This window comes from Monoglobus pectinilyticus (assembly GCF_002874775.1).
Taxonomy (GTDB): Bacteria; Bacillota; Clostridia; order Monoglobales; family Monoglobaceae; genus Monoglobus; species Monoglobus pectinilyticus.
The window spans coordinates 2,611,178-2,668,848 of record NZ_CP020991.1 but is presented as its reverse complement, the minus strand read 5'-3'; the positions used below and the strand labels follow the sequence as shown (position 1 = coordinate 2,668,848).

The 57,671-nt window shown below is 36.4% G+C and carries 50 protein-coding genes and 1 tRNA gene (2 of these 51 running past the window's edge); 10 read left to right on the top strand and 41 right to left on the bottom strand.

What is annotated here, in order from left to right; all coding sequences use genetic code 11:
• The 5 genes from B9O19_RS11190 to B9O19_RS11170 all read right to left on the bottom strand — a co-directional run.
• Nucleotides 1–42, bottom strand: partial view of a substrate-binding domain-containing protein gene (locus B9O19_RS11190; protein WP_102366493.1) — the 5' end (the start) only. It extends 918 nt beyond the left edge of the window; only the first 42 of its 960 coding nucleotides appear in the window; its start codon is at nucleotides 40–42; the stop codon falls past the left edge of the window.
• 29 nt (nucleotides 43–71) lie between these two features.
• Nucleotides 72–896, bottom strand: coding sequence for an N-acyl homoserine lactonase family protein (locus B9O19_RS11185; RefSeq protein WP_158648997.1), 825 nt, complete (start codon nucleotides 894–896; stop codon nucleotides 72–74).
• A 411-nt stretch (nucleotides 897–1,307) separates the two neighbouring features.
• Entirely contained in the window at nucleotides 1,308–2,060 is a 753-nt protein-coding gene (locus tag B9O19_RS11180; RefSeq protein ID WP_102366675.1) for a glutamine amidotransferase, read from the bottom strand.
• Between the two features lie 35 nt (nucleotides 2,061–2,095).
• Complete coding sequence (locus B9O19_RS11175) at nucleotides 2,096–3,091, bottom strand: LacI family DNA-binding transcriptional regulator (RefSeq protein WP_158648996.1); 996 nt, start codon at nucleotides 3,089–3,091, stop codon at nucleotides 2,096–2,098.
• 171 nt (nucleotides 3,092–3,262) lie between these two features.
• Nucleotides 3,263–4,291 carry a LacI family DNA-binding transcriptional regulator gene (locus B9O19_RS11170; RefSeq protein ID WP_102366490.1) on the bottom strand — a complete coding sequence of 343 codons (1,029 nt, stop codon included), beginning with the start codon at nucleotides 4,289–4,291 and terminating at the stop codon, nucleotides 3,263–3,265.
• 168 nt (nucleotides 4,292–4,459) lie between these two features.
• Here B9O19_RS11170 and B9O19_RS11165 point away from each other — a divergent pair, with 168 nt between their 5' ends.
• On the top strand, nucleotides 4,460–5,380 hold the full coding sequence (locus tag B9O19_RS11165) for a ribokinase (protein ID WP_102366489.1): 921 nt from the start codon (nucleotides 4,460–4,462) through the stop codon (nucleotides 5,378–5,380).
• Nucleotides 5,381–5,652: 272 nt separating this feature from the next.
• Here the strand turns inward: B9O19_RS11165 and msrA are convergent, their stop codons facing one another.
• From msrA to B9O19_RS11125, 7 genes are all read right to left on the bottom strand, one after another.
• Entirely contained in the window at nucleotides 5,653–6,159 is a 507-nt protein-coding gene (gene msrA / locus B9O19_RS11160; RefSeq protein ID WP_102366488.1) for a peptide-methionine (S)-S-oxide reductase MsrA, read from the bottom strand.
• Between the two features lie 174 nt (nucleotides 6,160–6,333).
• On the bottom strand, nucleotides 6,334–9,504 hold the full coding sequence (locus B9O19_RS11155; RefSeq protein ID WP_102366487.1) for a type I restriction endonuclease subunit R: 3,171 nt from the start codon (nucleotides 9,502–9,504) through the stop codon (nucleotides 6,334–6,336).
• 45 nt (nucleotides 9,505–9,549) lie between these two features.
• Nucleotides 9,550–9,792, bottom strand: coding sequence for a four helix bundle protein (locus B9O19_RS12310; protein ID WP_306560030.1), 243 nt, complete (start codon nucleotides 9,790–9,792; stop codon nucleotides 9,550–9,552).
• Between the two features lie 138 nt (nucleotides 9,793–9,930).
• Nucleotides 9,931–11,142, bottom strand: a complete 1,212-nt coding sequence (locus tag B9O19_RS11145) for a restriction endonuclease subunit S (protein WP_102366486.1) — start codon at nucleotides 11,140–11,142, stop codon at nucleotides 9,931–9,933.
• Nucleotide 11,143: 1 nt separating this feature from the next.
• Complete coding sequence (locus B9O19_RS11140; RefSeq protein ID WP_102366485.1) at nucleotides 11,144–13,717, bottom strand: type I restriction-modification system subunit M; 2,574 nt, start codon at nucleotides 13,715–13,717, stop codon at nucleotides 11,144–11,146.
• A gap of 53 nt (nucleotides 13,718–13,770) precedes the next feature.
• Nucleotides 13,771–14,010, bottom strand: coding sequence for a helix-turn-helix domain-containing protein (locus B9O19_RS11135; protein WP_102366484.1), 240 nt, complete (start codon nucleotides 14,008–14,010; stop codon nucleotides 13,771–13,773).
• Nucleotides 14,011–14,975: 965 nt separating this feature from the next.
• A tRNA-Asn gene (locus tag B9O19_RS11125) sits at nucleotides 14,976–15,051 on the bottom strand.
• A gap of 484 nt (nucleotides 15,052–15,535) precedes the next feature.
• Here B9O19_RS11125 and cas6 point away from each other — a divergent pair.
• Entirely contained in the window at nucleotides 15,536–16,414 is an 879-nt protein-coding gene (gene cas6 / locus B9O19_RS11120; protein ID WP_102366482.1) for a CRISPR system precrRNA processing endoribonuclease RAMP protein Cas6, read from the top strand.
• 242 nt (nucleotides 16,415–16,656) lie between these two features.
• Nucleotides 16,657–17,190 (top strand): methylated-DNA--[protein]-cysteine S-methyltransferase, encoded by a 534-nt coding sequence (locus B9O19_RS11115; protein WP_102366481.1) that lies wholly within the window; start codon nucleotides 16,657–16,659, stop codon nucleotides 17,188–17,190.
• Between the two features lie 727 nt (nucleotides 17,191–17,917).
• On the opposite strand, the gene B9O19_RS11110 is transcribed toward B9O19_RS11115, so the two are convergent.
• The 23 genes from B9O19_RS11110 to B9O19_RS11000 form a co-directional block, all read right to left on the bottom strand.
• The gene (locus B9O19_RS11110) at nucleotides 17,918–18,550 is read right to left on the bottom strand and encodes a GyrI-like domain-containing protein (RefSeq protein ID WP_102366480.1); all 633 of its coding nucleotides are present in this window, start codon (nucleotides 18,548–18,550) and stop codon (nucleotides 17,918–17,920) included.
• A 450-nt stretch (nucleotides 18,551–19,000) separates the two neighbouring features.
• On the bottom strand, nucleotides 19,001–19,735 hold the full coding sequence (locus tag B9O19_RS11105; RefSeq protein WP_102366479.1) for a class I SAM-dependent DNA methyltransferase: 735 nt from the start codon (nucleotides 19,733–19,735) through the stop codon (nucleotides 19,001–19,003).
• A gap of 3 nt (nucleotides 19,736–19,738) precedes the next feature.
• A complete protein-coding gene (locus B9O19_RS11100) occupies nucleotides 19,739–22,120 on the bottom strand; it encodes an ATP-dependent helicase (protein ID WP_102366478.1) in 2,382 nt (793 codons plus the stop codon).
• On the bottom strand, nucleotides 22,117–23,208 hold the full coding sequence (gene mnmA, locus B9O19_RS11095; protein WP_102366477.1) for a tRNA 2-thiouridine(34) synthase MnmA: 1,092 nt from the start codon (nucleotides 23,206–23,208) through the stop codon (nucleotides 22,117–22,119). Before mnmA ends, B9O19_RS11100 begins: the two co-directional genes overlap by 4 nt.
• A gap of 3 nt (nucleotides 23,209–23,211) precedes the next feature.
• Nucleotides 23,212–23,661, bottom strand: a complete 450-nt coding sequence (gene nifU, locus B9O19_RS11090; RefSeq protein WP_102366476.1) for a Fe-S cluster assembly scaffold protein NifU — start codon at nucleotides 23,659–23,661, stop codon at nucleotides 23,212–23,214.
• Between the two features lie 17 nt (nucleotides 23,662–23,678).
• Nucleotides 23,679–24,851 (bottom strand): cysteine desulfurase NifS, encoded by a 1,173-nt coding sequence (nifS, locus tag B9O19_RS11085; protein WP_102366475.1) that lies wholly within the window; start codon nucleotides 24,849–24,851, stop codon nucleotides 23,679–23,681.
• An 82-nt stretch (nucleotides 24,852–24,933) separates the two neighbouring features.
• A complete protein-coding gene (gene rnhA, locus B9O19_RS11080; RefSeq protein ID WP_102366674.1) occupies nucleotides 24,934–25,371 on the bottom strand; it encodes a ribonuclease HI in 438 nt (145 codons plus the stop codon).
• A 140-nt stretch (nucleotides 25,372–25,511) separates the two neighbouring features.
• Nucleotides 25,512–26,024 (bottom strand): GNAT family N-acetyltransferase, encoded by a 513-nt coding sequence (locus B9O19_RS11075; RefSeq protein WP_102366474.1) that lies wholly within the window; start codon nucleotides 26,022–26,024, stop codon nucleotides 25,512–25,514.
• Nucleotides 26,025–26,283: 259 nt separating this feature from the next.
• Nucleotides 26,284–27,462: a phosphoribosylaminoimidazolecarboxamide formyltransferase gene (locus B9O19_RS11070; protein ID WP_102366473.1), complete on the bottom strand. Its 1,179-nt coding sequence runs from the start codon at nucleotides 27,460–27,462 to the stop codon at nucleotides 26,284–26,286.
• 57 nt (nucleotides 27,463–27,519) lie between these two features.
• On the bottom strand, nucleotides 27,520–28,233 hold the full coding sequence (locus B9O19_RS11065) for an IMP cyclohydrolase (protein ID WP_102366472.1): 714 nt from the start codon (nucleotides 28,231–28,233) through the stop codon (nucleotides 27,520–27,522).
• 21 nt (nucleotides 28,234–28,254) lie between these two features.
• Nucleotides 28,255–28,848 carry a phosphoribosylglycinamide formyltransferase gene (purN, locus tag B9O19_RS11060; RefSeq protein WP_102366471.1) on the bottom strand — a complete coding sequence of 198 codons (594 nt, stop codon included), beginning with the start codon at nucleotides 28,846–28,848 and terminating at the stop codon, nucleotides 28,255–28,257.
• Nucleotides 28,842–29,879 carry a phosphoribosylformylglycinamidine cyclo-ligase gene (gene purM / locus B9O19_RS11055; RefSeq protein WP_102366470.1) on the bottom strand — a complete coding sequence of 346 codons (1,038 nt, stop codon included), beginning with the start codon at nucleotides 29,877–29,879 and terminating at the stop codon, nucleotides 28,842–28,844. Before purM ends, purN begins: the two co-directional genes overlap by 7 nt.
• A 45-nt stretch (nucleotides 29,880–29,924) precedes the next feature.
• Nucleotides 29,925–30,425 carry a 5-(carboxyamino)imidazole ribonucleotide mutase gene (purE, locus tag B9O19_RS11050; RefSeq protein WP_102366469.1) on the bottom strand — a complete coding sequence of 167 codons (501 nt, stop codon included), beginning with the start codon at nucleotides 30,423–30,425 and terminating at the stop codon, nucleotides 29,925–29,927.
• Between the two features lie 30 nt (nucleotides 30,426–30,455).
• Complete coding sequence (locus B9O19_RS11045; RefSeq protein ID WP_102366468.1) at nucleotides 30,456–31,676, bottom strand: amidohydrolase; 1,221 nt, start codon at nucleotides 31,674–31,676, stop codon at nucleotides 30,456–30,458.
• Between the two features lie 12 nt (nucleotides 31,677–31,688).
• Nucleotides 31,689–32,147 carry an S-ribosylhomocysteine lyase gene (locus tag B9O19_RS11040; RefSeq protein ID WP_102366467.1) on the bottom strand — a complete coding sequence of 153 codons (459 nt, stop codon included), beginning with the start codon at nucleotides 32,145–32,147 and terminating at the stop codon, nucleotides 31,689–31,691.
• Nucleotides 32,148–32,158: 11 nt separating this feature from the next.
• Nucleotides 32,159–32,968, bottom strand: coding sequence for a purine-nucleoside phosphorylase (locus tag B9O19_RS11035; RefSeq protein WP_102366466.1), 810 nt, complete (start codon nucleotides 32,966–32,968; stop codon nucleotides 32,159–32,161).
• A 15-nt stretch (nucleotides 32,969–32,983) separates the two neighbouring features.
• Nucleotides 32,984–36,742, bottom strand: coding sequence for a phosphoribosylformylglycinamidine synthase (locus tag B9O19_RS11030; RefSeq protein WP_102366465.1), 3,759 nt, complete (start codon nucleotides 36,740–36,742; stop codon nucleotides 32,984–32,986).
• 441 nt (nucleotides 36,743–37,183) lie between these two features.
• Nucleotides 37,184–38,317, bottom strand: a complete 1,134-nt coding sequence (locus B9O19_RS11025) for an Mbeg1-like protein (RefSeq protein WP_102366464.1) — start codon at nucleotides 38,315–38,317, stop codon at nucleotides 37,184–37,186.
• Nucleotides 38,318–38,479: 162 nt separating this feature from the next.
• Nucleotides 38,480–40,453 carry a zf-HC2 domain-containing protein gene (locus B9O19_RS11020; RefSeq protein ID WP_158648995.1) on the bottom strand — a complete coding sequence of 658 codons (1,974 nt, stop codon included), beginning with the start codon at nucleotides 40,451–40,453 and terminating at the stop codon, nucleotides 38,480–38,482.
• 124 nt (nucleotides 40,454–40,577) lie between these two features.
• Nucleotides 40,578–41,174: an RNA polymerase sigma factor gene (locus B9O19_RS11015; protein WP_158648994.1), complete on the bottom strand. Its 597-nt coding sequence runs from the start codon at nucleotides 41,172–41,174 to the stop codon at nucleotides 40,578–40,580.
• A 118-nt stretch (nucleotides 41,175–41,292) separates the two neighbouring features.
• Nucleotides 41,293–42,741 (bottom strand): alpha-amylase, encoded by a 1,449-nt coding sequence (locus tag B9O19_RS11010; RefSeq protein WP_102366461.1) that lies wholly within the window; start codon nucleotides 42,739–42,741, stop codon nucleotides 41,293–41,295.
• A gap of 47 nt (nucleotides 42,742–42,788) precedes the next feature.
• Nucleotides 42,789–43,811, bottom strand: coding sequence for a DNA polymerase III subunit delta (gene holA / locus B9O19_RS11005; RefSeq protein ID WP_102366460.1), 1,023 nt, complete (start codon nucleotides 43,809–43,811; stop codon nucleotides 42,789–42,791).
• 92 nt (nucleotides 43,812–43,903) lie between these two features.
• Nucleotides 43,904–44,614: a C40 family peptidase gene (locus tag B9O19_RS11000; protein WP_102366459.1), complete on the bottom strand. Its 711-nt coding sequence runs from the start codon at nucleotides 44,612–44,614 to the stop codon at nucleotides 43,904–43,906.
• 584 nt (nucleotides 44,615–45,198) lie between these two features.
• On the opposite strand from B9O19_RS11000, the gene B9O19_RS10995 reads away from it, so the two are divergent.
• The 7 genes from B9O19_RS10995 (at nucleotide 45,199) to def (ending at nucleotide 51,409) form a co-directional block, all read left to right on the top strand.
• Nucleotides 45,199–46,083, top strand: a complete 885-nt coding sequence (locus B9O19_RS10995) for a YicC/YloC family endoribonuclease (RefSeq protein ID WP_102366458.1) — start codon at nucleotides 45,199–45,201, stop codon at nucleotides 46,081–46,083.
• A gap of 13 nt (nucleotides 46,084–46,096) precedes the next feature.
• Nucleotides 46,097–46,375, top strand: a complete 279-nt coding sequence (locus tag B9O19_RS10990) for a DUF370 domain-containing protein (RefSeq protein ID WP_102366673.1) — start codon at nucleotides 46,097–46,099, stop codon at nucleotides 46,373–46,375.
• Nucleotides 46,368–46,931, top strand: coding sequence for a guanylate kinase (gene gmk, locus B9O19_RS10985; RefSeq protein ID WP_158648993.1), 564 nt, complete (start codon nucleotides 46,368–46,370; stop codon nucleotides 46,929–46,931). Before B9O19_RS10990 ends, gmk begins: the two co-directional genes overlap by 8 nt.
• 2 nt (nucleotides 46,932–46,933) lie before the next feature.
• Nucleotides 46,934–47,146: a DNA-directed RNA polymerase subunit omega gene (gene rpoZ, locus B9O19_RS10980; protein ID WP_245862933.1), complete on the top strand. Its 213-nt coding sequence runs from the start codon at nucleotides 46,934–46,936 to the stop codon at nucleotides 47,144–47,146.
• A 95-nt stretch (nucleotides 47,147–47,241) separates the two neighbouring features.
• Nucleotides 47,242–48,459: a bifunctional phosphopantothenoylcysteine decarboxylase/phosphopantothenate--cysteine ligase CoaBC gene (gene coaBC, locus B9O19_RS10975; protein WP_102366456.1), complete on the top strand. Its 1,218-nt coding sequence runs from the start codon at nucleotides 47,242–47,244 to the stop codon at nucleotides 48,457–48,459.
• Between the two features lie 30 nt (nucleotides 48,460–48,489).
• Complete coding sequence (priA, locus tag B9O19_RS10970) at nucleotides 48,490–50,937, top strand: primosomal protein N' (RefSeq protein ID WP_102366455.1); 2,448 nt, start codon at nucleotides 48,490–48,492, stop codon at nucleotides 50,935–50,937.
• Nucleotides 50,938–50,953: 16 nt separating this feature from the next.
• Entirely contained in the window at nucleotides 50,954–51,409 is a 456-nt protein-coding gene (def, locus tag B9O19_RS10965; RefSeq protein WP_102366454.1) for a peptide deformylase, read from the top strand.
• Between the two features lie 169 nt (nucleotides 51,410–51,578).
• Here the strand turns inward: def and B9O19_RS10960 are convergent, their stop codons facing one another.
• The 6 genes from B9O19_RS10960 to B9O19_RS10935 form a co-directional block, all read right to left on the bottom strand.
• Nucleotides 51,579–52,097: an LOG family protein gene (locus B9O19_RS10960; protein ID WP_102366453.1), complete on the bottom strand. Its 519-nt coding sequence runs from the start codon at nucleotides 52,095–52,097 to the stop codon at nucleotides 51,579–51,581.
• A gap of 17 nt (nucleotides 52,098–52,114) precedes the next feature.
• Nucleotides 52,115–53,839, bottom strand: coding sequence for a hypothetical protein (locus B9O19_RS10955; protein ID WP_102366452.1), 1,725 nt, complete (start codon nucleotides 53,837–53,839; stop codon nucleotides 52,115–52,117).
• A gap of 161 nt (nucleotides 53,840–54,000) precedes the next feature.
• Nucleotides 54,001–55,104: a protein translocase subunit SecF gene (gene secF / locus B9O19_RS10950; RefSeq protein ID WP_102366451.1), complete on the bottom strand. Its 1,104-nt coding sequence runs from the start codon at nucleotides 55,102–55,104 to the stop codon at nucleotides 54,001–54,003.
• On the bottom strand, nucleotides 55,104–56,414 hold the full coding sequence (gene secD, locus B9O19_RS10945) for a protein translocase subunit SecD (protein ID WP_102366450.1): 1,311 nt from the start codon (nucleotides 56,412–56,414) through the stop codon (nucleotides 55,104–55,106). The genes secF and secD overlap by 1 nt, the downstream gene beginning before the upstream one ends.
• Nucleotides 56,415–56,492: 78 nt before the next feature.
• Nucleotides 56,493–56,870, bottom strand: a complete 378-nt coding sequence (locus B9O19_RS10940) for a hypothetical protein (RefSeq protein WP_102366449.1) — start codon at nucleotides 56,868–56,870, stop codon at nucleotides 56,493–56,495.
• A gap of 246 nt (nucleotides 56,871–57,116) precedes the next feature.
• Nucleotides 57,117–57,671 carry the 3' portion of an HD domain-containing protein gene (locus tag B9O19_RS10935; RefSeq protein ID WP_353964140.1) on the bottom strand. 69 nt of this gene lie beyond the right edge of the window, so only the last 555 of its 624 coding nucleotides appear in the window; its start codon lies beyond the right edge, outside the window; the stop codon is at nucleotides 57,117–57,119.

The window sequence follows — 57,671 nt, the reverse complement described above, 5'->3', positions numbered from 1 at the left end:
GATAAGACACACAGCACGGCTTGCTTTAATTTTCTTTTTCATGATTTTTCTCCTTTCTTTGTGCACCACAGTTAATTCTGTGTGACAAACGTAATTCTGTTAGGCAGTCCTTCCAGTTTTTCAGTGCTTTTAAAACGTGTCGGCCAAGCTAGATCGTGAGCGGGGATTACATTATTAATATTTCCATCTGCCAGCATTAATATCTTTTCAAAAGACTGAAGCTGATCCAGCTGGTCAATTCCGTATCCCATGGGCGTCATGGTAATAATATTCTCCAAAGTATAGGCTGCGTCTCCGGTGACTACATACCTTCCATTTTTAGTTTTAACTCTCACAACTTGCGTACCGTATGAATGCCCCTTTGCCAAATACAAATCAATTCCCGGAAAAATGTTTTCCATACCGTCCTCTGACAATATAAGCCGGCCTTCCTTTTTCACCTGCTCAAGCTTTTTTAAATCCTCCGGATCCAAATAACAGTTAAGTAATTTATAATCCTCTGACAGACCTGCAGACCACTGCCACCCCTCAAGCTCTGTCCTTTGCACATATACTTTAGCATTTTTAAAGCAATCAATATTTCCCACATGGTCATAATGCAAATGAGATAACAGCACTGCATCTATTTGGTCAGGATGCAAATTTAAAGGCTTAAGATAAGTCTCCGGTTTCAATACATTTTCTGCGTTATAAGCTTCTATAAATTGAGGATTTTTAAATCCTGTATCTACGAGAATATTGTATCCGCCGCCTTGAAGTATCGTTACATTACCTGGCTGATCCTCTGGAAAATCTGCATTTTTCTGATTATGTGCACCATAAAATGTCTGTCCGCGTCCAACATCCTTAAAAATACAGTGCTCCACAACAGTGATTTTCCAACAAATTTCTTTCATTTTTTTCACACCTTTCCATACATAATTCATCCTATTTCAATCCTGTTCTTCCAATAGATAGTAGTATAAAATAAACGACAAAGCTTGTCTGTGTGCTCAATCTCAAAATTATCAGCAACAGAACATCATTATATCTGCAGATAGTTATTCCAGCGCTTACCTAATCTCCATAGCAGAAAACATTACTTCTATGGAAAATCACAAATATGTATTAATAGATTAACTTGTATACGTTACCGCAATGTTCTTCAGATGCTCATAACACACCCATAAAACAATCCTGCATTATGTCTTAAATATTTGCCATCCCATCAAATCATAATTTCTAACTGAATCCCCTTGAACATATCATATCAATCATGTGCTTTTTCATCATTGCTCTCCTCCTTCCTTCGTTGTAATTTAATAATTTTATTTTGTCAGCCAATCAGCAAGATTACACCAAAACGTATCATAATATTTCCAACTCATAAAATCAGGTGATGCCCAATGAGGAGAACAGTCTGATGTAAATGCAGCCGACTTTCCCATACCAAAAGAACCTACTGATATAAATGGATCTCCGTCTATCTTAGCAATCGTTTTGCATGCCGGCAAGCATCTAGCAACAGTCTTGTTGTATCCCAGGAAACACGGCCACTCCTCGTTAATACCTTGCATTAACGGATGCGTATCATTTGACACAGTCGGAAAAACTCCTTCAGGATGTTCACATCTATCATCATAAGGCAATATCTTTACAGGAAGTACATCTGCAACAGCCGTCTTCCCATATCTTGCTCTAGCATCTATTCCGGAAAAAGAAAGATAACCTCCTATCATACAAAGTGCCCCTCCGGCAAGAACATAATCTCTTATCGCCGTACATTTGTTATTCTGCGTATCACCATATGAAAACACTCTATCCGATAAAAGTAACGTGTTTGAGCCAATGTCTGATAAAAACACAGCGTCATATCCGCGCAGCTTTTCTACTGTGTCAGGAAAATGTTCTCCCGCATAATGATTAGGGCAAAAATCCACTTCATATCCACCATTTTTAAGCGCTTTTATCAGTCTGTCTCCCCCCTCCTCATAACGTGAAGTTGTAAAAATATCAAATCCTTTAATATGTGTTGTAACGCTTGTCCAAGATTCACCTGCAAGCAAAATTTTTTTCATTATGAAGTCTCCCTTCATTTACTCTTTGTAAATATACTTCAAACTACAGCGCATGTACTTTCTCTTACTACTAACAGCGGCTTAAAAACTATCTTATTCTGATAATCACTTTTTTGTATTTTATGAACCAACATTTTAGCTGCCGCTTCTCCCATTTTCTGATTCGGCTGTAAAACAGATGTTAATGTTGGAAATAAAATTTGAGTATAATCTGTATCATCATATCCAATCACATTTAGCTGATTTGGTATTTCAATTCCCATTTCCTGTGCCGCTCGATAAGCGCCGCATGCCATTAAATCATTCTGTACTACTAACGCCGTAATATTATTTTTTAACAGTTTGTGTGTTGCCTTATATCCACCCTGATACTTATAATCTGCCTGACAAATTAATTCTGACTGAAATGGAATAGAAGCCTGAGCTAAAGCGTTTTTAAAGCCTATAAACCTGTCATGCGCGCTTTTATTTAACAACGGTCCTGTAACACAGCCAATTTTTTTATGTCCATAATCAGTTAGATGTTTTACCGCTATATATCCTCCTAAAATATTGTCAAAAGAAACACTGTCTATTTGTGTGTTTTCCTTTGAAAATATTCTGTCTAAAATAACAAATGGGATTCCTTTGAGTATTGTTGTATACGTAATGTCTACACTTGAACTTAACACCGGAATTAAAATAATGCCGTCTACACATTTTTGCCTCATAATATCAATATAGGCTTTTTCGCGTTCGTCTGAATCATTGCAATTGCATAGTATCATATTATATTCCATATGCCTTAACGCAATCTCTATACCTTTTGCCATTTCAGCAAAATATAAATTTGAAATATCCGGCAGGATTAATCCTATTAAACCTGTTTTTTTAGTAACCATACTCCTGGCAACTATATTCGGCGCATACCCCATTTCTTTTATAATTTTTTGTACCCGATCCACGGTTTCCTTTCGGAAATTTTTTGTCTCCTTATTAATAATTTTTGAAACAGTAGAAACCGACACATTTGCTCTTGAAGCAATGTCCTTCATCTTTGGATTCATCCTAACCATCTCTTTTTTATTAGATAATTAAAGTTAGTAAAACGTTTTACTAAAATTATAGTATCACTCTTATCTGAGTTTGTCAATAGTGATTTGTGTAGTCTTACCAAAAAAAATTCCCAATAAAATCAAAATATATTTTGATTTTATTGGGATTTTTTACTGTGTTTTTATCATTACCGGATGAGCCGTACTGCTTCTTACTTTCAAACTGGGATTCATAACCACATGTTCATATCTTTTTTCATTGATTAATTCCAAAGCGCAGGATACTATTTTTTCGCTAAGTTCATCTATCGGTTGTACTATGGTCGTCAGAGGCGGCTCCAGTGCTCCGGTCAAATATACATTATCAAACCCAACTACCGACAGCTGCTCAGGAATTTGAAAATTCATTTTTCTGCTTTGCACATATACTCCCAAAGCCATCATATCATTACATGCAAATACCGCCGTAATACCGTATTTGAGTAATTCCTCAATACCTCTTGAACCGCTTTCAATATCAAACTCCCCATGATACACTAACTGCGAATCATAAGAAATTCCCGCATTATTTAGAGTCTCTTTATATCCCTTAAGCCGTTCCTGTGAAATTTTTGAATCATGCGGTCCACATATACATCCAATACGAGTATGCCCCAACTCAATTAAATGTTTTACCGCCAAACATCCACCCATTTTCTGATTAACTGAAACTACGCTTTCTTCTTTTCTTAATAATCCATGGTCTATCCATAAAACAGGCGTATTTGAAAAATCAAAAAATGAATTCAGCCTTTTTTTCTGTGCTTCTGTCATAGCATAATCAGGATATACGATTACAATCGTATCTACATTACGCTTTTGAAAAATATGCAGATATTCCATACATGTGTCAAAACAAGATAAGGTATTACCATAAATCACATTATAATTCTTCTCGCTAAACTTCCTTTCAATTTCTTTAGCAAAACTTGAATAAAAAAGATCACTTATATCCGGAAGTATCAGACCAATCGTATTAGTCCGCTTCGTTACCATACTTACTGCCACCTGGTTTGGCTGATAATTTAATTCCTCTACTGCCTTGTATATTTTATTTTTCGTCTCTTTTGAAATGTGTTCGCCCTTATGGTTAAGCACCAGCGATACCGTTGTAATAGAAATTCCACATTTTTTTGCAATATCTTTGATTGTTACTCCCATGTTATCTCCTACTCATTTTTTATTAAAACAATATTACAATTATTGATAAGTTTTATATTATTAATCTATTAAATTTCTAATTCTATGTTGACTTTTCCACTTTATTAGGTCATAATAAAACCAAGTAAAACGTTTTATTGACAATCTTATAAAGAAAGGATATTTATTATGAAAATTTTGAATTTTGGTTCTCTAAACTTTGATTATGTATATCAAATACAGCATTTTCCTTCACCTGGCGAAACAATATCCGCTCTGAATAGAAAAAGATTCTTTGGCGGAAAGGGACTTAACCAATCGATTGCAGTACAAAGCAGCGGCTATCCAATATTTCACGCCGGTCAAATCGGACAGGACGGAAATGATTTAATAAATGTATTAAAAAAACATAAAATAGACACTACTTTAATCAATATATGTGATATTCCCACAGGACATGCAGTTATCCTTATAGATTCCTCCGGTGAAAACTGTATCGTATTGGACGGCGGAGCAAATCAAAAAATTACCAAGGATTACGCTGATTCAGTATTAGAGCATTTTGAAAAGGGTGATATACTGATTCTCCAAAATGAAATCAATTGTCTTGACCATATTATTAACCAGTCAGCAAAACGTGGACTTAATATAGTTTTTAATCCGGCGCCATTCAATAAAAATGTATTAAAATTACCACTGGAGAAAATACAGTACCTCTGTATGAATACAACTGAGTGTCTTGGCATTTCCGGAAAAAAAGATATTAAAAGCGCAATTTCATGGCTTTTAACTAATTTTCCGGAAACACATCTTTTAATTACATTAGGAAAGCATGGATGTATATATATATACAAAAATACAGTTCTTTCGTATGGCATTTATAATGTACCGGTAGTAGATACGACTGCAGCCGGTGATACTTTTATCGGTTATTTTATTGGTCGGCTTGCTCTTGGCGATTCTATTGAAAAATCTCTTGAAACCGCCAGCCGAGCCTCCTCTTTAGTTGTTTCAAAAGCCGGCGCCTCAAACTCAATTCCTACAATAGAAGAAGTTTTCAGCTCTGATATTAAATATCAAAAGCCCGATATACTGCCTTTTAATTTTTAATAAATCCATAATACACAATTTAGCATTGTATTTATAACTTAACAAATAAGGTTCCACTCCATAATTTTATATCAAAAATACTCGTACAGATTATCTATACGAGTACTTTTTATGCTTTAATTATAATTTAATAAAATTATTTCAGAGATACTATTAAGTAAACTCTTCCTTACTTCTACTCTTTACCGGAGTATATCACATCTTTCATTTTATGTCAACAGATTTCTGCAGATTTATTTCAATTAAATGGTATGAATTCCTTTAATCTTTATCTAATTTCTTATCTTATCATCCTTTTGAATCAAGTTCAAATCTACGTGACAATATCCTCCCGGATTTTTATCTAGATAATTCTGATGATATTCCTCCGCCGGATAATAACATAATAAAGGCAAAACCTCGGTCACGATTGGTCTGCTGTATTCACGCTGCTTATTTTCAATAAATTCTTGAATAGTATTAATGTCTGCATCGTCAACATAATAAATACCGCTTCTATATTGGCTTCCTATATCATTTCCCTGACGATTTTTGGTCGTTGGATTGATAGTTTTAAAGAATTCAGTAAGCAGCTTATCAAGTTTAATCATCGAATCATCATATTCTATCATAACTGTTTCCGCATGTCCCGTATTCCCTCGGCACACATCTTCATAAGTAGGATTTTTCGCTGTTCCATTTGAATATCCGCATTGAGTATTTACAACACCTCTCAGCAAGGAGAAATAGGCTTGTGTCCCCCAAAAGCATCCGCCTGCAAAATAAATTTTCTTCTTCATGATTATTTCACCGTCCTGATCTTAGTATAGCAATAATAGGAATTTACTATTCCTTGATATGTGACCTGTAAAAAACACCGTAAAGACACATAAATATTGATATAATAAATGACATAGTAAAAATCCAAACCTCAATGCTTCAGAATCTTACTATGTCACAAATTCATTCTAATTTTAAATCTCAAATCCGCCCTCGAGAATAAATTGTCTAAGTAATTTATCCATCTTTATATTTACTTTCGGAGGAACGATTTTTTTGCCCTCTTGTTCCTCAAAATACAACTTTGCTTTCTCCTTATTAAATGTTTTAAATAACTCATCAAAACGTCCGAACTCATTAATATCACTCGATGTAAGACCTAACGACATCATGTTGCGGAGTTTTTTCTCATCTAAATCGAATGTGGCTGCAAACTGATGAACTTGAGCGTTCTTCGCACGATATAAATATTCGGTTATATAATCTCTTAACGATTTTCCTTCCTCAACGGAAACATCACCTCTTTGAATATCATGCAAAAAGATATTTGCATATTTTTGTTCATCCTGCGTGAGCGCCGCGAACGTCTTATGAAGCTCATTTAAGGCTTCTTCCTGTGCTTCGGCGGTAGCATCATCTTGATGAATTAGTTTCATATATTTGTCAAAGCGGCTGTTCATATAATCGGCATCAATACGTCCGGTATCTATTTCTGTAATATAACCGACCAAATCATAAGGAACATCAACTTCACCTGATCGGTCACCCGGCCTTCTTTCCGTTAATTCCTTATATCTTTGAACTAAAACAAGATATTGAGTTTGTGTGAACTGAGGCATGACATCAAATGTTTTGCCCGTTTCTTCATCTGCATATGAATGTTTATCCCAATTAAAACCTTGAACCTTAGAAGCTTCCAAACAGCCGTTAAAATCCTTAAAGAGAGATGCAAACTTTGCCTTTACCGATTTTTCATCCGGAAGCTTTTCAAAATCAGGAATACCCGCATTTGTAAATAATTCGGTTATCTCCTGATAAATCCCGTTAAGTTTTTCTATGTTATGTCCCAGCTTGTCAACAAAAAGGTCAACCGGTCTGTCGCCGGAATAAAGCTTAACAGCCGCTTCTATATTTTTCTCCATTGTGTGAGGTTTTCTGTAATATCTTATTGTGCCGAAAGGCTTTTCGTCTTGTCTGAAAATTCGATTTGTTCTTGAAAATGCCTGTATTATATTTTCATACTCAAGCATTTTATCAAGATATAATGTATTAACCCACTTGGAGTCAAAGCCCGTAAGCATTTGGTCTACAACAATCAATAAATTAAGCTGCTTTTGGGGTGTTTTGTCAATCCATTTATATTGCTCCTTGTGTGCCATTCTGCAAGAAATATCCTTTTTGAACGCTGCATGTGAAGCAATAGAAAAATCTTGTTCAAACGCCTTGTTATAGTCCTCTATGATTTCAATAAGTCCATTTTCCTTAAAAAAAGCTATTTTTTCACCTTTATATTCTTTATAATCGCCGTCCTCATTGCTGATATTCGGGTCAAATAAGCAAGTGGTTTTCAGCTGAGGCATTTCCGACTTAATAAGTCTATAATAATCTATAGCTTCAGGAATACTGCTTGTGGCAAAAATAGCGTGAAATTTGCTGTTACGGCTTAAATCCTGCCATTTTTCTTTTATATCTTCAACAACTTTCTTTTGATGTTCTTCGGTTCTGTACTGTGAAAATGGTATATAATCCTCAATACCTTTAATATATTTTCCGTCATCTGTTTTATAGCCTGCCATAGGAACTTGTGACGCATCCATATATTTATAGTATATTGCTGACTTATCCGGGTTATTAAAAACCTCATCAGCGTCTTTTGCTTTTGCCTTTTCCAACGCCACTTGCCTGCGAATATCGGAGTCTTTAAAAGTCAAGACCTTATAAGGGTCAAATCCCAAAACATTACCGTCGCGAATACCGTCTGCAATGCTGTATCTGTGCAGCTCGCTTCCGAATACTGTTGATGTAGTGTTCATTTTCTTTTGATTTTCTTCTTGAATAGGCGTGCCGGTAAAACCAAAGAAAATAGCGTTTGGAAATGTTTCTTTAATTGTAAGCAGCATATCGCCGAAGGTTGACCTGTGGGCTTCATCAACTATAAATACCAAGCGTTTTTTATTGATTATATCAATATCATGGGCATTTGAACAACCATCTTCAGATTTGATGTTGCTCATTTTCTGAATTGATGTAACGATAAGAGTATCTGCAGAATCAATGCTTTTCAGTTTCGAAATAAGCACATATGTATTTTCGGTTTTCTGAACACTTTCATTCTCATCTGCAAAATTGTTATACTCATTATATGACTGTGTGCCCAGCTCGATTCTGTCTGTCAAGAATATAACCTTATCGGCATCTTTTGAATTTGCGATAAGCTGTGCTGATTTAAAGCTCGTCATCGTCTTTCCCGAACCTGTTGTGTGCCATATATATCCGCCGCGCTGATTAGACTTATCCCATTTTGTTTTGGAAACTTTATCGGATATAGCGCTTGCGGCATAATACTGATAGCTTCTCATTACTTTCAAAACGCCGTCTGAGTTATCGGCAACAGTGTAAAAGCCTATCATTTGATGAGCCATAGGAATGGATAGCAGCGATGAAGCTATTGACTTCCAATTATTTATCGGTTCGTTATCAAAATCCGCCCAATTAAAATAGTAATTCGGATTGAAACTGCCGTCCGGTCCGGGATTGGCAAAGTATTTGCTCTCCTCCGGCGTCATTGCAACAAATATTTGCACCAACGAAAACAGCCCGGTAAAGACACCCTCATGCGAATATTTTTCTATTTGCTGGCAAGCTTGGCTTACAGGAATACCGCTCTTTTTCAGCTCAATATGAATAACCGGCATTCCGTTAATCAAAAGCATTAAATCACCACGACGATCATTCAATATTTTTGGCTTTGTCGGAAAAACAGGCTGCTGTACTATCTGATAACGGCTTTGACCTGCGGCGATTTCCCGGCGGTCATAAATTTTCAAGCTGATTTCTTTTCCGAAATGCTGCTTATCATTGGGATTATCTCTGATAATAGATACCGTTTTGCCGTTTATAAATCCGTTTAGCTTAAGCGGAGTACGCAAATTATTGATTTGTTCCATAATCTGCTGCATTTCGCCGTTTGTCAGCGGATAGTTATTAAGCCTATCAATTCCACGATTATTTTCAAATAAAATGTTTGCCCAATTATCAATCAAGTCCTGTTCTGTGGGATGACTTATCACTTCATTCTCCCAACCCTTGTTTGAAAGGACTTTTATAAGGGCCTCCTCAAAATCGGCCTCTTTTGTGAACGGCATAATTTTTCTCCTTCCTTTGTTTAATGAGGAATTAGCAATTAGGAATTATCTATATTTTGTCGATTTTGTAATACTCGATAGAAGTTTTAATAATTCTGTGCAGTCGCTATCAATGCTATTATATTGATCTTTGCTCAAGTATTCAGTTTTATATAGTAACTCAAGCCAATATTTTGTTTCCGAACACTCTTTAAATGCAATATACATTTTTGCAAGAACGTCTTTTTTACTGAAGGCACATTCCGCCTCTGCAATATTTGCACCAATGCTCGTTCCGCTTCTTAAAATCTATTTTGACATTACAAACTCTTTTTTATTTTCATACATATATTTATAAAGTTGAATGATTCTAACAGCAAAAGCCTTTGATTTTTCAACAACTACATTTTCTTTCATTACTAATTCCTCACTCCTCATTCCTAATTATCAAACGAACATCTTTTCAAGACAAGATTTCTTGATATTTTGCAGCTTTTCTAACTTACGCTGATGAAGGGTGATGAGATTGTCAAAGTTTTTAAAAAATCTGCCTATTTTCCTTTGTATATCAACCGAACGAGGAATGAGAAGTGAGTAATTAGCAATGTTTTCTTTTGACAAACTCGGTACACCAGTTGACTCATCAAGCTTCTTCCAATCAATCGTTTGAAAAACTGCATATATAAAATTTAAGTCAATGTTGTTTTGCGGAATGCAATAAAATAGCGTATCTACCGTCCAGTATGGTGCTTTTAATACATATGGTCTATCAATTGTGCCTTTCCTGCCAATCCCTATTGCATCATCATATGACAATGCTTCACTAACACTAAGCATATATCCGCCTGTTCCATAAACAGGAATATTCCCATCTGAAAGATGTTTGTAGTCCTTACCATTGCCAATGCTTACTATATCGCCAATGCTTACTATATACCATTCCTCACTCCTAATTTCTAATTCCTCATTATCATTACGCTGTTCCCAATTATCAGTAAATCCGGCAAAACGAATTTCGGACACTTTGCGTCCATTTTTAGGAAACATCTTTTCGAGCATAGATTTCTTCACATTCTTTAATTTATCACACTTGCGCTGATGAAGGGTGATAAGGTGGTTGAGGTGGTCAAAAAAAGAAGAAAGCTTTTTTTGTTCATCTATATCTGGTACTGGCATCAAAAATTCTGATACGCTTTTTGCAGACAAATTTGGCTGCGCTGCACCTTCATCATGGACAACTCTTTGTCGATATTCAATGTCAGAATTAAATACATGAAATAAATATCTACCATCTATATTTTTAGGACGAATTGCGACTAATGATGACGCTACTGTTCCTTCATCAAAGTTGTCTATATAGGCATTTTTCCCAAGAGTTCCTCTAAGGCAATACACTATATCTCCAAGTTGCAGTTTTGCCCCTCCTAAATCATCATATTTTTCACGTGTTATTTTATTGGCAGAACTTAACTTCACTCGCCCATCTTCTAAATCTCCTGCATTTATAAATGGAATTCCATCCGCAACCATATCTTGTGCACTCGGATACTTTACGCTTCTATCTCCATTGAACATATCACAGTAATCCCCAACCTTACGCTGTTCCCAATCGCTGGTAAATCCGGCAAATCTGACAACCGGTTTCTTTTTTTCTGACATCTTATTCACCTAGAAGCAGCGATTTGAACTCGCTGAGCCCTTTCATGTCAAATTCATTTCCCACAAGCTCGTCAATCATTTCTGCCAGTGTTGACTCTGTTTCCTTGATTTGTGCCTCAATCTCGTCAAGTGTAGTATCATATTTGGTCTGTAGTGCAGAGATTTTACTTACAAGTGTGTCTACAAGTGTGTCCGGCAATCCTTTTAGCCCCTCAATAAGCGGTTCAATCCACTTCTTTTCAAGCAACATATACACCTGTTCATCGCTCAGATTTTCAATAGTTATCTTTATTTTCTTCTGCAGTTCTGCTGACTTCTTTTTTATTGAGGATTTTAATTCTTTTTCTTCCTTTGCGAGCTTTTCATATGTTTTAAGTTTTTCGATAAATTTAGCTGTTTCGGTCGTTTTCTCCTCATTTTTCAATGCCTTGAGCTTTTTGGTTACTTCCTTTGCGACAAAGCTGTCACCGGATTCATTAAGAATATCGCTTTCCTTTTCCTCTTCAGTCAGGCTTTCGAGCAGATCTTCATATTCTGAAGGAATTTCTGAAAGACGGTTCTCATCGGCTGCAAGCGCAGCATAGTCATCACTGAGTAAAGTTTCTCCGACAAGCTCAAAAGGAATAACATGACCTGTCCAACCGTCCTGTATTTCTTCATCCTTGCCATTTTTCTTTTTTATTATCAGCTTTGGGTCAACCTTTTTTGCTGCTTCAAAGCCTTCAGTCTGAATAATTTCCAAGTCGACAGAGATACCTGACCAATTATCATCAAGAATTTGATATGCTTCATAACGGTCAATCAAAGGAATATTTTTAAGCCTGTCAAAAATATTTTCGCTCAAATCATCTTCAGTCTTTGTTATTGCAAGTGTTGTCATTTTTGATAAGAGTTCATCCTTTAGAAAGTCAGAGAAGTTCGCAAAGGTGTCTCCGAAAGCTTTTTCAAACTCAATAACATCAGCATGATTTTTTATTTGCGATTTAATATCATTCGCTGCAAGTGTTACATATGGAGTGCCGTTATCGTTAAACAGAGTCTGTTTCAAATTCGGGAACGCTTTCCAATACTCACACAATTCGTCTATTTCGGACTTCGGTATTCCTCCGAACATAGAAGCATAAATATCCCAAGACTCTGCACTTTCGGAACTATCAACATAACGTGGGATATTAAGATTATAATGATTTTTTCGTATTTCATCTTGAGTTACAACCCTTGAAAATTTCGGATAATCAGCTCTTGCAGCAACAGCGTCCGATATACGTTTAATATCAGATGCACGAAGCTTGTTGTTTTTGCCCTCTTTAATAAAGCCCTTTGAAGCGTCAATTATCAAGACATCGGTATTTTCTCTTTTTTGTTTAAGTACCATTATTATCGTCGGAATACCTGTTCCGAAAAATATATTTGCAGGAAGTCCGATTATTGCGTCAATATGGTTGTTTTCAATGAGATTTTTGCGGATTTCGCCCTCCTCACCGCCACGGAATAACACACCGTGAGGAAGTACAATAGTCATAATTCCGTCAGGCTTTATATGGAACAAGTCATGCAGCAAAAAGGCATAGTCTGCTTTTCCTTTCGGTGCAAGACCGAAGCGTGAATATCTTGCGTCAGACTCTTTATTGGACGGATCCCAGGCCTGCGAATACGGCGGATTTGATACCACCGCATCCACATACAATGTCTCGTATGTATTAACCGGGTCGTTTTCATCAAAAAACGGCCAATCTTCTTCAAGCGTATCAGCGCATCTTGTCGTGATGTTGGACGGATTAATTCCTCTCATAACAAGGTTCATACGGGTAAGATTATATGTATTTTCTTTTAGCTCCTGTGCATAATACTTTATATTATCGGAATTTGGCATATACTTTGAAACACTCTTACCAATATTAATCAGCAGCGAACCTGAACCGCTAGTCGAATCATAGATTTCAATTTCATTTTTGCCTTTTAAATGGTTTGCAACGATTTCGGACATCAATAAAGAAACCTCGTGAGGTGTATAAAACTCTCCTGCTTTCTTTCCGGCATTGGCTGCAAACTTTTCAATTAAGTATTCATAAATAAAACCTAAAACATCATAATCCTGTTTGCCGTCCATGGGAATATCCTTGATAAGCTGCAAAAGACCGCTGATAGCTTTTGTTCTTGCACCTGAACTGTCGCCAAGCTTTGATAAGCCTGTTTCAAGCGTTTGAAAAATCTTCTCAAATACTTTTTTATGCGAACTGCTGATATTTCTGTTGAAAGCCGAAAGTGCATCAGTCACATTTGATACATCAAAATCTCTGCCGATAGATATCCAAGTAGAGAAAAGATTATTATAGGATATAAAGTATCCGAGGTTCTGCTGAACCCATCTGACCGTTTCGTCATCATCTTCAGTCACCGTAGGCAGCAACTCATCCGTGTAGTCGTTTTCTATTAAAAACTTTACTTCCTTATCAGATAAGTATTTATAAAAAATAAAGCCCAAGATATAATCTTTATATTCGTTGGCTTCAATTTTAGAGCGCATTTTGTTTGCTGACTCCCAAATACGGTTTGCAAGCTGTTGTTTATTCATCTAAAAGTCCCTTTCTGATTGTATTTCTACTATGATATGTCATTTTTACTATCCTAAAAAATAGACTTTGCTTTATCGTCCGCAGTTTTTTTGTCGGGAATAAACTCCATAATATCATCCGTAGTGCAATTCAAAACCCCGCATATTTTTCCGAGAACCTCTGTTGTCACATTCTCGTCCCGTCCAAGCTTCAGCATTGCATATCCTGATAATCCGGCAGCCTCCTGCAAATCTTTTTTCTTCATATCTCTGTCAAGCAACATATGCCATAGCTTTTTATAACTAACAGTCATTTTGTCAACCCTTTCTCTCCGTATGAGTATAAGTGATTATAATTATATTATAGCATATAATTCTCGGTATTTCAATGATTTTGTCGAAAAAGCAAAACTGTTTTGTTCGCTCTATTAACTTTTCTTAATGATTATTAACATGCTATGACATCAACTTAGTACAGCGTAATAATAATGAGGAATTAAAAATTAGGAATGGCATAAAGTAAACGTTGGCAGTGATAAGGATTGCAAACATCTTTCAGAGAGAAATATTCCTGTTTATGAAACAGGCAGATATATGCTTAATATTAGTGAAACATTGTCATATAGATTCCCTTTACTTGAAATTAATGGCGTTTATTATCCTTGATATACCCTTTTTTAATACAGCATAACCATGCACAAAAACGACCATCATTTTTTATACATAGTCCAAAGGGGGTTACTTTTAACCGAAACGATTTAGAAAATAAAAACCACAGAAAATAAAAAACCGAAGCCAAAACTGACTCCGATTTTTTCTCCTAAAACGCAAAAAAGGTTTGAAACCAAGCCTTTTTCGTTGTATCAACTTTACCGTTGAACCGTGTGTTTGATAGTGAATATTAATACAATTAACCGAATTGATTTAGGGGTATATTTTTAATCGAAACAGAATTATTAAAGCATTCAAAATAGAAGTGTTTAAAAAGATTCCCTTCTTAACAGAGAACGTATTCATGCAACATTAATATACAAAACACTAAATAAACACGAGTCTGATTTTTGGCTTAAACCGTGAATTTTACAATTAAATAAAATATATAACAGTAGTTCGCACTGAATGATTAATATCAGTATTTTTTTCATTTCCGTGCTTTTTCACTTTCCTATCTATTTTGAAAAAATAAAAAACACCATAAAGGCGCATAAATACAGGCATAAAAAAGTACCATAGTATAATGTCCAAACCTAAATGGTTCACATTCTTACTATGGTACACGTGGCTCCTCCAGTTGGACTCGAACCAACGACCCTGCGGTTAACAGCCGCATGCTCTACCAGCTGAGCTATAGAGGAATATATCAAACTCAACGGATAATAGTATACTATTTTTTTTATCCATTGTCAATACTTTTTTTAAAATTTTTTAAATTTTTTATGTTATCTTTTTCGACATATTTTTTTAATTTTAAATTTTAAAAATGTATATATTTAATTTTTATTCAGTTGATTGCTATAAAGAGCTTTAAACTTAACTCTATAATTAAAAAATTTATACACTTTATAGTCTTAACAATTTAATAAAAAAGTTATAGATGCCTATATTGTATTCATACATAATTAAATTTCTCTTATATTTTTCCTATTAATCAAAGTTTAATACATAAATAATAAAATATTTTTATCAGTTATTATTTTATTTATTATTTTTTATGTGCAAATATAATAATTTTCAAAAATATATTATTTATACTTGTATTATTTTTAAATATATGATAAAATAATACAAAATAAAATATTTTTTGTCTATTTTCTACAAAAGAAAGGTAAGCAATGTGTTATGATAGAAAATACAGAATTTTATTTAGAATATTTACCTATCAACTTCTCAGTTATAGCTCAGGATAAATCAATATTGCCGCCATACCTCGGCTCCACGCTTCGCGGTGCAATTGGACATGTTCTTAGAAACGACACTGAAGCTTGTCATTATTTATATGATAACCGACGTCTGGATAAGAAAAGAAAAGAAGTTTTAAATCCTTATATTATTGTTCCACCGATGATTGGTAAAAAATTATTCTATAAAAATGATATTCTTAATTTTGATATAATGTTTTTAGGTGACGGCGCCAAATATGCTAAAAATGTTATTGACGCATTAAGCAGTCAAGGCGGGCTGCGTCTTGGAGTGCGCAGGAATAAATTCATATTTGATAAGGCTGTTCATAAAACAGACCAAAGAGTCATTTGGCAGGATAGAACATTTTATCAAGCGGCAATTCGAAAAATACCTTTAGTCTATAAAACATTGGATAATGTAGAAAGTGTGACAATTAAGTTTCTAACTCCTCTGCGAAGGCGGCGTAACAATGAATTGCTTAAAGACGTTGATTTTTCATCGATTATTAGAAATATAACATATAGAATTGAATCTCTTACCGGACGTTACGGCGGATGGGTTGATACAGAAAAGATGGAGCATATTCAGAAATTGTCGTCAAAGATTATCACAACAAAAAAAGATATAGAATTGGTTAATATGGAGCGATATTCAAACAGAACAAATGAAAAAATGGATTTTGGAGGATTAATGGGAAGTATGTCTTTTCATGGAGATTTATCTTTATTTGTTCCCTGGCTGTATGCCGCACAAATATTACATATTGGCGGAAACACCACATTTGGCATGGGGCGCATAGAGGTTGAGTTTATTTAAAATTATAAAAGGAGTGTTTTTAGTATGAGCGAATTTCTTAACACTAACACTGTATACATAATTATATATAAATAACTCTTACATAATATAATATGCTGAACACGTTTAAATTAAATTTTGTTGGGTACAAAATATTTTTATAAATCAAGTACCATATCAAAATTTATTTAATATATGATATATATATATTTGCAAATAATAAAGTATCTGCTGATTTAATATTTTATCGGAGGTTTAATAAAATGACATATACCTTTAAATATCAGTCGCCGCTGGGCAGAATTATGCTGGCGAGCAACGGTGAAGCCTTAACCGGGTTATGGTTTTATGGACAAAAATATTTCGGAGATACTTTACCTGAAAAATATGAAGAAAAAGAATTATCAGTTTTCAATGAAACAAAGAGATGGCTTGATAATTATTTTCAAGGCAAAAAACCGAATTTTACACCTCCGTTATTATTTAAAACAACGCCATTTCGAAAAATGGTTTGGGAAATTTTAAAAACTATTCCTTACGGACACACTATGACTTATGGAGAAATCTCTGATATAATAGCCAAACAAAAAGGTCTGACTAAAATGTCTGCCCAAGCAGTCGGCGGCGCAGTAGGTCATAATCCGATTTCTATTATTGTGCCATGTCACAGAGTAGTTGGCTCAAACGGAAGCCTGACGGGATATGCAGGCGGTATTGATAAGAAGATAAAACTGCTTACTCTTGAAAAAGCAGATATATCAAACTTTTTTGTGCCTAAGAAAGGAACAGCATTATAATTCCTATTAAATCTTTTAGGTACAAGAATATTTAGATAAAAAATACTATTGAAATTATTTGTAAAGAAATAATTTCAATAAATAATTATGGAAAATAAATTACAGAATTATCTCAGCAAATATTACATACAAACAATTGTAAAAGTTAAAGAATCTAATAATCGTATCTGACATTGATATATTAAAGTCGTGGAAAATAAAGAATATACACTGAGGTATTACACAAAAATATAACAGTAGACGTAAAAGATAAAACGAATGATTCAAGACACATAAATAGTATCCAATTCAGCATTTCCTATGCAGTAAAGGTATTCAAATAACCCAATATGTAAGACTTATGTATGCGATTAAGAACATTAAAACCGCTAATAAAGAAGCGGAGTAACAGTCTCTGCATAACCTATATAACAGATTATACATATTTAAAAATATTTAAGAATTAATTATATGGTGTGGAACCTTAAAAACCAGCGGTAAATAAGTAAATTAAAGGTTATAAATTCATATAAATTCAATTTATTTTTCTTACATTATTTCAGAAAAAGCATATATTCTAAAGCGAATATATGCCTTTTTCAGTAGTATTAAATTTGTTATCAAAACACGCTAATATTAAAAAACTTATCAATCAAATATGAAATATCTTAAATTAACCTGTTACTGTCTTTTGCATAAACCACATTACTTGTTTATAAACTAAATATCTTATTTCAGTATCTTAAATTCATTTAATCTTTATTGGATGTCTAATCACTGTTTTCCATCTTGCCGGCTCGGTTTTCCTTGGGTCAGAAAGATATATTTCATGGTGAAGACGGCTGTCATTGAAATTATTTTCATAACCTTTCGCAGAAATATATTCATCCATTACAGCAACGGAAGCAGGTTCATTGTCATATTCGCCAATGTGCATAATTTGTACGCATAAGCCCTCATTTATAGTTAAATATTCTGCTGGCGAGCAGTCAAGCTTCTTTTTTCGCGACGCCTCCTGAACAGCCCAATCAAAATCCTCCTTCTTTACAAAATCCGGCAATCTGATTACACTAATCCAATTAAAACTGCTCTTATCCGAATAATCAACGCCTTCAACATTTTCCTGCCACCAAAAACCTTCAAGCGGAGGTACAACATATTCAAAAAAACCGTCGATTTTATAAGTTCCCTTATAACTCATCTTTATTGTATAAGCCACGGCGTACAGAATACCAACCGCCTTCTTATATTCTCCTCCTTCATCGTTGGGATTGCCCTTTCCGCGGACAGCTATATAATTAGCAGACGGAACTGTCACAATTTCAGGCTTATCTTTCGGCATATAAAATTCTTTATATTCTTTTTTAAAATCAAAAGCCACTATAAACACCATCCTTTTTCTATATATTATCATATTAAATATGACAACAGAGCGTCATATTATAAAAAATATATTTTAAATTCTAATATATAAAACTAAGATTATCCAGCCTAGAAGATAAGAAAAAATCCTAATGCTCTAATATTCCCTCACACATTTCAAATTAATATAGTTTAGAACGTCAGCATATGGAAAAAGTGATTTTGAGAAAAGTACACAAACAAAGGCAGCTAACTCATATGAGTCAGCTGCCTGAAAAATAACTGAAGTAAAGAATGTGATTATAAAACACTATATGCTCTACTTGAAACGTAAAGATGACTGTTTACTCTTCGAACGAGTGGATTTAAAGCATTGTCCAATGTTATCAAATACTTTCATACTTTATCAACAGTCTGAACTTTTATATTATAAAAGTTACCCCATATCTAAATTTATTATAGCCACTATCTATTTCCGCAAAACAAAAAAGATTCTTTCACTGTCTTGTTTAGGTTCTTCAAAACTCAAGTCAGAAAAAACATCTGTTTTTTTGAATCCTTCCTCTTCTGCTATACTTTGAAGCTCTCGTACAGAATACAATTTTTCTTCCTGATATTCAAAGTATCTGTCGTATTTTCCTGAATTGTCTTTCACAAAAAAGTTCAGCTCAAAACTCGTAACTTTATCTTCAGGAAAATAACCGCATTCCCAAACACAATATGCTTCATCATCTTGATATACAAAAGTATTATTGCCTAATATATTGCTTAATTTATATTCTGAGTTGATGTCAAAAATAAATATTCCATTTGGTTTGAGGCTCTCATAAACACAACTAAAAGTTTCTTTCACATCATTCAGACACGGCAAATAATTAATACAATCAAGCGAAGATATAACTGCGTCCGCTTTATCTAAAACACTAAATTCAGTCATATCCTGATTTAAAAACGTTATATCAACGCCGTTGTCAAAGGCCTTATTTTGAGCTATAGAAAGCATATCGCTTGATATGTCAATACCTGTTACACTATAGCCTTTTTTGCCGAGCAAAACCGTTATTTCTCCTGAGCCGCATCCTAGATCGATAATCGAATGCGGCTCATAATTATTTCGGTTAAATACCTCTATATAAAAATTTATAAATTCCCTATAATCTATCTCCTGAAACCTATCATAAATCAGCGAAAAATCATTGTACATATACTATTCCACTCTCTCAAAGTTTGCATAAGCGGCCATCATCTTCTTCTGACCGACGCTTTCAAAATCTACGACTACCAAACAGTCTTTTCCCATCTGCTGAGCTGATACAACTGTGCCAATACCAAATTTTCTGTGTTTAACCTTATCACCAATAATATATGAGGTTTCATCCTGCAAGGTTTTCTCCGGCGCCTTCTTTAAGAAACCGCTGTCTCCAAAACCGCCGTATGTATTTTTAGTCTCACCAGCATATTTGTACGAAGATTCTGTACTGCCCGCAGAATATGCCAGAGTATCCATCTTCTTATCAACAAGCTCTTCAGGGATTTCTTCAAGGAATCTCGACGGCATATTATACTTTGTTTGTCCAAATAAAGTTCTTTGTCTTGCCGCCGATAGGAACAGTCTCTTTTTTGCTCTAGTTATCCCAACGTAGCATAGACGCCGTTCTTCCTCTAATTCCTCCTGAACTCCAAACGACCTCGCGCTCGGAAAAACACTTTCCTCCATACCTATTAAAAACACATTCGGAAACTCCAGTCCCTTCGCGCTGTGAAGCGTCATCAGCGTCACACATTCCTGTGCCTCATCATAGTTATCTATATCCGAAACCAGTGAGATATTTTCTAAAAGCTGGTCTAAAGTTATTGCTTCATCTTCACGGACCGCTTCCTGAACCATTGAAATAAATTCGTCCAAGTTTTCAAGTCTGGTTTGATTTTCAACTGTCTTTTCAGTGCTTAACGCCTCAATCATACCCGAACCTTTCATAACAAGTTTAACAAAAAGCTCAAGCCCCATACCTTCATCCAGTTCACGTTTAAAATTATTTATAAGTTCTGAAAACTTTTTAAGTTTGGCAGACGCTGAAGAATTGAATTCGTCAAACTCATCGGCTCTCTCGCAAACTTCAAACATACTTAAGGCGTTCCGCACCGATACTGAATGCACTCTTTCCAAAGTGGTATTTCCAATTCCTCTCTTCGGCTCATTTATTACCCTTCTTAATGCAATATCATCATTGGTATTTACAATCAGCCTCAAATATGAGCTTATGTCTTTAATTTCCTTACGATCATAGAACCTCAAGCCCCCTAGAACTTTATAGGGAATAGCATTTCTCAACAGTGTATCCTCTATAATACGGGACTGCGCATTAAGTCTGTATAATATAACCGTATCATTCAAATTTGCATTTAAATTTAATATATTTTCTACTATAGACTGCGCCTCGCTATGTTCATTGTCAGCTATGTATAAGCTGATTTTTTCACCTTCGCCGTTTGAAGTCCAAAGCTCTTTGCCTTTTCTGCCGTCGTTATGTTTGATAACACTGTTTGCGGCGTCTAAAATATGCTGTGTAGAACGATAATTTTCCTCAAGCTTTATCACTTTGCAGTTAGAAAACTCCTGCTCAAATCCCAAAATATTTTGTATATCGGCTCCTCTGAACTTATATATACTCTGGTCATCGTCTCCCACAACACACAAATTTTTATGTTTATTTGCAAGAAGGCTTACCAGTCTATACTGAGCATGGTTAGTATCCTGATACTCATCCACCAAAATATATTTAAACTTATTCTGATAATACTGAAGCACTTCAGGACACTCTTCAAACAGTCTTACTGTCAGCACTATCAAATCATCAAAATCCAAAGCGTTGTTGCTCTTGAGCTTTCTCTGATACAGCTTGTATATATCAGCAACCTTTTTTAAATAATAGTCGCTTTGACAGCCGTCCATATATTCATCAGCGTCTATCAGCTTATCCTTAGCTCCGCTGATTAAGCTTAAAACTTTTCTCGGCGGGTACTTTTTATCATCAATTTCAAGCTCTTTTAAGCACTCTTTAACAACTGTCTGCTGGTCGGCACTGTCATATATTGTAAACGCCTTTTCGTATCCTATCTTGTCAATATCACGTCTCAGAAACCTAACGCACATAGAATGAAACGTGCTTGCAAAAACGTCATTTCCAACCGCTCCAAGGCTTTTTTCCAACCTTGCTTTAAGTTCTCCAGCAGCTTTATTAGTAAATGTTATTGCTAGAATATTGTAAGGCTTAACCGGCTCCTCGGACAGATAATTCTCTATCTCAGGAGTGAGCTCGTCCAGTTCACCGTTTAAATACCATTCCAAAAATTCAATTTCCTGCTCAGTTATATTATCCGGGATATGCTGGCTCATATATGCTTTTCCATATTTAATCAGATGAGCAATCTTATGTATTATAACAGTGGTCTTTCCGCTTCCTGCCCCGGCAAGCACTAATATAGGCCCCTCAGTCGTAAACACAGCTTCTTTTTGTCTTTCATTCAGGTTCTTATACTCTTTATCAATTATACTTCGTCTCAAACTAAGAAAATCTATTTTAATCACCCCTCTCTTATTGTGCCGCCGCCAATTACTATATCACTGTCTTTCTCATAAAATACAACAGCCTGACCCGGCGTTACCGCTCTCTGCAGTTTATCAAAAACAACTCTTGCCATATCATTCTCATATGGATAAACCATGCAGGAAGCCGGAACAGCACTGTATCTTATTTTAGCCAAAGCTTCAAACGGCTCATTAAAACTTTCAAATGAAATGAAATTTAAATTGTCAGCAATCAAACTTTCAGAAAATTCACTGCCTTTCTCGCCCAACGTAATTTCATTAGTCAGCGGATTGATTTTTGTCACAAACATTGGCTTTCCAAAAGCTATTCCAAGCCCTTTTCTCTGACCTATAGTATAATGGGTTATTCCGCTGTGTTTACCCAGCACATTCCCATATTCGTCAATAAAGTTTCCGGGTTCAGGCTTTTTATCAGTCCTGCGCTCTATAAAAGACACGTAATCATTATCAGGCACAAAACAAATTTCCTGACTGTCTGGTTTTGAAGCAGTCGGCAAATCCAACCTTTCTGCTATTTCGCGAACCCGGGCCTTACCGTCAATTTCTCCCAGCGGCATTCTTATAGACTTTAACTGTTCCTGATTTAAAGAATATAAAGCGTATGTCTGATCCTTTTCAGAAGCCATTGAACGGCGCAAAAGATATCTGCCGTATGAAGAATCATAGGAGACCTTTGCATAGTGGCCTGTGGCAATCAGCTCTGCACCAAGCAATTTGGCTTTTTTTAACATAGCGTCAAATTTCAGGAATTTATTGCACGCTATACAAGGATTTGGCGTTCTGGCATTTTGATATTCATTCACAAAATAGTCAATAACATATTTCTCAAACTCTTTTCGAAAGTCTAAAACATGATATTCTATTCCTAATTTGTATGCAACTCGTCTAGCGTCCTCCACCGCTGACAAAGAACAGCAGGTTCCGTCTCTAAAGACATCACCTACTGTTTCTCCGTCCCACAGGCGCATGGTTAAGCCTATAACCTCATATCCCTGCTCTTTTAGAAGCGCCGCGGCTACACTGCTGTCAACGCCGCCTGACATTCCTATCACAATCTTTTCTGACATAGCTTAATCCTCGCCGCCTTCATGCTCAATACTGCACGAAGAACAACAGCCTGTGCACTGCGGTATTTCAGACGTATCCATTCCATGTCTTTCATAATAGTCCGCAAGAGCAGCATGAACTGCTTCCTCTGCAAGATTAGAACAGTGCATTTTTATCGGAGGCAAACCGTCTAAAGCGTCTGCAACCGCCTGATTAGTTAACTCCAATGCTTCATCAATAGTTTTACCTTTAACAAGTTCAGTGGCCATGCTTGAAGTGGCTATTGCCGCTCCGCATCCGAATGTCTTAAATTTTACATCCTCTATCACTTTTGTGTCATCATTTATTTTCATATATATTTTCATTATATCCCCGCATTTTGGGTTTCCAACTTGTCCAACAGCATTGGCGTCAGATATCTCACCCACATTTCTGGGATTTGAAAAATGATCCATAACTTTTTCACTATACATATATTTTCCTCCTTTGACTAATTATTTTTGATAAAATCTTCATACAAAGGCGACATATTTCTGAGAAGCTCTATTATATCAGCCAATTCATCAACAATATAATCTACCTGTTCTTTCGTGTTTGTTTCATCAAAAGAAACTCTGAGCGAACCATGAGCTTCTTCATGTTTTAACCCGATAGCCAAAAGCACATGAGACGGGTCTAAAGAACCAGAAGTGCAAGCGCTTCCGCTTGACGCCGATATCCCTTTCATGTCAAGACGAAGCAGCATTCCTTCACCTTCAATAAACTGAAAACTGATGTTTGCATTTCCCGGAAGTCTGTCCTTTGGATGACCATTAAGTCTTGAATATGGTATTTTGTTTAAAACCTTTTCTATATAATAATCTCTGAGTTCCGATAATTTTTTCTGTCTCTCAGGAATATTCTCTGCAGCCAGCTCTATTGCTTTGCCCAGTCCTACAATTCCCGGAACGTTTTCAGTTGCAGCGCGTTTGCCGCGTTCCTGTGCTCCTCCGGTAATAAAAGGCGTAAGTTTAACACCCTGTCTCACATATAAAGCCCCTGCTCCCTTTGGTCCATGAAACTTATGCGCCGTCAAAGAAAGCATATCTATATTTAACTCTTCCACATTGATTTCACACATTCCTATTGCCTGAACCGCGTCCGTATGGAACAATACCCCGTTTTCACGGCACACAGCGCCTATTTCTTTTACAGGCATTATAGTCCCAATCTCGTTATTGGCAAACATGATTGAAACCAGTATCGTATCAGGTCTAATTGAATTTCTTAAATCCTCCACAGAAACTCTGCCATATTCATCAACCGGCAAATAAGTCACTTCATATCCTTGTTTCTCCAAGTCCTGACAAGTATGAAGAACCGCATGATGTTCCACACTGCTAGTTATAATATGTTTTCCTTTATTAGAATAAGCTGACGCGGCACTGCGAACAGCCCAATTATCTGCTTCAGTACCGCTTCCTGTGAAGTAAATTTCTTTAGGTTCCGCTGAAATAGCCTTTGCAACTTGTTCTCTCGACTTTTCAACGGCCCTTTTTGCCTCCCTGCCCTCCAAATAAATACTGGATGGGTTTCCGTAAAATTCCGTCATAAACGGAATCATTTCCTCTGCGACTGCGGCATTCATTTTAGTAGTAGCCGCATTGTCAACATAAATTCTCATACTCTTTCCTACCTTTCTTTTTATACGCTCAATCTATGAAAAGTAGATTTACCGTAATTTATTTGCTTTTAAAATAATTGTATCAGCTAAATTTTTTAGATTGTTCAACTGCCATTCGGTCGCACTCCTCGTTTTCCGGGTGTCCGTTGTGACCCTTGACCCAATGAAGAGTAACGTCATGCTTTTCAAGAAGGCTTAAAACCTCTTCCCAAAGGTCCGGATTTAAAGCTTTTTCTTTTTTATTCCGCATCCATCCGTTGCTTTTCCACTTTTTTGCCCAGCCTTTATCAATTGCGTCAATAAAATATTTGGAATCACTGTATATATCAACACAGCATTTTTGATTAAGAGCTTTAAGACCGACAATAACAGCCATAAGCTCCATACGGTTATTAGTGGTCTGAGCCTCGCCGCCGGACAATTTTTTCTCAAATTCCCCATACCTCAGAATTGTTCCATAACCGCCCGGCCCCGGGTTTCCGCTGCATGCTCCATCTGTATACATTTGAACTTTCTTTATATCTAGCATAATACACCTCATTTTAATAGCTTGCCCAATATTATAACATAACACTTATCCAATTAAAAGGCTTTTTTCACCAAATTATTTAAATAATTTCAGACGGATTTTTACTATATAAACTCAGTATAATATGTATTTTATTTTTTACTTACAGAAAATAAATAGTGTAAACTTTTTGTACCATAATACTGAGTATAAAATTCACTTTCTTTACTCATCCCAATAGACTTGGCAACTCGTATTGAAGGATAGTTATCAGATTTTATAATAGAATATACTTTATCCGCTTTCAAAACTTCAAAAGCATATTCTTTACATCCCATTGCCGATTCTATCGCATACCCCTTATGCCAAAACTTTTTCTTTAATAAGTAACCGATTTCCAACACCTCAGATTCATTATACGGCTGAATGGTAAGCCCAGCTTGTCCTATCATCTCACCGCTTCCCTTTAACTCAACTGCCCACAATCCAAAACCATACTTTAAATATCTGTTAAACTGACGCTCCATCCATTCATGCACATCCCTGTCAGAAAAGTCATGCTCATACGCATATACAACATTTTTATCCTGTAATATTTCAGCCAAATCTTTAAAATCGCCTATATTTAGCTCTCTAAGTTTTAAACGTTCTGTTTCAAAAATCATTATACCTCACTCTTTAATTATAATTTATAAAAAATAAAAGGCATAGCCGCTTTTGACTATGCCGTAAATCACTAAATACAAAATTTTTTAATACACTGTTAAAAACAATTATATACAACAAACTTCTAAACAAAACATTAATATAAGTAATGCTCCAATTTTTTCGAAAGATAATAAATATTTTTCGTACAACCTTTAACACTCTATACATTGTACAAATGCTTTTAACAATTTCTAAACAACTAATTATTTATTAATATTAATGGTGGAACAAGCGTATACCTGTAAACGCCATAGCCATACCATATTTATTACAGGTTTCTATAACATTGTCATCTCTGATAGAACCGCCCGGCTGTGCAATAGCCGTAACACCTGATTTATGCGCTCTTTCTATATTATCTCCAAATGGGAAAAACGCATCGCTTCCGAGTGAAACGTCTGTATTCTTTTTCAGCCATTCTGTCTTTTCTTCTTTTGTAAACACCGGAGGTTTTGTTTTAAATCGGGTTTCCCATACGCCGTCAGCTAAAACATCCATATACTCGTCAGAAATATAAACGTCAATCGCATTATCTCTATCAGCCCTTTTCAGACCGTCAACAAACTCTAAATTTAAAACCTGAGGAGCCTGTCTCAGCCACCATACGTCGGCTTTGTTTCCGGCAAGCCTTGTGCAGTGAACTCTAGACTGCTGACCTGCGCCTATACCGATTGCCTGTCCGTCTTTAACATAACATACGCTGTTAGATTGTGTATATTTTAAAGTAATAAGTGAAATCATCAAATCACGAAGCTGTGATTCTGAAATATTTTTATTCTCTGTGACAACGTTTGACAAAAGTTCCTTATTAATGTCAAGCTCGTTTCTGCCTTGCTCAAAAGTAACTCCATAAACCTGTTTCTTTTCGATCGGGCATGGAATATAATCTTTATCTATTTGAATTATATTATAATTTCCTTTTTTCTTGCCTTTCAAAATTTCCAAAGCGTCGTCATCATATCCGGGAGCAATTACTCCGTCCGACACTTCTTTTGCGATCAATTGAGCGGTAGCCTTATCACAAATATCAGAAAGCGCAATAAAATCTCCAAACGAAGACATTCTGTCCGCACCTCTCGCCCTCGCATAAGCATTAGCCAAAGGAGTCATTTGAATAGTATCATCAACAAAATAAATCTTTTTAAGCGTATCGGAAAGCTCAAGCCCAACTGCGGCTCCTGCCGGTGACACATGCTTAAACGATGTAGCCGCCGGAAGCCCTGTAGCCTTTTTAAGCTCCTTTACAAGCTGCCAACCGTTTAGAGCGTCCAAAAGATTTATATAGCCCGGCTTTCCGCACAGAACTGTAATCGGAAGCTCACTGCCGTCTTCCATATATACGCGCGAAGGCTTTTGATTAGGATTACACCCATACTTTAGTTCCATTTCTTTCATACTTTATCTTCCTCCTAAATTGAATACAAAGTTTGCTAAAATCTTTCACGTATACAGTTATACGTTTTTATTTATTATCCTCGACTCGGTTTTGCCGCTTTTTATATCAATATATCTAACAAATAAAGAAACTTTGTTATCCTCATTAAGGCTCTCCCAAATCATTTTTGAAAACTCATCAATGCAATTAGGTATTTCCACTTTTTTAGGTTCTCCCTCAAAACTTGGAAGCGGGTTTCCATCACATTTATACGTATGGATAAAATGACCGATTCCATTTATAGGATTTGAATAAGCAAAGCTGTATCTCTGACATGAAGAAGGGTCGCCGTCTGCACTTTTTAAGATGGATATAGCATAGTTATAATCCCCATCGCTCACTTTCATAACACTTGAAATCCTAGGGGTATAGTTTGGAGAATCAGGTTCAAACTCCCTTGTTCTAAGCGCCTGTTCAAAGGTCATCTGTTTATTCATAAGTTCATATATTGTATCAGTCTGATCGCCGTTTGTGACAATTGTCTTATTACCCAAAACCCTTACAGGGGCATAGATTATAAGGGACGGGTCTTCCAGTTTTGATTCGTCAAAAGCTTTTGTGCGGATTCCGTTTCCATCTTCAACAAATACACGATTACGGCTGTTAGCGCTCCTGCCCATTATAAAGTAAGCGCAAACCGCACTCTTTCCATCCTGAGATTTACCGACAATAATTCCCCTGCCGGGATATGTATTTTCTTTTAATTCTTGGGATAAATCAATAATTTTCATAATCAGATTAGCCTCCAAAATTTATATTTTTCCGTTCGCAATCAAATCTATAGCCTTAGGTAATATTTCCCACTCAGCTTCTTCCATTACTCTCTTCTGCAGCACTTCCGGAGTATCGCCGGGTTTAACCTCTACAGCTTTTTGAAGCAATATCGGCCCCCCGTCGCATACTTCATTTACGATATGAACAGTAGCCCCGGTTATCTTAACGCCGCGTTCAAGTGCGGCTTCGTGCACTTTAAGTCCATAAAATCCCGGACCGCAGAACGATGGGATAAGAGACGGATGAATATTTATTATTTTATTATTAAATTCGTTTATGAGCTTGTCACCGACAATGCTCAAATAACCCGCCATGACAATCAAGTCAACATCACAATACTTCATATGTTCACAAACCGCAGTATCATGCTCCTCCAATGAATTAAATGCTTTTCTTGAAATAACAATAGAAGGTATATTGTTTAATTTTGCTCTTTCAAGCGCGTATATTCCGGGTCTCGAACCAACCACGGTAACAATTTCCGCATTTGTTATTTTACCGTTTGATATTGCGTCGATAATCGCCTGTAGATTTGTGCCTCCGCCTGAAACCAAAACACCTATTCTCAGCATATATCTACACCCTTTTCGCCTTCAGTAATTTCTCCGATTACAAAAGCTTTTTCGCCTGCTGCATTAACAGCATTAACAGCTTCTTCGGCCTGACTTTCAGGTACAACAAACATCATGCCAACACCCATATTATAAGTATTGTACATATCATGCTCTGATATTCCGCCCTTCTCCTGAATTTTCTTGAATATAGGCAATACTTCAAACTTTTCCTTATATACTTTTGCTCTAGTGCCGTCTTTCAACATTCTAGGTATATTCTCATAAAAACCGCCGCCAGTGATATGTGAAACCGCTTTGACATCAACAGCGTCAATAGCCGCAAGCATTGGCTTAACATAAATTTTTGTAGGAGCCAGAAGAGCTTCACCGACAGAACATCCCAACTCATCATCATAAGCTTTTAAAGCCTCGGCGCATTCAGAACTGTCATCTATATTAAATACTTTTCTGATAAGAGAATAGCCGTTGCTATGAACTCCGGAAGACTGAATACCGATTATTACATCGCCCGGTTTAATATTTTCTCCATCGATAATTTTTTCTTTATCGACTATACCAACAGAAAACCCTGCCAAATCATATTCACTCGGGTCATAAAATCCCGGCATTTCAGCGGTTTCACCGCCTACCAACGCACATCCTGCGGCAACGCAACCATCAGAAACGCCCTTTACAATATCGGCGATTTTTTCAGGAATATTTTTTCCTACCGCAATATAATCCAAGAAAAACAAAGGCTTTGCTCCTCCGCAGACAATATCATTAACACACATAGCTACACAATCTTGACCTACAGTTTCATGTTTATCCATAATAAAAGCCAGTTTCAGTTTTGTTCCAACTCCATCGGTTCCTGATACCAATACCGGATTTTTATATTCGCCGCCCAACTCAAACAGACCGCCAAATCCGCCTATACCGGATAATACACCCGGAATATTTGTTCTCTTTACATGTTCTTTGATAAGTTCAACAGACCTATACCCTGCCTCAACATCTACCCCTGCATTTTTATATGCTTCGCTCATCACATATCCTCCAAATAGATTTTTATCTTTAAGTAAAATAATTTATTATGCTTTGTTTAAAAGTTCGTCTTGAAGCTTTTTATCCTTCTCCTCTACCGCTTTAGCCATATCCGCCTTAAACTTGTCAAGCTTTTCTGCAAGCGCTGAATCTGAAACAGCCAGCATCTGAACTGCAAGTATACCTGCATTATCCGCACCATTCACTCCTACAGTCGCTACAGGAATACCTGTTGGCATCTGAACCATTGATAAAAGTGAATCAAGCCCGTCCATAAACGAAGACTTTATTGGAAGTGCTATAACCGGCAAAGTAGTATAAGCAGCGATTACACCGCCCAAGTGCGCCGCTTTTCCGGCAGCTGCGATTATAACCTTAACACCGTTTTCTTTTGCTGATTTAGCAAATTCCTCAGCACGCTGAGGTGTTCTGTGGGCTGAAATAACATGAGCCTCAAAATCAACCCCAAAGCTTTTAAGCTGGTCAATCGCTCCCTGAACTACCGGCAAATCCGAATTACTTCCCATAACAATTGCTACTTGTGCCATACCTAATTCCTCCTGATTTATAAAAAATATTTATCTGTCTTTTGTTTGACGGTTATATACTAATTTTCCATTTACAATAGTATACTCAACGTCACTTGATTTTGCTGCGTAAACTAAATTTGAAACAGTATTATTATTCGGCATAAGATGAGGAGAGTTAAAATCAAGTATAATCATATCAGCCAAATATCCTTGTTTTAAAACTCCCAAATTATCAAACCCCAGCGCCTTAGCACCGTTTACCGTAGCCATCTTCAAAACTGTCCAGGCATTCATAACAGTTGGGTCTAGGGTGATACCCTTATGCAAAATAGCAGCAACTTTCATTTCTTCAAACATATCCAAGCTATTATTGCTGGACGCTCCGTCAGTCCCCAGAGCCACATTTATCCCCATATCAATCATCTTAGTTATAGGAGCGACTCCTGAAGCAAGCTTTAAATTGCTTATTGGGTTATGCACAACGCTTACATTATGTTTTTTTAATATTTCTAAATCATTATCCGTCATACACACACAATGAGCCGCAATAGTAGGGCTGTCAAAAATACCCGTTGTTTCCATGTATTCAGTTGGCGTCATACCGCGCTCTTTAACACAGTCGTCAAACTCCGTCTGGGTCTCCGCCAAATGAGTATGAATACTCATATCATTAGATTTTGCATAATCCGAACACTTTTTAAGCACGTCAAAACTACATGTATAGATAGCATGAGGTGAGAAAGTGAAGCTTATTAAATCCTCATTCTTAAACTCTTCAGCCATTGTTTCCATTAGTTTAACTTTTCTATCGTAGCCGTCAAAATTCACGCAGTCGCTCAAAACTGCTCGTATTCCCTTTTTCAGCGCAACTCTGCCCGTTTCAGCCTGAAACATATACATATCGTTGAAACAAGTGGTTCCTCCGGCGAGCATTTCATCAACGCCTATTTCACTGCCCTTTAAAATATCGTCTGCCATGAGCTTATCTTCAAACGGAAAAATCTTGTTGAACAGCCAATCCTGCAAATTCATGTCATCAGCATAGCTTCTAAGCAAAGTCATCGCTAAATGAGTATGTGTGTTTACAAGCCCCGGCATAACAACTTTATTCTCTCCGTCTATCACATAATCGAAATCTTCTGTCTCAGGCTTTTCTTTTCCTATATACTCTATCAGATTTCCGTTTATAACAATATAAGCGTTCTCAATCACTCCTGAGCTGTCTGACATTGTTACAGCAGTAATATTTTTAATCAAAATATTTCCCATTATTATTTCTCCTCAGGTTTCATATACCAAATCGTCAACGCCTATATCTTTAATAGCTTCTAAATATTTCTCAGCTTCAACTTTCGCCAGATTCATATCTAAATTTCTATAGTTACCGCATTCTATCTCACTGGCGCCCGGCATCTCTCCGTCATATATAATTATATTTCTTAAAGTTTCTTTTATTATATCAATGACCTGCTGATTATCAGCATTTCTAATAAGCAGATAAAATCCGGTTTGGCAGCCCATAGGCCCAAAATATATAACGTCGCCGCTGATTTCCGAATTTCTGATAAGAGTAGCGAACATATGTTCCAGTGAATGCAGCGCTGAATTGCTTAAAAGGTCTCCAGTATTCGGCTTTCTCATACGCATATCATATGTTGTTATATCTCCGTCTATTCTAGATATATATACGCATGGTTTTATTTTTCTATGGTCAACGCTGAAACTTGCAATTCTGTCCATATCATCATCTCCTAATTTATATCACAAATAATTCTCTCAATCAGCCTTTTAACTTTATCACTAAACACCGGTTCGGCATTTTCAATTACTTCTGTATTGAACCCGCCGTTCTCAATTCCCGCCGCCATATTTGATACTCCCGATAATCCCAGGACTTTGATACCGCAATGACAAGCGGCGATAACCTCAGGAACCGTTGACATACCAACAATATCAGCGCCCGCTATCCTCAGCATTCTAATTTCAGCAGGAGTCTCAAACTGAGGTCCGGTCATATATCCGTAAACACCTGTTTTAAGATTAATGTTTTCTTTCTCAGCAGCGCTTAGAGCCAATTCTTTAAGACCGGATGTATATGCGTTTGACATATCAAAAAATCTTTCTCCAAACTCATCGGGATTTTTGCCGCGAAGAGGAGAATCAAAACCTAGTTTAATATGGTCTTCAATCATAACTAAATCACCAGGAACAAAATCAGTATTTATAGCTCCGCTGGCATTAGTCAAAATAACCGTCTCTATACCGAGATACTTCATCATTCGTATAGGAAAAACTAATTCCTGCATTGAAAATCCCTCATAATAGTGGATTCTTCCCTGCATAATCAATATATCTTTTCCTGAAAGTTTTCCAAAAACAGACCGGCATTTATGATAAGTATTATTTAACTCAGGAAACCCGGGTATTTCAGAATATGGTATGATTGTATCTACTTCTGCCATATCAATCAGTTCTGACAAACCCGACCCTAGAACTACCGCCGTTTTAGGTCTTATATTAGTCTTTGTTTTAAGGAATTCGGACGCTTCATAATATGACATGGTTTTCTCCTTATACTATTTAAAATATTTAACTCCGCTTTCAAATATTTTTTGGTCTATATTACCGGTTATATTTTTATAAACATTTTCCCCGATACGCTCAGAATGACCCATCTTACCAAACACTCTTCCGTCAGGACTTGTAATACCTTCTATAGCATAATAAGAACCGTTCGGATTATACGGCATCTCATAAGTCGGTTCACCGTTAAAATCAACATACTGTGTAGCAATCTGACCATTCTTTTCCATTTCCGCGATTATTTCCGGGCTGGCAACAAATCTGCCCTCACCATGGGATACTGCAATCTGGTGTATCTCGCCCAAATTAACTCCAGACAGCCACGGAGATTTTACAGACGAAATTCTAGTCGACACAATTTGAGATACATGCCTTCCTATAGTATTAAATGTCAGTGTAGGACAGGTATCGTCTATCTTTCTTATCTCACCAAACGGAACAAGCCCTAACTTTATAAGCGCCTGAAAACCGTTACAAATACCAAGAATCAATCCGTCTCTATTATTCAAAAGCTCCATAACCGCTTCTTTTAACTTCTCATTTTCAAAAGCCGCTTTAATAAACTTACCAGAACCATCAGGCTCGTCTCCGCCGCTGAAACCGCCGGGAATCATTATAATCTGCGCTTCATTGACAGATTTCACAAATCTTTCGATAGATTCTTCAACATGTGACTGTTTCAGATTTCTGAAAATCTGAACATCAGCTTCCGCTCCCGCTCTTTCAAAAGCGCGGGCGGAATCATACTCACAATTCGTGCCCGGAAAAGCCGGAATAAACACTTTTGGTCTAGCAACCTTTACAGCCGGCACAGAAATATTTCTCTCAGAACAGTCAAACTTTTTCATTCCAGCATCCTCATATTTTGACTTTGTTGGATAAACGCTTTCAAGAGGTTTCTGCCATGCTGAAACAATCTCATCAATACTTATACTTTCATTTTCAATCTTTATGACGCCGTCGTCTGTTGTATGACCCAGCTTAACAGTTTCAAGCATACCGCCCAAAGAACCGTTTGCCTTTAATCCGTCAACTTCAATAATTACGCTTCCGTATAAAGCCTTAAACAATTCAGACTTATCGCAGCACTCGGTAAATTCAAACCCTAGTTTATTTCCCATCGCCATCTTGCAAACGGCTTCCATAACACCGCCGTATCCAACAGCATAAACACTCTTTATCAGATTAATTTTACTGTCTGAAATCATCATGTATAACATATCATAGAGCTGTTTTAAACTATCGAAATCAGGCAGATTATTTTCGTCATACTTAGGCTTAACCAAAAATACCAGGTTTCCGGCATTTTTAAATTCACTGGATACAGCCTTTGAAGCGTCAAGCGGCGCAACTGCAAATGACGCAAGTGTAGGCGGAACGTCAATATCATTAAAAGAACCCGACATTGAGTCCTTTCCTCCTATTGCCGCCATAGACAAACTCTCCTGGGCATAATAACCGCCAAGAAGCGCCGCAAGAGGTTTTCCCCATCTCTTTGGATCGTTTCCAAGTTTTTCAAAATACTCCTGGAACGTTAAATAAATATCCTTATAATCCGCACCGGCGCATACAGCTTTAGTAACCGAATCCACAACCGCATAAACAGCGCCCATAAAAGGATTTGCTTTTGATATTTTCGGATTATAACCATAAGACATAACAGTTGCAGTATTGGTTTCATTTCCCAGCACTGGAATCTTTGCAACCATATTCTGCTGCGGCGTAAGCTGATACTTTCCTCCATACGGCATAAACACGGAGTTTCCTCCAATAGTGCTGTCAAATCTCTCAACAAGACCCTTTTGTGAGCATACGTTCAGGTCACTCATTAAATTTAGAATCTTCTCTTTATAGTCATTGCCCTTTGTTTCAAATTCAAACATATCGGACGAGAAATTATCAACCGCAATCTCAACATCAGCATTTTTTTCAGCGCCGTTGGTATTCAAGAATTCCCTTGAAATATCACATATAACATCACCGCGCCAGTTCATAACCAGGCGGGGCGATTCAGTAACCTCCGCTACAACTACAGCTTCGAGATTTTCCTTATCAGCTTCATCAATAAACTTTTCAGCGTCTTTAGCTCTTACAACAACAGCCATACGCTCCTGAGACTCAGAAATAGCAAGCTCTGTTCCGTCAAGACCCTCATATTTTTTAGGCACATTATCAAGGTTTATATTAAGTCCGTCAGCCAACTCGCCAATGGCAACCGAAACGCCTCCGGCACCAAAGTCATTACACCGTCTTATCAGTGTGGTAACTTCATTCTTTCTGAATAATCTCTGCAGCTTTCTCTCAACCGGCGGATTACCCTTCTGTACTTCAGCGCCGCAGGTCTCTAAAGACGAACTGTCATGGGCTTTTGACGAGCCGGTAGCTCCTCCGCAGCCGTCACGGCCTGTCATTCCGCCAAGTAAAATCACCACATCTCCAGGTTCAGGAACTTCACGTATAACATTTTTCTTTGGAGCGGCAGCAATTACAGCGCCGATTTCCATACGCTTAGCAACATATCCCTCGTCATATATTTCGGTTACTCCGCCTGTAGCAAGACCTATTTGGTTTCCATACGAGCTATAGCCCTCAGCAGCTCCAATAACCAGTTTGCGCTGAGGAAGCTTACCCTCCATTGTTTCTTTTAATGTTTTTCTCGGGTCGCCCGCACCTGTAACCCTCATTGCCTGATAGACATATGAGCGGCCTGACAGCGGGTCACGGATAGCGCCTCCGAGACAGGTTGCAGCGCCGCCGAACGGCTCAATTTCAGTCGGGTGATTATGCGTCTCATTCTTAAACATAACCAGCCAGTCTTCACTGGTACCGTCAGTCATCTTTACTTCAACTTCAATTGAGCAGGCGTTTATTTCTTCACTCTCATCAAGAGCGGTTAGTATACCGCGTTTTTTTAACTCTTTAGCGGCAATAGTAGCAACATCCATAAGACAGATATTCTTTTTGCGTTCACCATATACGAACTTTCTTGATTCCAGGTAATCGTTATATACACACTTAATAAACTCATTTTTAATTTTAACATTATTAAGTTTTGTAGAAAATGTTGTATGACGGCAATGGTCAGACCAATATGTGTCTATCATACGTATCTCTGTCAAACTCGGATTTCTTTTTTCAGTATTTTTAAAATAGTCCTGACAGAATTTTATATCATCATAGTCCATTGCTAGACCCAAATCTGCAATCATCTGTTCAAGCTCTTTATCATTCATATCTATAAAACCGTCAACAATCATAACGTCAGCCGGCTCTTCAAGGTTGTCGGCTAAGGTATCCGGCTTTTCCATAGACGCCAAACGCGACTCAACAGGGTTGATACAATATTCCTGAACAGCCTTTAACTCATCATCACTAATATCACCTGACAAAATAACAATTCTAGCGGTTCTGACAACCGGTTTTTCACCTTCTGTCATTATCTGAGTACATTGTGCCGCACTGTCGGCTCTTTGGTCGAACTGACCCGGCAGGTATTCTGAAACAAAATATTTATCACCGCTTGGTATTTCTATATTTTCAAATTCAACATTGTCTACCTGCGGTTCCGCATAAACACTGGGAAGCACCTTTTGAAGTTCTTCATCGCTGATACCGTCAATATCATAACGGTTTATAACACGAACACCGGTAAGGCCGCTCAGACCTAAATTTTCAACAAGGTCAGATTTAAGCTCTTCGGCCTCTATATCGAAACCTTTTTTCTTTTCTACAAACAGTCTCTTTATACTCATACAAAAGCTCCTTTTCAGCAGAATTGTCATAATATTTTATAATTTTACATACATATAGTATTTTAAACATAAATTTATCTTTTGTCAATCTTATACGCAGTTTTTCTTGAATTATTTTTGCAGCATTAAAATAGATATATTATACGCTGACATTTTTAACTAAAATTTCAATCAAAAATAAGCAATAATAACAAATTGTGCTATAAACGTAACATAACGGGATGCAAATTGAATGCTTATGTAAACTAATACAAAAAGTATGTTTTTAGAAAAACAATAATAAGATATTTTATAATAAACAATAAATAAAGTCGTATACACACAAATAAACTAACTTTTAATACATAAATTTTATTCATTGACTGCGAACCACAAGCATATTATAATAGTTAATATAAAAACGAAGCGTCTAATTCAAATATGAATTAAACGCCCCTGAATTTATTTGCTTGATATACTGACTTCAGAACAAGTTTTCGCATCACTATATTTTCTTTTCCCTTTTAAAATATCCTTAAAAATTACTATAAAATCATGCAGAGCCTTGACTGCTAACTTTTTAAGCTCCGGATCCGAAATTTTTATTTCATTATAAATAAGTCTTATATTTTTATTCCAATTTTTTATTAACTGAGCCACAGTATCACTTCCTGTCGCCTTAATCAAATCATATACATAATTAATCAGACCGCTCACAGTTTCATCATCATTATTCTCAAGCCATTTATCAACAGCAGTTTTAGAAAATCTCGAAAACATATCCGTTTCTTTTATGAATACAAAACTATCAGCTTTAACCGACCATGTAAACGGATTATGCTGATTGCAGGCTAAGGACTTGCTGAATACTACTTTATATTTTGAATCACTTTCAAGCATGAGTCCAACAACAGACGCTTTAGGTACCGTTTTCAAAACTATATCCGAAAGTTTAGACCTTTTTTCTTGGCTTAAAGTATCATCTCTAAATCCCGGCCCATCATGATTATATATTTTTTCTATTCTCAAAAATTCGTCTTCATCAGCATTAGCCGCAGCATAGACGGACAAATTTCCTCCTTTAGAATGCCCGCCCAATATGAACACGCCGTCAAGCTCTTCAGCAGCAGATTTAAAATAACAGAGAGCGGAATCCTGAGCCGGAACGTTTTTAAGATAAGACATATTAAAATCCTCTTTCCAGCCAATCAGACTTTTATCCGTGCCGCGAAATGCTATATAATATTTCTCTGATGATAATTTGAAAGTTACAGCGGAAAATTGTTTTTCTATTTCTTTTTCTATTTCATTGACATAAATTCCAATACCAATGTTTCCAAACCGCTCACTCTCCGCAACTGCGTCAAGCAGTCTATGATTTTGTTTCGGAGTACGAATATTTTTAAATAACTCTTTCCTATTTTCTTTTTCCGCTAAATTCTTAAATGTTATATCAAATTTAGGAACACTTTCTATAAAACTATCAAAGCAAAGATATGAAAGCTGTGACAAAACAAGGCTGTCAACCTCATTAAAGTCCATAGCGTCAAAAGTTAGAAAACCATTTTCTTTTACGTAAGATATAATATTTCCCACTTTATCCGCCTCCCAATTTTTAATATATTTTAATATTATAATTATACCCAATAAAAATATAAAAATCTATTTAACAGACAAAAACTTTTTGTAAATTATATATTAACAAAAAAATCCAATAAAAAAGGAATAGCACAAATGACCATTCCTTTATAAACCATATTATTCTGTCACGTTTACTCCTGTGACAAGCACTTTTACATCATCATTATTACCAAGAACAACTAAAGTATATTCTAAACCGTTAGCTTTTAAGAAATCAGTAAATGCAATATATTCAGAGCCGGTAAAGTATAATGTTACCTCGCCGTTCTCATCAATCTTTGAACAGTTAGCAAGCGCTGAACTCATAAGAACGTCATATACCGCTTTATCTTTAATCTCACAGCTCACTACAGAGGCATCGTCCATATTTTCTGATTTATCTGCAAATGCTTTAGTTTCTCCCTTACTATTTCTGCCCAGTTTTGGTTCTGCAGTAATAGAAGGTGTTGCTACTGGAGCCGACGCACCGGGAGTAGCCTCAGGCGTAGGTTTTGGATTCTCAGTAGGCTCCGGAGTTGCTGTTGATTCCGCTGCGCTTCCGCCTCCTCCGCCCGATGTTTCAGCAGCTGGAGTATTCGGAATATTTGTATCGTTGGACTCATTCTGAGTTTGAGGCTGATTTGCTTCCTCCTGACCTCCTGAATCGTCACTGGGAGTATATTCAAACTTTTCAGGCGCAGGATTTTCAGGTATAACTAAATTATTATCCTGTCCTGAGCGTGTTCCTTGTGTCATAGCTGACGTAATATCCGGCAAAATTATCTTCGGAGTAACATAAGCTTTAGGAGCCGGAGTTGCCGCAGCCGTATTATTTTTATTGCTTGAGCTGCTTGTGTTGTTTTTATTTGTAGAGCTGGAAGTATTTGACTTATTTGAACTACCGCTGTTAGAATTACTTTTTGTCGTATTTTTATTTGTACTTCCGCTGCCAGATGTGCTAGACGATGTAGATTTATTAGAAGAACTGCTGCTCGGAGTACTTGAACCAATGTTCAGCCCTGAAGAACTTCCGGCTGATGGCCTAGCTGTAGTTCTCGGTGAAGTTGAATTTCCGGGAACAGAAGACGCTCTGGGAGCCGATGTGGTTCTTGGCGAAGATTCTGACGCTCTTCCTCCAACATAATCGTCAAGCCCGCTGGCGCTGGGTTTAGCAGTAGCTTTTGCACTCTCTATAGCGGCATTATCAGAAAAATCATATACTTCATCAGAAGACTTCATTACTTGATATAAGCCGCTTGAAGCCACGCCTACAACCAAAACAGCGCTAAGTGCCGCCGGAGCAAGAATCCTCCAATTTGCATGTCTTATAAAATGGTCAACTTTATGCCGCGCTGTTTCAAATGCCGCTGTTAATTTATCAATCGGACCGGCGCCTAAAACTCCGCTTGCTTTAATAACTTCATATTCGTACTTGACTTCCGGAGCCGCAGATACCAGTTCACTATGAATACTTGATATCAAGTCAGCCGGAGGAGTCAACCTCGGCGAACTGCTCATAACGCCAATCATATCTCTTATATCATCAAGCTCAACCCTGCACATCTCACAATTTCTAAGGTGAGCTTTTATAGACATGTTTTCAACATCATCAGTTGAGTCAGACAAATAGTCATACAATAAATCTACACATTCATCACAACTCAAAGTATCAGGATAATCCTCAGGAATATCAAATTCATCATTCGACTCCAAAACTCCTGACACATTATTATCAAGATTAGGGACACTGTAATGCGGGGCATCAAAATCCGGTTCGTTAAAGTCTGATAAATTTTTAAATTCATCATTTCCAGAATCAATACTCCGCAATACTTCGTCTGGATTGTCAAAATCGATTCTGCTTATACTCTCCAAAAATTTATTGTCAGAATAATCATGTTTCACATCGTTGTTTTCGATAGCATCGCTTCCGCCGGCAGATTCAAATCCGCTTAAAATATCTTCGGTATTTTCGGAAATATCATCAGCTTTTTCGTCAAGAACAATCTTTTCAGATTTGTTTACATTTATCTGACGAATATCGTCCGCAATACTGTCCATAACCTCACCATACTTACGGCGAAGCTCATCATCCTTTTCGTAATCTGACATTATACCCCTCCTTCCTATATACATTATAGTAAAATTGAACGAATATACAAAAATATACACTGAAATATTCAATTAATAAAATCCAATATATTGTATATTCAGACATATATCCGTCTACATTTTGTTAGACGAAATACTTATCAAAAAGTTCCCTGTCTTTAGATAAAATTTCTCTTAAATTTCTTCTTCCTCTGCTAATCCTTGATTTAACGGTACCAACAGAACATTCAATTATCTCTGCAATCTCATCATAGGAAAGCCCTTGTATATCTCTTAATATAATAACAGTTCTATAATCATCAGGCAATTCTGATATTGCCTGGTTTATAACGTCTTTCATTTCAGCCTGTTCAATAACTTCATCAGGTGTGGGAGAATCATCTGCAATTTCATTTGAGAAAAAGCTTCCGTCGCCGTCCTCAAACCCGTCATCTAATGAATAAGCAGGATTATTCCGATTTTTTCTCTTCACTTGATCCAGGCAAGTGTTTGTTGCAACTCTATAAATCCAGGTTGAGAGCTTTGACTTAAATTGAAACGAGTTTATATTTCTAAACATTTTCAGAAAAACTTCCTGCGACATATCGGCCGCATCCTCAGCATTTCCGGCAAATCTAAAAGCTATATTATATATAATAGACTGATACTCAGTAATAATCTTCTCAAAAGCTTCAACGTCACCTTTTTGCGCTTTTTTAATCAGCTTTAGTTCGTCCGCCAAACCCTCACCTCCAATTAAACGGTTTAAACCGTATCCGCTTATACCGCTACTTAGAATAACACATTATAAGAGTTTTGTCAAATATTATGAACAAAATTAACAAAGATTTTTTAGTATATTATTCATTTTTTAATATCCAAACCGAAACGGAACCGTCAGAAACTTCAAAAACACCATAACCTTCTTTATCAATTGTTACAGTATCAGCACAATTTCCTATACAATCATAAAAAATCTTTCCCGCATGTCTTTTTCCTATATACATTTTCTTAACACCGCCCCGCTTATCAGTAATCAAAACCGCAAGTCCGGTTCCTATATGTTCGTCGTCGCCTTCCCTTGTCCATCCAACCACATCAAAGTCGTCAAAATAGTCGTTTTGAGAACCAAAAGCTTTTTCTTTTCTTAACCACAAAAGCTTATCCAAAATATCCATGAATGGTTTTTCATTATGGGATGGAACACCATAATAATCTCCATAAAATATACAGGGATAACCTTCATTACGCAGCAATGTGACAGCATATGCTGAAGGTTTAAACCAATTTAAAACCGCAGACTGGAGCGCCTGACCCTCCTGGGTATCATGATTTTCTACAAAAGTTACAGCTTTTGTCGGCTCAGACGACACTAAAGTTCCATCTAGAAGCTTTGACATATCCATATTTCCGTCACTGGCTGAAGCCTCAAAAAATTTAAAATGAAGCGGAACATCAAACAGAGACATAGCATTCTCACAAATTCCGAGATAGTTTTGAAGCCTGGCTAAATCCTTGCTCCAATATTCACCAACTGCAAAAAATTCTCTTTTTTTACTGTTTCTTATATAAGACAGCCACTCTTTAAAAAATTCAAATTTTATATGTTTTACTGCGTCAATTCTAAAACCGTCAATATTTGCTGTATCGACATACCAATCAATCCAATCAAATAAACTTTGTTTAAGCGGCTGATAATCAAAATCGGTGTCAGCCCCCATCAAATAATCATAGTTACCCAATTCTCTGTCAACATTTTCGTCCCAGTGTTTACCCTCAAACAAAAATATTGAACTTCTTTTTGTTCTCTCATCATAATCTACGCCGTGAAAACACTTCCAATCCAATTTAAAATCCGAATATGTATTATTTCTTCCTAAAAAATCGAATCTCGTCCATGCTTCAATTTCTTCAATACCTGAAGTCTGCTGTTCTCTGTTTTGCGGGTTATCCTCAATAGCCCGGACAATCTCTGTTCCGTCAGCACCTATTCTTTGATTGAAAACTATATCCGCATAAACATCAATACCATATTTATGAAGCTCATCTACAGCTTCAATATATTCCTTATTAGTCCCATACTTAGTGGAAACCGACCCCTTTTGGTCAAACTCCCCTAAATCATACATATCGTAAACACTGTATCCAACATCAAATATTCCGTTAGCTCCCTTATAAGCCGGAGGAAGCCACACGGCAGTTATTCCTATGTCAGACAGATGTTTTGCATCATTCTTTAATCTATTCCAATGGTTTCCGTCAGGCGGAAGATACCATTCAAAATACTGCATTATAACGCCATTTTCCATTATATTCACCCCCTGCCAATATATTTATATTATTAAATACATAGACTTTAATCTTTTTTTATTAATTCAGATACAAAAAGCTCGACAGCATCCCATTGTCCCATCCTGCCTGACTTCATATCAATTGAATATTTCAAACCTTTATCGACCATTTTTTTCAAATAACTTTCACTATATCTCATACCATTATCAATAGCTTTATTTACTGCAAAAATCGGAGGGCGCCTGTCAAAGTATTCAAGCATTTCTCCCGCTGTCATACCATCCTGTTTTAACAGCTTGCACATCAGCAGTTCATATAACTGGTCTAAAATAATACTCATTACCATAGTAGGTGAAACATTATCAGTTTTTAAATGTTTCAATTGCTCCTTGGCTTTATCTCCGCGTCCGCCTATAATGTTTTTATTAAATATATCATAAACCTGAACCTCTGCAGATTTCGTGACTACTGCGTCTATATCATCCCTTGTTACCTTATGACGCTCATCACCCAAATACAAAATCAATTTTTTTATATCCTGGCTTAACTTTGTCAAAGACTGACCTGATATTCTTACAAAGTAACTTAAATCCCGGGCAATTATTCTTTTGTTTGCTTTTTCAAGCTGTTTCTCAGCCCAAACTTCAAGTTTGTTTACCGGCAAGTATTCAAAATTTACTATCCCGCCGCCGCATTCTTCAATAAACTTCATTGATTTAACTTTTTTAGGATCAAACCCATCCTCCCAAAATATCAAGCATACATATTCCGGAAGATTTAATATATATTCTTTAATACTTTTAAAATTACCTGTCGTCAGATTAGAAAACAAACCGCTGTTTTTCACAACAACAAGACGCCTGTCCGAAACCTGAGGAAAAATTTCAGCAGCTTCAATTATTTCATCCGGTGTTATCTTATCCGAGTTTAAATATGAAAAATTAAAACTTACTAAATCTTTAGGGACAATTTTATCCTTTATAGATTTTATTTTATTTTCCAGCAAATATGTCTCCTCACCAAAAAAGAAAAATACCCGCGGTATAGTATAAGACTTAATCGCTCTGTTTAACTCCTCAATCGTCATGTTATACTCTCCTAAATAAACTTATATTATATTAATATAATTCATGAACAAAAAGGACGGCCTATTAGGTCGCCCTCGTCTTAATATTAAACTTAATAAATAATTCTTCTTGCACCAGCGAAACGCGAAGCATAATAATCAGAATTAATACTGGTATATTTAACAACATCGCCTGTATGCGGCGCGTGAATCATCATTCCGTCACCAACATATATTCCGATATGAGAAGCATATCCGCCAAGACCTGAACTGCTGAATCCAATTATATCACCAGGCATTAACTGATCTCTTGAAACAGGAATACCCTCTTTCATTTGGTCGTCAGCTACACGAGCCAATTTAAATCCTAACTGTGCATATACATACTGAACCAATCCGCTGCAGTCAAATCCGTTAGGTGAAGTGCCGCCCCATACATATGGAACCCCAAGGAACTGTGCCGCTATATCGCAAACAGCCTGACCGCCTTCACTTGCTTCAGGTATCGTTCCGTCGTAAACAGAAAGATAGTCAGCTGAAACATAACCAATAAGTCCATCATTATTATATGCAACGCAAACCCAGCCGGGTTCAATCCAATTAACTCTAACTCTTGTACCATACGGAAGCGTGGTGATTACACCGGCGTCCATTGATGCGCTTTGTCTAACATTAAGTGTTGAGACTTGAACAACACCATAGTATTGAGCCGGTTCATCGATCTCATCGTAATCGGCATATGTAGGTAGTATTATAAAAGTAGAAATTGTCATCAATACTAATAGTGTTGCAACAATTCTTCTAAAACTCTTTCCAAAACTCAAAACAAAAAACCTCCAAAAATTTCGAATATACGTCTATGCGCTATTCTAAACCACAACCCCTTTCTGCATAAATTTTGACTATCAGTTTCAAAAAGCAACAAAAATAAGACCGGCCAAATAACATTTATACGGCCAAATTTCTGCGTTTAACTTTTGAAACTATGTGACGATTATACCGCTTTTCCGAAAATCTGTCAATAGAATTAGGGGCTATAATTGAAGAAACTGCCCAATTTATTGAATATTAATACATCTATAACAACGTCATATCAGGCGTTTGCTAAAATTGTTAACAAATTGTTAACAATGCTTTATTTTCCCGTGAATTGCCAATTTAATCCGAATAATACATTAACAATTTAATTACATTATAATTACATATATATTATTTTAATGTTACATTTTCATTACAACACTTCTTAACTATTGGCAATCAATAAAAAATATGGTATAATTAAAAGATAGATAAGCAAAATAATGATAATTTATACTGTAATATACAAGATAATTTTTATTTATTTAGATTATACTATATTCTTGTTAATAAATCAAGCTGTAAAAATAATTTGTTATGAGGTAGAATTATGATAAAAAGTATGACCGGTTTTGGCAGAGCCGAAATGACATTTGACGATTTATATGAAGTTAAAATCCAAATTAAGTCCGTCAACCACAGATATGCTGATTATACTATAAAAACTCCGAGAATTTATAGTTTTCTTGAAGAAAGCATACGTGCAAAATTATCTCAGAATATTTCAAGAGGTAAAATAGAAGTCTATGTTTCCATAAATAAAATCAATGATGACAGCAAAGAGGTTAAAATAAATCTTCCTCTAGCAGAATCGTACATAAATAATTTGCGTGAATTATCCGATTTTGGTGTTAAAGATGATATTTCAATGTCATCCATGTGCTCGCTTTCTGATATATTTGAAGTTCAATACAAAGAAATTGATGAAGAAGCAATTTTAAATATGATAAATACCGCGCTGGACGCTGCTCTTGAAGATTTCTTGAATATGCGTATTAACGAGGGAAGCAGGCTCAACAACAGCATTTTAGAACATTTAAATATTCTGTCGTCAGAAGTTGAAAAAGTTGAAAAACTTTCTCCTGAAACTATAACTAAATATAAAGAAAGACTTGAAAAAAGACTGCGCGACGCATTATCTGAGCTGGAAAGCGGAGCAGATGACAGCAGAATTTTAACCGAGGTCGCAATTTTTTCTGATAAAGTTGCCGTTGATGAAGAAACTGTCAGACTTAAAAGCCATATCAAAGAATTTAAAAACGCTCTTAATTCATCAGAACCAATAGGAAAGAAACTTGACTTTATAGTTCAGGAAATGAACAGAGAAACCAACACTATTGGTTCAAAATGCAATGATATAGACTTATCAAAAATTGTTGTAGAAATGAAATCATTAATTGAAAAGATAAGAGAACAGATACAAAATATTGAATAAAAGCGAGGCTAATATGAAACTTATAAATGTTGGATTTGGAAACATTGTATCAGGCTCAAGGGTTATAGCAATTGTAAGCCCTGATTCCGCGCCGATAAAAAGAATTATTCAGGAAGCAAAAGAACGCGGTATGGTAATTGACGCAACCTGCGGAAGACGCACTAGGTCAGTTATTGTTACTGACAGCGACCACATTATCCTATCGGCTATACAAACAGAAACTATCGCCGGAAGGGCAGAACCGAAATCCGGTGATGAAAACATTGAAGACGGCGGTGATGACGATGAATAAAAGAGGTCTTTTAATCGTTGTTTCAGGCCCATCCGGTGTTGGTAAAGGAACAGTGCTAAAAAAACTGTTAGCTGATAATTCAGACATTGTTCCGTCAATATCTGCTACCACAAGAGCTCCTAGAAACGGCGATATTGAGGGTGAAACTTACTTTTTTAAATCTGTTGATGAATTTAAGAGGATGATTGATAATAACGAATTCATGGAGTGGGCAGTCTATAACGATAACTACTACGGCACTCCTGTTAAATATGTTAATGAAAAATTGGATGAAGGAAAAGATGTGCTTTTGGAAATTGATGTTCAGGGCGCATTGAATCTTCAAGAGAAATATCCGTCAGCCGTATATATTTTTATTGCTCCCGAAAATATAGATGTACTTCGCGAACGGCTGATCGGTAGGAATACAGAAACTCCTGAGGAAATTGAAGACCGGATAAATGCTGCAAAATGGGAGCTTACAAAAAAAGATAAATATGATTATGTTGTAGTAAATAAAATTGTAGAAGACGCATCAGATGAAATATTAAGTATATTAAATAAAAGGAGAGATTAATTATGATGATAAAACCGCCTATTACTGAAATGGTTGAAAAAACCGGCAGCAGATACTTGCTGACTATTGAAACCGCTAAACGCGCAAGACAGCTGACAGAGGGAAAACAGCCTATGGTTGATATTCCGTCAAACAAAGAGGTATCTATAGCGGCTGAAGAAATTTATGAGGATAAGCTCAACTATATCCCAACGCCGGATATCGGAAGTCTTTAAACTGACGTTATTTGAATAACCGCCCACCGGCTGAACCAGCACTGGCAGTCCGAGTGGGCTTGATTTTTATAAATTATTTTATGTAGGTGATATTTATGCTTCTTGATAACAAAACTGTTGTATTGGGTGTTACCGGTGGAATTGCGGCATACAAAGCCCTTGAGCTTACTTCAAAGCTTGTAAAGTCCGGCGCCCAAGTCAAAGTTATAATGACAAAATCAGCTGTAGAATTTGTAGCTCCGCTGAGCTTTCAGTCCCTTTCAGGCAATCCGGTGGCAATTGATACATTTGACGAGCCAAAATCATGGGAAATAAGACACATATCCCTGGCAAAAGCCGCCGATGTTTTTGCTATAGTTCCGTGTACTGCAAACATCATCGGAAAAATCGCCGGAGGTATCGCTGATGATATGCTGACGACTACGGTTATGGCAACAAAAGCTCCTGTGCTCATAGCTCCTGCCATGAATACAAATATGTTTGAAAATCCAATTGTGCAGGACAATATAAAAAAATTGAGTGAAAAGTATCATTGCTATCATTTTGTTATGCCCGAAAGCGGGCGCCTGGCATGCGGCGATACTGGAAACGGAAAATTAGCCGGAATTGACGTTATATTTGAAAACATCGCAAAATTAGCGCTTTTAGATTCCGCAGACCTAACCGGCAAAAAGATTGTTATCAGCGCCGGCGCAACTCAGGAAAAAATTGACCCTGTAAGATTTATAACAAATCATTCAACCGGAAAGATGGGTTTTGCTCTTGCTAGAGCCGCAATGCTAAGAGGCGGACAAGTTACACTGGTTGCCGGACATAATTCATGTGAACCTATCACTGGAATCAAAACTATTGACGTTTCCTCTGCCGATGAAATGAGGAGTAGTATAATCAACGAGTCAGAAAGTGCAGATATAATAATAATGGCCGCAGCTGTGGCAGACTTTAAACCGTCTGCCGTATCAGAAAATAAGATAAAGAAAAAAAATCTAAATGATATGAGTATAGCTTTATCCAAAAATCCGGATATTTTAAAGGAACTTGGCGAAAAATTCGATGATAAAAAAACGATTGTCGGATTTGCTATGGAAACCGAGGACTTAATCAAAAATGCTTCTGAAAAATGCGTAAATAAAAACGTTGACTTCATAGTCGCAAATAATTTAAAAACTACAGGCGCCGGGTTTGGTACTGACACTAATGTGGCGTCGTTAATTGATAGATATGGAAACATAAGCGAACTTCCTCTAATGGATAAATTTGAGCTGTCAAATATAATTCTTGACAAAGCTTTATCAATTAATAAAAGCAAATAAATATTATAGAATAATTTGGTGGTAAGGCATATGATAGTACAGGTTGCATTAATAAGCCCTAAACATATAATCGACCGTTCTTTTGACTATATTGTTCCAAAAGAATTAGAAGACGCTGTAAAAGTCGGTATCCGCGTCCTGGTGCCGTTTGGTCTATATAATAATTCCGTTGAAGGACTAATCGTCGGTATCTCGCAAAGCAGCCAATTTACCAGGCTAAAAAGAATAAAATCAGTAGTTGATACTAAGCCGGTTTGCTCTAAGGAACTTCTTAGTCTCTGCGTGTGGATGCAAAATAGGTATTTGTGTCCGTTTTACAGCGCATTTAAGCTTATAGTGCCGCCGAAAATGAAAACTGTGATACGCAGGTGGGTAAGTCTCCAAAACGCTGATACAGCCGGTATTTCAGAATTTCAAAAGAAAATAGTTGATATACTAACTCAAAATGACGGGATTATGGAATATGACCACCTTGGTGAACTTGTTTCTTCCCCCGCTTATCACCGTTCTCTTAATTCTTTGGCAGACAAAAAAGTTATATCTATATCTGAAAAAATAAGCGATTCAATCAGAGAGCTTACAATAAGAATAGTCAAGCTTAAAATATCGTCTGATGAAGCTTATGCGGCCGCTGATGAGCTTTTTAAGAAACATGCTCATGTTCAAGGCAATATGCTTTTAGCTTTAGCAGACAGTGAAAAACTGACGACTTCGGAGATAATAGCATTGTCTGACGGGAACTACAGCTCTCTCGCCGCATTAACCGAAAAAGGGTTTGTTGAAATATACAGTGAAAAGAAGGTACGTGAAGTATATGACGAGTCTGATTATATTGTAACAAATGAATACGAACCCACTGATGAACAAAAACCTATAATAGATTATATAGATAATCTTCTGGACGAGAACAAACACGAAAAGATACTTATCAGAGGCGTCACTGGAAGCGGCAAAACAGAAATTTTCCTTCAAACAATACGAAAATGTATTGAAGATGGAAAAAGAGCAATAATGCTTGTGCCTGAAATCTCTTTGACTCCTCAAATGGTTGAAAGATTCGTCAGCCGTTTCGGGAAACGAGTCGCTGTAATACACAGTGGATTATCGTATGGAGAAAGATTTGACCAATGGAACAAAATAAAAAATAATGAAGTAGACGTTGTTGTCGGCGCTAGAAGCGCAATATTTGCTCCTCTTGAAAATATCGGAATGATAATTCTTGATGAGGAACATGAAAACAGCTATAAATCTGAAATCAATCCGAGATACCATGCACGGGAGGTTGCTGAATACAGAGCTTCGGCAAACGGAGCTCCTTTGATTTTGGCTTCCGCTACCCCTTCTGTCGATAGTTTTTATCATGCAAAAACACTTGGAGATTACAAGCTGTTTGAAATGAATAACAGATATAATGACAACTCCCTGCCGTCTGTTGAAATTGTTGATATGAGAAGTGAAATATTTAATTACCATAATATGTCTCCGATAAGCAATAGACTGGAGTTTGAAATTCGTAAAAATCTTGAAAAAAATGAAAAGACTATACTTTTTCTGAACAGACGCGGTTATAACACCTTTGTTTCATGCAGACAGTGCGGATATGTAATGGAATGCAAAAACTGCAGTATTCCTCTTACCTATCATATGAACAGCGACAGTTTAGTTTGTCACTACTGCGGATATTCTATCAGGAATGTTTCCGTATGTCCTGAATGCGGCTCAAAGCATATTAAATTTTTTGGCACTGGAACCCAAAAAATTGAAGACGAACTGAAGCGGCTTTTCCCGGAGGCAAAAATTTTAAGAATGGACCGTGACACCACTTCAACTAAAGGAAGTCATGAAGCGATATTAAATAAATTTAAAAATGGAGAAGCAGATATTTTGCTTGGCACACAGATGGTAACAAAAGGATTAGATTTTTCTGACGTCACCCTTGTTGGAGTACTTGCCGCAGACTCCTCTCTTGGAGTTGATGACTTCAGAGCAAATGAAAGGACTTTTTCACTTCTCACACAAGTTTGCGGGCGTGCCGGCAGGGGGGATATTCCTGGCCGGGCAGTCGTGCAGACATACCAACCAAAGAATTCTACAATTGAGTTTGCTAAAACTCATGACTATATTGGTTTTTATGAAAATGAAATAAAATTCAGAAAACGCTTGAATTATCCGCCGTTTTGTGACATAATAAGTATATTGGTTCAGGGAAAAACAGAAGATATTGTAAAATCTGAAATCAGTTCTGTTTTTGAATTTGTTAAAAATTCCGATGACAACCACAATAATATAATTAAACTGGCTCATCCTATGCCTGCGCCTATTCAGAGAATTAAAGGGGATTACAGATACAGAATATTAATTAAGGTCAGGGACGCTGATTTATCTCTGGATATTCTCCATGAAATCAATAATACCCATATTCAAAAAAACAAAAACACTACTATGATTATTGATATCAATCCAATTAATATGAGTTAAAACGGAGGAAAATAATATGGCAATAAGAAACATAGTTAAACTAGGTGATGAAATACTTACCAAAAAATGCCGTGAGGTAAAAGAAATAAACGACAGAATAATTTGTCTTTTAGACGACATGACGGAAACCTTAAAAGCCGCAAATGGAGTCGGTTTAGCCGCACCGCAGGTTGGTGTTCTAAAAAGAGTTGCCGTTGTTGATACAGGGGATACTGTGTTAGAGCTTATCAATCCTGAAATTATATATACGGAAGGCGAACAGACAGACGCCGAGGGGTGTTTAAGCTATCCGGGCAGATACGGCTTAGTAACAAGGCCCAAAATAGTAAAAATCAGAGCTACCGATAGAAACGGAGCTGTGTATGAGTATACAGGCGAGGATTTAGTCGCCCGTGCTTTCTGCCATGAAATTGACCATTTGGACGGCCATTTCTTTACTGAACTGGTTACTGAATGGATAGAAACTGAATAGAAAATAAGAGCCATAACAAAAGTTATGGCTCTTTATAATTTGCAAAATTGAACATTTTATTTCACAAATTCAGACTTTTTTAATTTAAAAAATATGAAGTTTTTAAATTAAAAACTACATTCTTGAACATAAAAAGATAAAGATAAGTATTATTTAACACATAATATAATTAATTAATCATCTGCGATTTGTCATTCATAAATATTCTGTCAACGGAATCTACAAAATCACAATATTCTATAGCGTCCATATCCTGCAGCAAAACTTTAAGATTATCATACATATTTTTAATATTTACAATAACAATTCTTTGTTTTAGTTCGCCGTAGCTTTTCAAAACAAGTATTTCAAACAATTCATCCAATACCCCTATTCCTGTAGGTAGAACAACAAACATATCGGAATTTTTCTCCTGCAGTTCTTTACGTTTTCTTTTATCATCAGACAAAATCAATTCATCGATTTCCTGAAACAATGGATTATTAAGTCTTGGCGTTTGAGGTGCAACAGCTGTGATATACCCTCCATATTCCTTCACGCCTTTGGCTACTTCTGACAAAAGCCCTTCACCGAATCCGCCATATGTCAATCCGTATCCCATGCTTCCTATTAATCTTCCAAGCTTCCTTGCCTCTGCCATTATTGAGGAATTAAATTCCTTAGCGGAACCAAAAACACAAATGTTCATAGCATTTACTCCTATTATTATTTCGCAATTAAATATGTATTTAAATCTAAGTTATATTTGCTTCCATCTGACATTTTAATAGTTAAAATACCATTGACAGAATCAAAGTCAAAATAATAAGTTAACTTATCATAGTTATTTACATTTAAATATTCCTTATCTATATTTTCATAAATATAAGAATTTAAAATTTGAGTTAATTCCACAATTATATTGTCATGTGTAAATTCAATCAATCTATAACTGTACCTCTTCTCCGGTGTGCCGGAACCTGTATATTCATACTCATAAAGATAAGCATAAATCTTATTTCCTTTATACTCATATTCGGCTACACAGTTTCCCAGCTCCGAACCATAAAAATAATCGTCCCACATTATTTTCATATCATCATAAGCCGAAGGTATATATTTTAGTTCAATTTTATAATCATCTAAATTATAATTCATTTCGGTGTTGTTTATTTGATAATCATAAGATGTGAAGTGCGGAGAATCATTGATATCAGATATTAAAATATAATATTCACCATCAACATTATACGGTATCATACTTTTGTTATTAATATAAATTAAAAAATCGCTTTGATTACTGCTCATCGCTTTCAAATATTTAGCATTGCCGCTTATACTTGCACTTTTTATCTTGTCCTGATTTAATTTTTTATCACTGTTATACACGGCAAATCCATATCTGGATTTTTCATCAAGGCCCATATCATATCCGCAGAATTCCAAATCAGTAAATTTGACCGCGTCATTTCCTCCGATAGAATAAACAGGTATTTTGACCCCATTCACATCAGCGGTAAAATCAGAAATTCCAGCTAAATATCTAGCGCTCAAATATTCATCGCTGTTTGACGGAGAAATCATCAATGTAGTCAAATCAATCTGCTTATATTCATTTACCCCATCAACCTGATTAATAAAAAACAATTTTGAACCGTCAGGACTAAAGGTGTACTCAATATCGTTGCTTAGATAGTATGAATTTACTACAGATTCAAGGTCGACTATAAGACCTGATTTATATATAAGATTCATAGTGTTATAGTATCCGCCGTGAGGCAGTCCGCCAATACCTTTCTCAATCAGCCAGTTGTTTTCATTGTGAATATTTTCAGTGTAATGTTCCTCCCACGCCAATGTTTTGCTCAAATAATGAGAAACAGCTTCTTCATATGAAACTGAATTCTTAAGCGAGGTAAACAGTGAAAGCAATCTTTTTGAGTCATCATATGTATAGCTCATTTGATATTTTGTATTAACATCCTCACTAAGGTTTTCACTGGTTCCCATCTCTTCCACCTTAGCAACCATTTTCCCGTCTATTGCATAAGCTTGTATCAACTTGCCGTTAATATAGGCGTTTATATCTGTCTCATATGTGTATCCCGCTGTTCCCCCAACCTTTCCGCGCTCAATGCTGGGATTATAATCCGGATTGACAGTTCCGGTTTTAGTGATAAACACCGACCGTATATTATCATTATAATAGACCGTATAACCGTAATTTTCTAAATCCTCAAGTGCTATAAGGGTCTCCCCGTCTATCGAATAGCTTTGTATATTTTTACCATCCACCTGTGTGAGAATATCAGTTGTGTATATAGTATCTTTTATATCACCGTTGGCTGCGTATACTTTTGTGAATAAAACGCATGATATTATAATCAAACCAATTATAAATACTGAACACTTTATTAAAATCCCATTATTTAAATTTCTGCAACTAAACATTACTGCTTCACTCCTTTTATAAAAGTTAATATTATTTAGACGATTTATTTTCCAGTAGGTTCCAAAAACAAGTTTCCGAAACAAACTTACTTTAATTATTTAAACTTTACAAAAAAACTGCATCGCAGTTAAATTGCGATGCAGTTATAATAAAACAAATATTACTTAGATTTCTTAGCTCCGGCTTTCGAAGCAGAATTAGCTTTTTTAGCCTTAACAGCAGAATCTCTCCATGTAGCCCAAAGCGGACCGGTAACAAATACTGAAGAGAAGAAACCAACAACAATACCGATAATAATCGGAAGAGCGAAAGCTTTGATAGCCGAAACACCGATTATATAAACCATACCAATGGTAAGCAATGTTGTTATAGTAGTATTGATAGAACGAGTCATTGTCTGCCAAATACTGTTATTAGCAATTTCGCCATATGTTTCTTTTCTGGAATGACGTGTATTCTCACGGATTCTGTCCATGATTACTATAGTATTATTAATTGAGTAACCAAGAACAGTCAGCACCGCCGCAATAAAGTTAATATTTACTGATATTCTGAACAATGAATAAACACCGAGCAAAATCAATACATCGTGAACTAATGCGATTATAGCAACACATCCTGATGTAAACTCAAATCTGATGGTTACATAAATCAGTATGCCTGCACAAGCAAGCAATGCCATCCACATAGCGCTGCGCGCCAATTCCTGACCCGAAGAAGGAGAAATATCATCAAGACTCTTAAGTCTAACTCCTGAGGTTAATGTTCCTCTTGATGTTGCTTCCAAAGAATCCGGAGTAGCTGATGGAAGCGCTGTAGCTTCTGCAGCTGCGGCCACATCCGGTGCAGCTGTTGTTTCCGGAGCTGCTGTTGCCTCAGCGGCTGCCTCTGTATTCTGATTTTCATTATCAACAACCGGGGCTCCGAATCTACCTTCTAAAGCGGTAGTAAGACTTTCCTTAACAGATGCGGAAAACTCTGCTCTTTCATCATCTGTCATATTCTTATCATATCCAACTTTAACAATAACATCTGAACCGGCTTTCTGAATAGAAGATGCCTTTTTGCCTTCAATTGCGTCATTTACCAATGATGTTATATCTCCGGTAGTGAATTCTCCGTTTATTTCATATGTTAATGCTATACCGCCTGAAAAATCCGTATCAAGATTAAATCCTTGGAAAATCAGAGAAACAATACTAATTAAACTTAAAACAATAGCAATACCAAAGAATATCCATTTTTTCTTTAATATATCAAACATTACGCTTCTCCTCCTTTCACACTTTCTGACCCGGTTTTCTTTTTACTAACACCATAGAGCCAGTTATTTCTAACATTCATTCCTATCATCTGTTTGAGCAGGAACTTAGTTACAAATATAGCCGAGAACATTGATACGATAACACCCATAAGCAATGTCATACCAAATCCCTTAATTGTTCCCGTTCCAAGCCACCACAAAATAACAGCAGAAATGATAGTTGTTACATTTGAATCTATAACTGCTGACAATGCTCTGTTAAATCCTGACTCAACAGAACTTCTTACTGTCTTTCCAAGCTTTAATTCCTCTTTTACACGCTCGAAAATAACGACATTTGCGTCAACAGCCATACCTATCGCAAGTATAATACCCGCTATACCGGGCAGCGTAAGATTTACGTGGAAGTTTGCAAGCAAAATAAGTACAATTGAAAGATAAAACAGTAAAGCAATATCCGCCATAAGACCCATGATACGGTATACAATAAGCATAAACAAAAGAACAAGTATCAAACCAATAATACCCGCTGTAATTGCCTTTGATAAAGCTTCTTCACCCAATGTAGCGCTTACAACCTTAACCTCGTCTGTCTTCAATGAGAAAGGAAGCTGACCTGACTTAATATTAGCTGCGAGAGCTTTTGCTTCCTCAGCAGTAAACTGGCCTGTGATAATACATGTCTCACTGTCAATCTGCTGCTTAACCTGAGGCGCTGTCAAAATGTTTCCATCCATTTCTATTGAAATGAAGTTCTTACCTGATGATGCCGCAGCCGCTGCTGTCTTCGTAGCAGCTGAGAACTTACTTTGACCTTCATCTGTAAATGTCATACTAATATAATATGAACTCTTTGATATTCCCTGCTCTGTCTGACCATATTCCGACTTAGCGTCTTTAACCTCACCGCCTGTCATAATCAGATTTCCGTCAGCGTCTTTAAACTCAAGCTGAGCCGTTGCTCCGAGAGTTTCAACCGCTTTGTCTGAATCCTGAACATCAGGAAGCTCAACTCTTACCTTGTTTGAACCCTGCATAGTAACGCTGGCTTCAGTATAACCCTGAAAATCAAGACGTTTTCTCAGCAGATTAACAACGTTATCCATATCCTCTTCAGACGGCTCGTCTGTATCCGCCTTAAACACTATAACAGTACCGCCTTTTAAATCCAGGCCCTGAGTGATTCCATCACTGTCCATTATACCGGGAATTCTATATTTCTCGGTAAAATCAAGACCATACAATCCAACATAGAAAAGTGCCGCGATAACCAAAATTATAGCCGCAAATTTCACTAAACTTCTGGACAATTTCTTCTCCTCCTTAAATTTGAGTTTTGCTCATATATATTTTAATTATTTTTCGATTTTATAAAACTATAAAAGTCCTTAACAAATCATTACAACGCTTCCAACATTAAACGATGTTCGCTCACTTATCATACAAGCTATTTCACCGTCTACCCATCTTTGGGCTATAGACTGTTCATTATAAAACGTTCCAAAATATGAATCTGTTCTTAAATTTCTATCAATAACATTACCGGATATAATAAACGTATCACTGTTTCCGGGATGGCTTTCCATATCAGGAGGCGCACTCATAGATATACCGAAATCAGCACAATCGGAAATGGAAACAATACGCTCAGTTTTAGATTTTTCAACAATTAAAGCCTGGCTCAGAAATGAAAACAATGCGGACAACAAAATAAATACCGCAACAACTGCTGATGCAGAAGCGATATTTTTCTTACTCCCCAACATATAATCACCCCTCGCCGGACAACAATATAATGTATGCAAACAAAATACAAACACAAAACCTATGTATAAACATAGCAACATTAGCATACCGGACTATTATAGCCTTAGATTATGATTTAGTCAAGAGAAAATATAAAATTGTTAATAAAATTTTATATAACGAAACAGATTTATAACAAATAAAAAATCAGCGGTTTAGCCGCTGATTTTAAATAAAGCTTATTAATTTTCAAAATTTCAACAGAATTAAGTTAATTTTGTTCCATTAACATTAAGTTCAAATTTAGCTCCCAAACGTTCTGCCGCACGTCGGCACATTATCATACGCGCCAAAAATATTTCAAAATAATCGGTTACTGAGCAAATATCTGTATCGATGGTTAAATCCATTTTTATAACCTTGGTTTCAACTGAATTTTTACTTCTGCTCTCAACTGAAACTTCTGACACGACCGCCGCATAGTTAACTCTGTCGTGGATATCAAAATCTTTATTATCTCTTGTTTTTACACGGCTGCGCCTAACATCGGTTTTATCAGCTATTATTAATGCTGAAGCCAATGAGTTAACAGGTATCCCCGTACCCTCGTCATGATTTCCTATAGCTCCTATAACTTTTGCTATCTCAAGCGGCGCCGTTCCCATTCTGGTGAGAATATTAAACGCCATCATAGCGCTTGACTGAGCATGGTCAGCACGGTTTATTACATTTCCTATATCGTGTATATATCCTGCTATACGCGCAAGTTCAGCTGTGCGCCTGTCATAGTTCAACGATATAAGTATCATATGCGCAATCTT

Bases quoted from the DNA above. Each gene is read 5' to 3' on its own strand.
- msrA (WP_102366488.1), bottom strand. From the start codon at position 6,159: ATGAAGAAGAAAATTTATTTTGCAGGCGGATGCTTTTGGGGGACACAA.
- B9O19_RS11145 (WP_102366486.1), bottom strand. From the start codon at position 11,142: ATGTCAGAAAAAAAGAAACCGGTTGTCAGATTTGCCGGATTTACCAGC.
- B9O19_RS10940 (WP_102366449.1), bottom strand. From the start codon at position 56,870: ATGTTGGGGAGTAAGAAAAATATCGCTTCTGCATCAGCAGTTGTTGCG.
- purN (WP_102366471.1), bottom strand. From the start codon at position 28,848: ATGCTGAGAATAGGTGTTTTGGTTTCAGGCGGAGGCACAAATCTACAG.
- B9O19_RS11030 (WP_102366465.1), bottom strand. From the start codon at position 36,742: ATGAGTATAAAGAGACTGTTTGTAGAAAAGAAAAAAGGTTTCGATATA.
- B9O19_RS11155 (WP_102366487.1), bottom strand. From the start codon at position 9,504: ATGCCGTTCACAAAAGAGGCCGATTTTGAGGAGGCCCTTATAAAAGTC.
- B9O19_RS11175 (WP_158648996.1), bottom strand. From the start codon at position 3,091: ATGAAGGACATTGCTTCAAGAGCAAATGTGTCGGTTTCTACTGTTTCA.
- B9O19_RS11035 (WP_102366466.1), bottom strand. From the start codon at position 32,968: ATGTCATATTATGAAGCGTCCGAATTCCTTAAAACAAAGACTAATATA.
- secF (WP_102366451.1), bottom strand. From the start codon at position 55,104: ATGTTTGATATATTAAAGAAAAAATGGATATTCTTTGGTATTGCTATT.
- B9O19_RS11115 (WP_102366481.1), top strand. From the start codon at position 16,657: ATGACATATACCTTTAAATATCAGTCGCCGCTGGGCAGAATTATGCTG.
- cas6 (WP_102366482.1), top strand. From the start codon at position 15,536: ATGATAGAAAATACAGAATTTTATTTAGAATATTTACCTATCAACTTC.
- B9O19_RS11140 (WP_102366485.1), bottom strand. From the start codon at position 13,717: ATGAATAAACAACAGCTTGCAAACCGTATTTGGGAGTCAGCAAACAAA.
- B9O19_RS11020 (WP_158648995.1), bottom strand. From the start codon at position 40,453: ATGTCAGATTACGAAAAGGATGATGAGCTTCGCCGTAAGTATGGTGAG.
- purE (WP_102366469.1), bottom strand. From the start codon at position 30,425: ATGGCACAAGTAGCAATTGTTATGGGAAGTAATTCGGATTTGCCGGTA.
- purM (WP_102366470.1), bottom strand. From the start codon at position 29,879: ATGAGCGAAGCATATAAAAATGCAGGGGTAGATGTTGAGGCAGGGTAT.
- B9O19_RS11165 (WP_102366489.1), top strand. From the start codon at position 4,460: ATGAAAATTTTGAATTTTGGTTCTCTAAACTTTGATTATGTATATCAA.
- priA (WP_102366455.1), top strand. From the start codon at position 48,490: ATGATAGTACAGGTTGCATTAATAAGCCCTAAACATATAATCGACCGT.
- holA (WP_102366460.1), bottom strand. From the start codon at position 43,811: ATGACGATTGAGGAGTTAAACAGAGCGATTAAGTCTTATACTATACCG.
- B9O19_RS10995 (WP_102366458.1), top strand. From the start codon at position 45,199: ATGATAAAAAGTATGACCGGTTTTGGCAGAGCCGAAATGACATTTGAC.
- B9O19_RS10955 (WP_102366452.1), bottom strand. From the start codon at position 53,839: ATGTTTAGTTGCAGAAATTTAAATAATGGGATTTTAATAAAGTGTTCA.
- nifS (WP_102366475.1), bottom strand. From the start codon at position 24,851: ATGAGAATTTATGTTGACAATGCGGCTACTACTAAAATGAATGCCGCA.
- mnmA (WP_102366477.1), bottom strand. From the start codon at position 23,208: ATGTCAGAAAAGATTGTGATAGGAATGTCAGGCGGCGTTGACAGCAGT.
- B9O19_RS10960 (WP_102366453.1), bottom strand. From the start codon at position 52,097: ATGAACATTTGTGTTTTTGGTTCCGCTAAGGAATTTAATTCCTCAATA.
- B9O19_RS11010 (WP_102366461.1), bottom strand. From the start codon at position 42,741: ATGGAAAATGGCGTTATAATGCAGTATTTTGAATGGTATCTTCCGCCT.
- B9O19_RS11040 (WP_102366467.1), bottom strand. From the start codon at position 32,147: ATGGACAGAATTGCAAGTTTCAGCGTTGACCATAGAAAAATAAAACCA.
- B9O19_RS11065 (WP_102366472.1), bottom strand. From the start codon at position 28,233: ATGAAAATTATTGATTTATCCCAAGAATTAAAAGAAAATACATATCCC.
- B9O19_RS10990 (WP_102366673.1), top strand. From the start codon at position 46,097: ATGAAACTTATAAATGTTGGATTTGGAAACATTGTATCAGGCTCAAGG.
- B9O19_RS11185 (WP_158648997.1), bottom strand. From the start codon at position 896: ATGAAAGAAATTTGTTGGAAAATCACTGTTGTGGAGCACTGTATTTTT.
- B9O19_RS11135 (WP_102366484.1), bottom strand. From the start codon at position 14,010: ATGACTGTTAGTTATAAAAAGCTATGGCATATGTTGCTTGACAGAGAT.
- coaBC (WP_102366456.1), top strand. From the start codon at position 47,242: ATGCTTCTTGATAACAAAACTGTTGTATTGGGTGTTACCGGTGGAATT.
- B9O19_RS11045 (WP_102366468.1), bottom strand. From the start codon at position 31,676: ATGGGAAATATTTTGATTAAAAATATTACTGCTGTAACAATGTCAGAC.
- B9O19_RS11075 (WP_102366474.1), bottom strand. From the start codon at position 26,024: ATGATTTTTGAAACAGAACGTTTAAAACTTAGAGAGCTAAATATAGGC.
- B9O19_RS11170 (WP_102366490.1), bottom strand. From the start codon at position 4,291: ATGGGAGTAACAATCAAAGATATTGCAAAAAAATGTGGAATTTCTATT.
- B9O19_RS11070 (WP_102366473.1), bottom strand. From the start codon at position 27,462: ATGAAAGAAATGGAACTAAAGTATGGGTGTAATCCTAATCAAAAGCCT.
- rpoZ (WP_245862933.1), top strand. From the start codon at position 46,934: ATGATGATAAAACCGCCTATTACTGAAATGGTTGAAAAAACCGGCAGC.
- B9O19_RS11105 (WP_102366479.1), bottom strand. From the start codon at position 19,735: ATGTACAATGATTTTTCGCTGATTTATGATAGGTTTCAGGAGATAGAT.
- nifU (WP_102366476.1), bottom strand. From the start codon at position 23,661: ATGTATAGTGAAAAAGTTATGGATCATTTTTCAAATCCCAGAAATGTG.
- def (WP_102366454.1), top strand. From the start codon at position 50,954: ATGGCAATAAGAAACATAGTTAAACTAGGTGATGAAATACTTACCAAA.
- gmk (WP_158648993.1), top strand. From the start codon at position 46,368: ATGAATAAAAGAGGTCTTTTAATCGTTGTTTCAGGCCCATCCGGTGTT.